This is a genomic window from Paraliobacillus quinghaiensis (assembly GCF_003426025.1).
GTDB classification, from domain to species: domain Bacteria; phylum Bacillota; class Bacilli; order Bacillales; family Amphibacillaceae; genus Paraliobacillus_A; species Paraliobacillus_A quinghaiensis.
Genome location: NZ_QJSH01000012.1, coordinates 1 through 57671 on the forward strand (window position 1 = coordinate 1; position 57671 = coordinate 57671).

62 protein-coding genes, 1 pseudogene and 2 riboswitches (1 of these 65 running past the window's edge) are annotated in these 57671 nt (G+C 36.2%); of the genes and pseudogenes, 42 read left to right on the plus strand and 21 right to left on the minus strand.

What is annotated here, in order from left to right; all coding sequences use genetic code 11:
* Positions 1-306 (minus strand): annotated as a pseudogene (locus D2K40_RS09275) (bifunctional acetaldehyde-CoA/alcohol dehydrogenase); the annotation flags it as partial.
* A 60-nt stretch (positions 307-366) separates the two neighbouring features.
* Positions 367-594: a hypothetical protein gene (locus tag D2K40_RS09280; protein ID WP_117155278.1), complete on the minus strand. Its 228-nt coding sequence runs from the start codon at positions 592-594 to the stop codon at positions 367-369.
* 175 nt (positions 595-769) lie between these two features.
* On the opposite strand from D2K40_RS09280, the gene ltaE reads away from it, so the two are divergent.
* Positions 770-1795 (plus strand): low-specificity L-threonine aldolase, encoded by a 1026-nt coding sequence (ltaE, locus tag D2K40_RS09285; RefSeq protein ID WP_117155280.1) that lies wholly within the window; start codon positions 770-772, stop codon positions 1793-1795.
* 492 nt (positions 1796-2287) lie between these two features.
* On the opposite strand, the gene D2K40_RS09290 is transcribed toward ltaE, so the two are convergent.
* The 3 genes from D2K40_RS09290 to D2K40_RS09300 form a co-directional block, all read right to left on the minus strand.
* Positions 2288-2710 carry a pyridoxamine 5'-phosphate oxidase family protein gene (locus tag D2K40_RS09290; RefSeq protein WP_117155281.1) on the minus strand — a complete coding sequence of 141 codons (423 nt, stop codon included), beginning with the start codon at positions 2708-2710 and terminating at the stop codon, positions 2288-2290.
* Positions 2711-2847: 137 nt separating this feature from the next.
* Positions 2848-4014 carry an iron-containing alcohol dehydrogenase gene (locus tag D2K40_RS09295; protein ID WP_117155283.1) on the minus strand — a complete coding sequence of 389 codons (1167 nt, stop codon included), beginning with the start codon at positions 4012-4014 and terminating at the stop codon, positions 2848-2850.
* Positions 4015-4084: 70 nt separating this feature from the next.
* Complete coding sequence (locus tag D2K40_RS09300) at positions 4085-4966, minus strand: SDR family oxidoreductase (protein ID WP_117155285.1); 882 nt, start codon at positions 4964-4966, stop codon at positions 4085-4087.
* Positions 4967-5138: 172 nt separating this feature from the next.
* Here D2K40_RS09300 and D2K40_RS09305 point away from each other — a divergent pair, with 172 nt between their 5' ends.
* The 7 genes from D2K40_RS09305 (at position 5139) to proC (ending at position 13193) form a co-directional block, all read left to right on the plus strand.
* Positions 5139-6023, plus strand: coding sequence for a TetR/AcrR family transcriptional regulator (locus tag D2K40_RS09305; RefSeq protein WP_162879186.1), 885 nt, complete (start codon positions 5139-5141; stop codon positions 6021-6023).
* Between the two features lie 38 nt (positions 6024-6061).
* On the plus strand, positions 6062-7492 hold the full coding sequence (locus D2K40_RS09310) for an MDR family MFS transporter (protein WP_117155289.1): 1431 nt from the start codon (positions 6062-6064) through the stop codon (positions 7490-7492).
* 401 nt (positions 7493-7893) lie between these two features.
* A complete protein-coding gene (gene pflB / locus D2K40_RS09315; protein ID WP_117155291.1) occupies positions 7894-10149 on the plus strand; it encodes a formate C-acetyltransferase in 2256 nt (751 codons plus the stop codon).
* Between the two features lie 57 nt (positions 10150-10206).
* Positions 10207-10947, plus strand: a complete 741-nt coding sequence (gene pflA / locus D2K40_RS09320; RefSeq protein ID WP_117155293.1) for a pyruvate formate-lyase-activating protein — start codon at positions 10207-10209, stop codon at positions 10945-10947.
* A 278-nt stretch (positions 10948-11225) separates the two neighbouring features.
* On the plus strand, positions 11226-11639 hold the full coding sequence (locus D2K40_RS09325; RefSeq protein WP_117155295.1) for an organic hydroperoxide resistance protein: 414 nt from the start codon (positions 11226-11228) through the stop codon (positions 11637-11639).
* A 462-nt stretch (positions 11640-12101) separates the two neighbouring features.
* The gene (locus D2K40_RS09330) at positions 12102-12398 is read left to right on the plus strand and encodes a hypothetical protein (protein WP_117155297.1); all 297 of its coding nucleotides are present in this window, start codon (positions 12102-12104) and stop codon (positions 12396-12398) included.
* Positions 12399-13193 (plus strand): pyrroline-5-carboxylate reductase, encoded by a 795-nt coding sequence (gene proC, locus D2K40_RS09335; protein WP_117155299.1) that lies wholly within the window; start codon positions 12399-12401, stop codon positions 13191-13193.
* An 82-nt stretch (positions 13194-13275) separates the two neighbouring features.
* On the opposite strand, the gene D2K40_RS09340 is transcribed toward proC, so the two are convergent.
* Entirely contained in the window at positions 13276-14721 is a 1446-nt protein-coding gene (locus tag D2K40_RS09340) for a flotillin family protein (RefSeq protein WP_117155301.1), read from the minus strand.
* A 16-nt stretch (positions 14722-14737) separates the two neighbouring features.
* Positions 14738-15280: an NfeD family membrane protein gene (locus tag D2K40_RS09345; RefSeq protein WP_117155303.1), complete on the minus strand. Its 543-nt coding sequence runs from the start codon at positions 15278-15280 to the stop codon at positions 14738-14740.
* A gap of 151 nt (positions 15281-15431) precedes the next feature.
* On the opposite strand from D2K40_RS09345, the gene D2K40_RS09350 reads away from it, so the two are divergent.
* The 10 genes from D2K40_RS09350 to thiD all read left to right on the plus strand — a co-directional run bounded on the left by D2K40_RS09350 (position 15432) and on the right by thiD (position 22764).
* Positions 15432-15881 (plus strand): flavodoxin, encoded by a 450-nt coding sequence (locus tag D2K40_RS09350; RefSeq protein WP_117155305.1) that lies wholly within the window; start codon positions 15432-15434, stop codon positions 15879-15881.
* Between the two features lie 57 nt (positions 15882-15938).
* Complete coding sequence (locus tag D2K40_RS09355) at positions 15939-16373, plus strand: hypothetical protein (RefSeq protein ID WP_117155307.1); 435 nt, start codon at positions 15939-15941, stop codon at positions 16371-16373.
* 120 nt (positions 16374-16493) lie between these two features.
* Entirely contained in the window at positions 16494-17024 is a 531-nt protein-coding gene (gene lepB, locus D2K40_RS09360) for a signal peptidase I (protein WP_229666694.1), read from the plus strand.
* A gap of 91 nt (positions 17025-17115) precedes the next feature.
* Entirely contained in the window at positions 17116-17376 is a 261-nt protein-coding gene (locus tag D2K40_RS09365; RefSeq protein ID WP_117155311.1) for a transcriptional regulator SplA domain-containing protein, read from the plus strand.
* A complete protein-coding gene (gene splB / locus D2K40_RS09370) occupies positions 17369-18397 on the plus strand; it encodes a spore photoproduct lyase (RefSeq protein WP_117155313.1) in 1029 nt (342 codons plus the stop codon). Before D2K40_RS09365 ends, splB begins: the two co-directional genes overlap by 8 nt.
* Before the next feature lie 59 nt (positions 18398-18456).
* Positions 18457-18559: riboswitch (TPP riboswitch) on the plus strand.
* A gap of 201 nt (positions 18560-18760) precedes the next feature.
* The gene (locus D2K40_RS09375) at positions 18761-19312 is read left to right on the plus strand and encodes a GNAT family N-acetyltransferase (RefSeq protein WP_117155315.1); all 552 of its coding nucleotides are present in this window, start codon (positions 18761-18763) and stop codon (positions 19310-19312) included.
* Positions 19313-19414: 102 nt separating this feature from the next.
* Positions 19415-20125 (plus strand): nucleotidyltransferase domain-containing protein, encoded by a 711-nt coding sequence (locus tag D2K40_RS09380; protein WP_117155317.1) that lies wholly within the window; start codon positions 19415-19417, stop codon positions 20123-20125.
* Between the two features lie 67 nt (positions 20126-20192).
* Complete coding sequence (locus D2K40_RS09385) at positions 20193-20717, plus strand: type 1 glutamine amidotransferase domain-containing protein (protein ID WP_117155319.1); 525 nt, start codon at positions 20193-20195, stop codon at positions 20715-20717.
* 724 nt (positions 20718-21441) lie between these two features.
* Complete coding sequence (locus D2K40_RS09390) at positions 21442-21921, plus strand: DUF456 domain-containing protein (RefSeq protein WP_117155321.1); 480 nt, start codon at positions 21442-21444, stop codon at positions 21919-21921.
* A 39-nt stretch (positions 21922-21960) separates the two neighbouring features.
* On the plus strand, positions 21961-22764 hold the full coding sequence (gene thiD, locus D2K40_RS09395; RefSeq protein ID WP_117155323.1) for a bifunctional hydroxymethylpyrimidine kinase/phosphomethylpyrimidine kinase: 804 nt from the start codon (positions 21961-21963) through the stop codon (positions 22762-22764).
* A gap of 65 nt (positions 22765-22829) precedes the next feature.
* Here the strand turns inward: thiD and D2K40_RS09400 are convergent, their stop codons facing one another.
* Positions 22830-24188: an ammonium transporter gene (locus tag D2K40_RS09400; RefSeq protein ID WP_117155325.1), complete on the minus strand. Its 1359-nt coding sequence runs from the start codon at positions 24186-24188 to the stop codon at positions 22830-22832.
* A gap of 21 nt (positions 24189-24209) precedes the next feature.
* A complete protein-coding gene (locus D2K40_RS09405; RefSeq protein WP_117155326.1) occupies positions 24210-24551 on the minus strand; it encodes a P-II family nitrogen regulator in 342 nt (113 codons plus the stop codon).
* Between the two features lie 236 nt (positions 24552-24787).
* Between D2K40_RS09405 and D2K40_RS09410 the strand changes: the two genes are divergently transcribed.
* The 3 genes from D2K40_RS09410 to D2K40_RS09420 are packed head-to-tail and all read left to right on the plus strand — an operon-like array spanning position 24788 to position 27095.
* Positions 24788-25708, plus strand: coding sequence for an ABC transporter ATP-binding protein (locus D2K40_RS09410; protein ID WP_117155328.1), 921 nt, complete (start codon positions 24788-24790; stop codon positions 25706-25708).
* Positions 25695-26648, plus strand: a complete 954-nt coding sequence (locus D2K40_RS09415; protein WP_308422906.1) for an ABC transporter permease — start codon at positions 25695-25697, stop codon at positions 26646-26648. Before D2K40_RS09410 ends, D2K40_RS09415 begins: the two co-directional genes overlap by 14 nt.
* Before the next feature lie 21 nt (positions 26649-26669).
* A complete protein-coding gene (locus D2K40_RS09420; protein ID WP_117155331.1) occupies positions 26670-27095 on the plus strand; it encodes a DUF4064 domain-containing protein in 426 nt (141 codons plus the stop codon).
* A gap of 46 nt (positions 27096-27141) precedes the next feature.
* On the opposite strand, the gene D2K40_RS09425 is transcribed toward D2K40_RS09420, so the two are convergent.
* A complete protein-coding gene (locus D2K40_RS09425; protein ID WP_117155333.1) occupies positions 27142-27930 on the minus strand; it encodes a carbon-nitrogen family hydrolase in 789 nt (262 codons plus the stop codon).
* Positions 27931-28154: 224 nt separating this feature from the next.
* On the opposite strand from D2K40_RS09425, the gene ddlA reads away from it, so the two are divergent.
* Complete coding sequence (ddlA, locus tag D2K40_RS09430) at positions 28155-29255, plus strand: D-alanine--D-alanine ligase (RefSeq protein WP_117155335.1); 1101 nt, start codon at positions 28155-28157, stop codon at positions 29253-29255.
* 117 nt (positions 29256-29372) lie between these two features.
* Here the strand turns inward: ddlA and D2K40_RS09435 are convergent, their stop codons facing one another.
* Positions 29373-29870: a hypothetical protein gene (locus D2K40_RS09435; RefSeq protein WP_117155337.1), complete on the minus strand. Its 498-nt coding sequence runs from the start codon at positions 29868-29870 to the stop codon at positions 29373-29375.
* A gap of 139 nt (positions 29871-30009) precedes the next feature.
* A complete protein-coding gene (locus D2K40_RS09440) occupies positions 30010-30927 on the minus strand; it encodes a DUF4349 domain-containing protein (protein ID WP_117155339.1) in 918 nt (305 codons plus the stop codon).
* Between the two features lie 296 nt (positions 30928-31223).
* Between D2K40_RS09440 and D2K40_RS09445 the strand changes: the two genes are divergently transcribed.
* From D2K40_RS09445 to D2K40_RS09490, 10 genes are all read left to right on the plus strand, one after another.
* Entirely contained in the window at positions 31224-32483 is a 1260-nt protein-coding gene (locus tag D2K40_RS09445; protein WP_117155341.1) for an argininosuccinate synthase, read from the plus strand.
* Positions 32480-33910 carry an argininosuccinate lyase gene (gene argH, locus D2K40_RS09450; protein ID WP_117155343.1) on the plus strand — a complete coding sequence of 477 codons (1431 nt, stop codon included), beginning with the start codon at positions 32480-32482 and terminating at the stop codon, positions 33908-33910. Before D2K40_RS09445 ends, argH begins: the two co-directional genes overlap by 4 nt.
* Before the next feature lie 109 nt (positions 33911-34019).
* Positions 34020-35117 (plus strand): carbamoyl phosphate synthase small subunit, encoded by a 1098-nt coding sequence (locus D2K40_RS09455; RefSeq protein ID WP_117155345.1) that lies wholly within the window; start codon positions 34020-34022, stop codon positions 35115-35117.
* The gene (carB, locus tag D2K40_RS09460) at positions 35110-38337 is read left to right on the plus strand and encodes a carbamoyl-phosphate synthase (glutamine-hydrolyzing) large subunit (RefSeq protein ID WP_117155347.1); all 3228 of its coding nucleotides are present in this window, start codon (positions 35110-35112) and stop codon (positions 38335-38337) included. The genes D2K40_RS09455 and carB overlap by 8 nt, the downstream gene beginning before the upstream one ends.
* A complete protein-coding gene (gene argF / locus D2K40_RS09465) occupies positions 38334-39287 on the plus strand; it encodes an ornithine carbamoyltransferase (protein WP_117155349.1) in 954 nt (317 codons plus the stop codon). The genes carB and argF overlap by 4 nt, the downstream gene beginning before the upstream one ends.
* Positions 39288-39817: 530 nt before the next feature.
* Positions 39818-40330, plus strand: coding sequence for an RNA polymerase sigma factor (locus D2K40_RS09470; RefSeq protein ID WP_117155351.1), 513 nt, complete (start codon positions 39818-39820; stop codon positions 40328-40330).
* Positions 40317-41027, plus strand: coding sequence for a hypothetical protein (locus D2K40_RS16640; protein ID WP_229666695.1), 711 nt, complete (start codon positions 40317-40319; stop codon positions 41025-41027). The genes D2K40_RS09470 and D2K40_RS16640 overlap by 14 nt, the downstream gene beginning before the upstream one ends.
* A gap of 278 nt (positions 41028-41305) precedes the next feature.
* A complete protein-coding gene (locus tag D2K40_RS09480) occupies positions 41306-42028 on the plus strand; it encodes an ABC transporter ATP-binding protein (RefSeq protein ID WP_117155353.1) in 723 nt (240 codons plus the stop codon).
* A complete protein-coding gene (locus tag D2K40_RS09485) occupies positions 42025-43032 on the plus strand; it encodes an ABC transporter permease (protein WP_117155355.1) in 1008 nt (335 codons plus the stop codon). The genes D2K40_RS09480 and D2K40_RS09485 overlap by 4 nt, the downstream gene beginning before the upstream one ends.
* Before the next feature lie 19 nt (positions 43033-43051).
* Positions 43052-43705: a TetR/AcrR family transcriptional regulator gene (locus D2K40_RS09490; protein WP_117155357.1), complete on the plus strand. Its 654-nt coding sequence runs from the start codon at positions 43052-43054 to the stop codon at positions 43703-43705.
* 96 nt (positions 43706-43801) lie between these two features.
* Here the strand turns inward: D2K40_RS09490 and D2K40_RS09495 are convergent, their stop codons facing one another.
* From D2K40_RS09495 to D2K40_RS09505, 3 genes are all read right to left on the minus strand, one after another.
* Complete coding sequence (locus D2K40_RS09495; RefSeq protein WP_229666697.1) at positions 43802-44140, minus strand: type II toxin-antitoxin system PemK/MazF family toxin; 339 nt, start codon at positions 44138-44140, stop codon at positions 43802-43804.
* Positions 44130-44327: a DUF2281 domain-containing protein gene (locus tag D2K40_RS09500; protein WP_117155361.1), complete on the minus strand. Its 198-nt coding sequence runs from the start codon at positions 44325-44327 to the stop codon at positions 44130-44132. The genes D2K40_RS09495 and D2K40_RS09500 overlap by 11 nt, the downstream gene beginning before the upstream one ends.
* 111 nt (positions 44328-44438) lie before the next feature.
* Complete coding sequence (locus D2K40_RS09505; protein ID WP_117155363.1) at positions 44439-44864, minus strand: BsuPI-related putative proteinase inhibitor; 426 nt, start codon at positions 44862-44864, stop codon at positions 44439-44441.
* A gap of 214 nt (positions 44865-45078) precedes the next feature.
* On the opposite strand from D2K40_RS09505, the gene murB reads away from it, so the two are divergent.
* The 8 genes from murB to D2K40_RS09545 all read left to right on the plus strand — a co-directional run bounded on the left by murB (position 45079) and on the right by D2K40_RS09545 (position 51584).
* Positions 45079-46005 carry a UDP-N-acetylmuramate dehydrogenase gene (gene murB / locus D2K40_RS09510; protein ID WP_117155478.1) on the plus strand — a complete coding sequence of 309 codons (927 nt, stop codon included), beginning with the start codon at positions 45079-45081 and terminating at the stop codon, positions 46003-46005.
* 121 nt (positions 46006-46126) lie between these two features.
* On the plus strand, positions 46127-46708 hold the full coding sequence (locus D2K40_RS09515; RefSeq protein WP_162879187.1) for a VanZ family protein: 582 nt from the start codon (positions 46127-46129) through the stop codon (positions 46706-46708).
* A 93-nt stretch (positions 46709-46801) separates the two neighbouring features.
* Positions 46802-46951, plus strand: a riboswitch (FMN riboswitch).
* Positions 46952-47102: 151 nt separating this feature from the next.
* Entirely contained in the window at positions 47103-48191 is a 1089-nt protein-coding gene (ribD, locus tag D2K40_RS09520) for a bifunctional diaminohydroxyphosphoribosylaminopyrimidine deaminase/5-amino-6-(5-phosphoribosylamino)uracil reductase RibD (RefSeq protein WP_117155367.1), read from the plus strand.
* On the plus strand, positions 48192-48845 hold the full coding sequence (gene ribE, locus D2K40_RS09525; protein WP_117155369.1) for a riboflavin synthase: 654 nt from the start codon (positions 48192-48194) through the stop codon (positions 48843-48845).
* 12 nt (positions 48846-48857) lie between these two features.
* Positions 48858-50051: a bifunctional 3,4-dihydroxy-2-butanone-4-phosphate synthase/GTP cyclohydrolase II gene (locus D2K40_RS09530; RefSeq protein WP_117155371.1), complete on the plus strand. Its 1194-nt coding sequence runs from the start codon at positions 48858-48860 to the stop codon at positions 50049-50051.
* A 12-nt stretch (positions 50052-50063) separates the two neighbouring features.
* A complete protein-coding gene (gene ribH, locus D2K40_RS09535) occupies positions 50064-50531 on the plus strand; it encodes a 6,7-dimethyl-8-ribityllumazine synthase (RefSeq protein ID WP_117155373.1) in 468 nt (155 codons plus the stop codon).
* A gap of 153 nt (positions 50532-50684) precedes the next feature.
* Positions 50685-51248, plus strand: a complete 564-nt coding sequence (locus D2K40_RS09540; RefSeq protein ID WP_117155375.1) for a TetR/AcrR family transcriptional regulator — start codon at positions 50685-50687, stop codon at positions 51246-51248.
* A gap of 15 nt (positions 51249-51263) precedes the next feature.
* Positions 51264-51584, plus strand: a complete 321-nt coding sequence (locus D2K40_RS09545) for a DMT family transporter (protein ID WP_117155377.1) — start codon at positions 51264-51266, stop codon at positions 51582-51584.
* Positions 51585-51789: 205 nt separating this feature from the next.
* On the opposite strand, the gene D2K40_RS09550 is transcribed toward D2K40_RS09545, so the two are convergent.
* From D2K40_RS09550 to trhO, 5 genes are all read right to left on the minus strand, one after another.
* The gene (locus tag D2K40_RS09550; RefSeq protein ID WP_117155480.1) at positions 51790-52263 is read right to left on the minus strand and encodes a glutathione peroxidase; all 474 of its coding nucleotides are present in this window, start codon (positions 52261-52263) and stop codon (positions 51790-51792) included.
* Between the two features lie 757 nt (positions 52264-53020).
* Positions 53021-53869 (minus strand): MetQ/NlpA family ABC transporter substrate-binding protein, encoded by an 849-nt coding sequence (locus D2K40_RS09555; protein WP_117155380.1) that lies wholly within the window; start codon positions 53867-53869, stop codon positions 53021-53023.
* Positions 53870-53882: 13 nt separating this feature from the next.
* Entirely contained in the window at positions 53883-54545 is a 663-nt protein-coding gene (locus D2K40_RS09560; RefSeq protein ID WP_117155382.1) for a methionine ABC transporter permease, read from the minus strand.
* Positions 54538-55287, minus strand: coding sequence for a methionine ABC transporter ATP-binding protein (locus tag D2K40_RS09565; RefSeq protein ID WP_117155384.1), 750 nt, complete (start codon positions 55285-55287; stop codon positions 54538-54540). The genes D2K40_RS09560 and D2K40_RS09565 overlap by 8 nt, the downstream gene beginning before the upstream one ends.
* A 212-nt stretch (positions 55288-55499) precedes the next feature.
* The gene (gene trhO, locus D2K40_RS09570) at positions 55500-56474 is read right to left on the minus strand and encodes an oxygen-dependent tRNA uridine(34) hydroxylase TrhO (RefSeq protein ID WP_117155386.1); all 975 of its coding nucleotides are present in this window, start codon (positions 56472-56474) and stop codon (positions 55500-55502) included.
* Positions 56475-56778: 304 nt separating this feature from the next.
* Here trhO and D2K40_RS09575 point away from each other — a divergent pair, with 304 nt between their 5' ends.
* Positions 56779-56976, plus strand: coding sequence for a cold-shock protein (locus D2K40_RS09575; protein WP_117155388.1), 198 nt, complete (start codon positions 56779-56781; stop codon positions 56974-56976).
* 93 nt (positions 56977-57069) lie between these two features.
* On the plus strand, positions 57070-57366 hold the full coding sequence (locus D2K40_RS09580) for a hypothetical protein (protein WP_117155390.1): 297 nt from the start codon (positions 57070-57072) through the stop codon (positions 57364-57366).
* Between the two features lie 131 nt (positions 57367-57497).
* On the opposite strand, the gene D2K40_RS09585 is transcribed toward D2K40_RS09580, so the two are convergent.
* On the minus strand, positions 57498-57671 hold the end of the coding sequence (locus tag D2K40_RS09585; protein ID WP_117155392.1) for an NAD(P)-dependent oxidoreductase. 690 nt of this gene lie beyond the right edge of the window; 174 of the gene's 864 nt are visible here — the last part of the coding sequence; its start codon lies beyond the right edge, outside the window; it ends in the stop codon at positions 57498-57500.

Here is a 57671-nt window from a genome sequence, read left to right on the forward strand (position 1 = left end):
ATGATCGTTTTCACTGATTACACCAATTGTTTTATCATATTTTACATTGTGGTACACATATTCAGTTGCAAAAATGTTTTTGATGATTTTGTCTTCATAAACACCGCGGCCAGTTTCTTCAACTGCCAACTTCGCTAATTGCATGTGCTGATCTAAACCAGCTAGTGCCATTTCTTTTACAATGCTATCAACTTGCTCTTGATTTAGTTTTTTCATTCCTGCTAAAGCTTCTTTTGCATTGCCTACTAACTTATCAATACTTTCCGCTACAGTAACTTCTTGTTTTTTCTCTACTTTTGTGACCATTTAAATACCTCCTAAATTTTTATGTGAATAATTGAGCATATATACTCAAAAAAATATTAATTAACAGCTGCCGGGGTTACGGGGAACTTTGACAAAAGATACATCATTGATCATTCTCGTGTTTGGTTTAATGACCACTACGTACTGCTTAGTCCAAATGTAGTTTGGAATTTCTTTTCCATCCTCCAAATACATAGCTTCAAAGGCATCACCAATTTCTTTTTCAAAACTTTCTAGAGAGTAAAATGCAGCATCTGTACCAAAGTCTTTCCATTCATTTAAAATCATTTTTTTTCCCCCTTTCGCTCTTTCTGATATCATCATAACATCTGATAACGTTTACAAAATACCTAGTTTGTGACAAGTTTGTGAAACAATTCACAAATAAAGCGTTATCATTTTTTTAATCCATGCTAGAGTTGTAGTAAAATAGGGATATTAAAATGTAAAAGGGGAGAAGTAAATGATTGATTTACGCAGTGATACAATTACAAAACCTTCTATTGAAATGAGAAAGGCAGCATATGATTCAGAAGTTGGTGATGACGTTTATGGTGAGGATCCAACTGTAAATAAGCTTGAAGAAATAGCGGCAGAGAAATTAGGAAAAGAAGCTGCGCTGTTTGTGACAAGCGGAACGCAAGGGAATCAAATTGCTGCATTGACACATTGTAAACCTGGGGATGAATTGATTTTGGAGTCAAGTGCACATATTTTTCTTTACGAAGGTGCAGCTGTATCGGCTCTAGCGGGTGTTCAATCACGTCCTATTCAAGGTATTAGCGGCGCAATGAACCCACAAGATGTGAAAGAAGCGATTCGTGCAGATGACATTCATTTTCCAGAAACTTCATTAATATGTCTAGAAAACACACATAACAAAGCAGGTGGAGCAATTGTACCTTTAGAAAATATGAAAGAGATTTATCATATTGCAAAGAATGCTAATGTAGCAGTTCACTTGGATGGTGCGCGATTGTTTAATGCTGCAGTTGCCTCAGGGATTTCAGTTAAAGAATACGCCGAATATACAGACACCGTTCAATTTTGTTTGTCTAAAGGTTTAGGTGCACCGGTTGGTTCAATTATCGCTGGAAGTCATGATTTTATTAAATCTGCTAAAAAATGGCGTAAACGATTAGGTGGTGGACTAAGGCAGTCGGGTATTATTGCTGCGCCTGGAATAATTGCTTTAGAAAAAAATATAAAACGTTTAGCTGAAGATCATCAGAACGCTAAAATTTTAGCTGATGGATTAGCAAATATTAAGGGGTTAAAGGTTGCGAATCAAGTAGAAACAAATATTGTTTTAATTGATGTAACGGAAACAGGTTTATCTGAAACAGCATTTATAGAAACGATTAGAGGACAAGGTGTACTTGCAGGAGCATATGGAACGAATCATGTACGATTTGTTACGCACTTAGATGTAACAAAAGAAGAGATTGAAACAGTGTTGCAAAAAATAAATAAAGCTCTAAAACATTAGAGAACTCACCATATCAACCTGCCTAATTGTGATTTACAAAATTTATGACGGAGTTTATATATGATGCGTCGTAGGGTGTTTATATTAAAAAGGGACGCGGACATATATTCCTTTATTTTTGATAAATGGTGTGAATTGGCGGCTGTTGAGGACATTTGTTCCGCTATTTGTCTCTAAAACGGTTAATTTCAAGTGAATTTCCTAAAATAACGTACTAAATGTCTGCCATCCGCTTAAAATAGCTGTTTTTTGTATAAATAGCGTACTAAATGTCCGTGAAAAGTTTAAAGATGAGTACTACAGTCATATTTTTTATTAACCAAAACCACCTGGATTTGTAGAGGGTTAGTACTAGTAACTCACGTTACTAGTTACGACGCATCATCTATCAAGTACGTATATCAAGAATTAACTATATTTGAGATAGGTTCTAAATAAAAGAAAAACACAGGTCAATTTGATCTGTGTTTTTCTACTATTATAATGAAGCTTTTATATTTCTAACTTATGTGTTTTGGCATCTTGCGTGTTTTTTAGTCTAATCTCGGTCGGTGTAATCTTTAAAACGGTATAATTGGGATCATCAGGTCCTGAGAACCAAGGGGATAGTTTTTCATTCCATAGCCGCTGTTTCATTTCGGCTTCATCATGGATCGAAGCTTCGCCTTCTATTTCAATATATTCATCTGATGTTCCGTCAAATGTATAACCCAAAAGAATATGGACGTGCGGATTTTGTTTAATGTCTTCTACTTTATGTGTTTGCTTATTTGTTGCGGTGTACAATGTAATACCATCATGAAAAAAAGTCATATATCGTGAGTATGGTTTATCTTGCTCTACGGTGGCCATTGTACCTATCTGATGATCATCAAGAATTTTTGTTATTGTTTGTTTAAGTAATTGTTGATCCATTCTGTTGAAACCTCCTAATGATTTTCTAATGTCTAGTATTAGAAGTTTCAATTCATTTATGCATAGGAAGAATTAAACGGAAGAAATACTATATGAAAGAGGGTTCCACAATAGTGAAACCCCCTAACAGAAATTTTTTATAAGCTTGCTTTGTAAATGGCTACTGCATCTTCTCTTGTTAACTTCTTAAAGTTTCCAAATGTAGGGTTAGCAATTACTGTTTTATCAGCCATTTCTTCAATTGTATCTTCTGTGATATCGTAGTCAGCTAATCGAGAAGGAGCATCAATGCTGTTCCAGAAGTCACGTAATGCTTGAATTCCTTCTAAAGCCACTTCACGATCAGATTTACCGTTTTCATCAATATTAAACACACGCACAGCAAGTTGTTTAAATCGTCCAACATTCGCGTCTAATGAATGTTCCATCCAGTGTGGGAAGAGAATAGCTAAACCACCACCGTGTGGAATGTCATGAACAGCTGAGACTGCATGTTCCAAATTGTGTGATGCCCAATCGCCTTGATATCCCATATTTACCATGCCGTTTAACGCCATTGTACCACTATAAAGAATAGTTGAGCGAAGTTCGTAGTTCTCTAGATCATTTAATAGCTTAGGTCCTGTCTCGATAACAGTACGTAAAATACCTTCCACCATATAATCTTGTAGTATGGTATTTTTTTCATGATGGAAATAATGTTCTAATGCATGAGACATCATATCAACAATTCCATAGATTGTTTGATCTTTTGGAACTGTAAATGTATTTACTGGATCAAGAATTGAGAATTGTGGGTAACTAAATGGGCTTCCCCAACCATGTTTTTCGTTTGTTTCCCAATTTGTTATCACAGATCCTGCATTCATTTCTGAACCAGTAGCCGCAAGTGTTAAGACAGTTCCGAATGGTAGCGCGTCTTCAGCTTGAGCTTTTTTCGTGACGATATCCCAAATATCATGTTCTGATTTGGATCCTACAGCAATTGCCTTAGTACAATCAATTGTGCTACCGCCGCCAACTGCTAAGATGAAGTCGATTTTCTCTTTCTTACATATGTCAATTCCTTTTCGAACAGTAGTCACACGCGGATTAGGTTCTACGCCAGGTAATTCAAATACCTCTGCATTGATGTCATTTAAAATTTGCATCACTTCATCGTAAAGACCATTGCGTTTAATGCTACCTCCACCATAAACGACTAATACTTTCTTACCGTAATTTGGTACCTCATCTTTTAATTTTGTTACTGTTTCTTTACCGAAAATAAGTTTTGTTGGATTATAGTATGTGAAATTTTGCATTGCTTATCAGCCTCCTGTATCTATAATGGCAAGATTGAAAAAAGAAGTAAAGTAATTAGCACTTATCCTATTATGAACTAACCATTGTTCCACCATTCACGTGAATTACTTGTCCTGTAACATAGGAAGAGTCTGAAGACGCAAGATATACAAAGGCAGGGGCTAATTCATAAGGCTGACCAGGTCGTTTTAAAGGAACAGTTTTTCCGAAATTTTCAGAGATGTAGCTAGCCGAAAAACTTGCAGGTATCAGTGGTGTCCAGATTGGACCTGGTGCAATGGCATTAACACGAATTCCTTTGTTGGCTAAGTTTTGTGATAATGAGCGTGTGAAACCAATAATTGCTCCCTTAGTAGCGGTATAATCAATTAATTTTTCATGCCCTTCGTAAGCTACCACTGATGCAGTATTAATAATGGAACTTTCCCTTGTTAAATGAGGTAATGCTGCTTTAGTTAAGTGGAAGAAAGAGAAAATATTCGTTTGAAAGGTCAAGTGCAGTTGTTCTGTGGTGATGTCTAATAAATTATCCTGTGGAAATTGGACGCCGTGGTTATTTACCAAAATATCTAATTTGCCAAAATGATCAATCGTTTTTTGGATTACAAACTTACAATTCTCTTCTATACGCAAATCACCAACTAATAGTAAACAGTCCTGACCTAAAGCTTGAATGCGCTCCCTAGTCCGAAAAGCATCATCATTCTCGTATTCGTAATAATAAGGGATAACTATATTTGCTCCTTCTTTAGCAAAAGCAATTGCTGTAGCTGCACCAATCCCACTATCACCACCAGTTATAATTGCTACTTTATCTTGTAGTTTATTTGCTCCTTTGTAACTTTTATCTTCTATAATCGGCTTTGGTGTCATTAACGCTTCAATTCCGGGTTGTTGAGGTTGATGTTGAGGGGGTAAATCTGTGAATTCGTTAAAATTTATATCATTCATCTAGGTATCCTCCTAAAATTCATCTATTCATTAATATGCACCGAGCCTAAAGAGTGTTCGAGTTTAATGTATTGACAGTGTTTAATGGGATGATTATAATAATTTTTGGCATAAAAAACTATCTGGTATAAAAATGACCTTGGAGTCATTTGGCTTGAGGGGAGGAAGAGTAGTGGAAGATAGGCAAATAGAAATTATGCAAGTAGCTATGCGTTTTTTTTCGAAAAAAGGATTTCATGCTACATCTATGCAGGAAATTGCTGCGGATAGCGGTATATCCAAGGGTTCTTTATATAAATGTTTTGAATCGAAAGAAGAGTTATTAATACAAGTGTTTAAATTTAATCATGATAATATGGTAGAAAAGGCTAAGCGTATTAATGCAGATTCTAGCTTAGCACCTAAAGAAAAATTAAATAAAATGTTAATTGTTGAGTTTGAAGGAATCTTAGAAAATAAAGAATACTTTAATCTTTTAACTAAATCACTACTCTTTGAAAAAAATCAAAAAATACGACCATTGATGCAGCAAGTACGTGCAGAGATGATGGATTGGCATAAAGAAATTTTATTACAAATTTATGGGGAAGATGTGGCGCCGTTTATATGGGATGCAGTACTTTCGTTACAAGGTATTTTAAAAGAATATGTTTCAATTGTTATACAAGATCAACAGAAACTTGATGCAACAAAGATAGCGGAATATGTTGTTTCGTGTGTGGATGCGATTGTTAAGCAACATAAAAACAAAGCCCCTGTATTAAAAGATGATATGATGAAAAATTACTTAATTTTAAAAGAAAACAAAAAGTGGATACCAATTGAAGATCAGATAATTCAAGTGCTTTCACATATTAAATTTCGCTTGAAATCAGAGTTATTACCTTTAGATAAGAACAAAGAAATTGAAAAAACTATTCTTTTATTTAACGAGGAACTTAAAGAGAAAAAACCGAGAATCTTCCTATTAAATTCATTACTTGCAAACCTTGAAAAAAATTTAAAAGAAAAAGAAGAATTGAACACGATTGAGAATCTAATAAAGCTATTGGATTGAAAAAGGTTGTTCAAACAGAGAAATAGAGGAGTATAAATATGTCAAATGAAGAAACGGCAGAGGTTACTCAAATTAATCGTAAGCCTATTGTGCTAGTGCTGATAGCTGGAGGATTTATAGCAATATTAAATCAAACATTATTTGCAACAGCAACACCGCATGTAATGGCGGACTTCCAAATATCAGAAAATATCGCACAGTGGCTTACAACAATTTTTATGCTTGTTAATGGTGTGATGATTCCAATTACCGCCTTTTTAATTGAAACATTCACCACAAGAAAGTTAGTGTTGTTTGCATTATCGCTATTTGCTTTAGGTACATTAATCTGCGGGATTGCACCAACATTTCCAATACTGATGGTTGGTAGGGTTGTTCAGGCAAGTGGGGCTGGCATCATGATGCCGCTTATGATGACTGTATTTTTAACTATTTTTCCTATTGAAAAGCGAGGAGCGGCAATGGGAATGGTAGGTCTTGTTATATCGTTTGCTCCAGCACTCGGACCAACCTTGTCTGGTTGGATTGTAGAGAACCATCCATGGAGAATGATGTTTTTTGTTATTTTACCAATTATTCTAATTGATATTATTTTGGTTTATTTCTTTATGGAGAATGTAACCAAGCGTACTTTTCCGAAAGTTGATATCTTATCGATTGTCTTATCCACATTTGGTTTTGGTGGTTTGTTATTTGGGTTTAGTAGTGCGGGAAATGGTGAATGGGCAGATCCAACAGTTATTATTTCTATAGTCGTTGGTCTAATTTCTCTGATCACATTTATTAGAAGACAGTTTAAATTAGAACAGCCAATTTTAGAGTTCCGCGTATTTAAATCGCGTACGTTTACAATAACTACGCTTATTGGAATGATTGTTTTTGTAGGATTAATCGGTTCTGAAACAATTCTTCCTATATATATGCAAAACTATGCAGGATTTACTGCATTAGAATCTGGTCTTATGATTATGCCAGGTGCAATTTTAATGGGGTTAATGTCTCCCATAACAGGTAGGATTTTTGATAAAATCGGTGCAAGGTATTTAGCAATAGTAGGTTTAACAATAATGACTATTACGACCTTCCTATTTACAAATCTATCTACAGAAACGCCTTTAATTTACTTAACAATCGTTTTTGGTATTCGAATGTTTGGTATGTCGATGGTTATGATGCCTGTTACTACAGCTGGACTAAACCAATTACCGATACGATTGATAGCCCATGGAACGGCAATGAATAATACAATGCGTCAAGTTGCTGCTTCGATTGGTACTGCAATTTTGGTAACAGTAATGACAACCAGTGCGTTAGATAGTGGACCGAATGCTGCGCCAAGTGCCTTAATACATGGTGTTAATATTGCCTTTTATGTAGCTACTGCTTTATCCCTGGTTGGTTTGATATTGTCTTTCTTCATTAAAGGAACAAAACCTTCTGAGCAACATGGAACATACGAATTTGAATAATAATATATGAAGTAAGAAAAAGGGTGTCACTTATGTGATGCCCTTTTTTTACTAAAACGTTTTTAAAAGAAAGTTCTAGACTGTACTTGTATCAAATGCTAATTTGACTATAACAGTATGGTACAGATAAGGTGTTGCTATTATTTTATTTTGGTGTGTTACTAAAATATAGGTGAATAAAACGTAATATAACAATAATGAATGCGTGTTCCTGTAACTATACTAATCCAATATTATTTGTGTATAAAATTTGAACATTTTTAGAACTTTTACTATAACAGTTTTAAAATGTGATGTTTTTCACTTTAATTATTAAACGATAAGGTATATAATGAACTTAAGATAATCGCTTGTTTGTTTAACGAACAAGGTAAGATTATAACTATGAGGAGGTAGCGGAAATGAAAGTAGCAGAAGAAGTTACACAAAAAAATCCTTGGGATGGCTTCCGTGATGGTAGATGGCAAAAAGAAATTGACGTCCGTGACTTTATTTTAAAAAACTTTACCTTATATGAAGGAAATGAAGAATTCCTAGCAGGCGCAACTGATGCAACGAAAGCTTTATGGGAACGCGTAATGGAATTGACTAAACAAGAAAGAGACAATGGTGGTGTCCTAGATTTAGATACAAAGATCGTTTCTACGATTACATCACATGGTCCTGGATATTTAAACAAAGATGTTGAAAAAGTAGTTGGGGTACAAACGGATGAGCCATTTAAACGCTCTTTACAACCAAATGGTGGTATTCGTATGGCAGTAGCCGCAGCTGAATCTTATGGCTATAAAATCGATGAAGAAGTTGTTGAAACATTTACAGAACACCGTAAAACACATAACCAGGGTGTTTTTGATGCCTATACAGATGAGATTAAAGCGGCACGTAGAGCTGGTATTGTAACTGGTTTACCTGATGCGTATGGCCGTGGTCGTATCATTGGTGACTATCGTCGTGTTGCACTTTATGGTGTTGATCAATTGATTGCTGAAAAGAAAAAAGAAAAAGGCTTAATCGGAAATGGCACAATGAGTGATGATGTTATTCGTGACCGTGAAGAAACATCAGAACAAATTCGTGCACTTCAAGAGTTAAAACAATTAGGCGCAGCATATGGTTTTGACATTTCGAAACCTGCAACAACAGCTCAAGAAGCTTTCCAATGGTTATACCTTGGATATCTAGCGGCGATTAAAGAGCAAAATGGTGCAGCGATGAGTCTTGGTCGTGTATCAACTTTCTTAGATATTTATATTGAGAGAGATATTGAAAATGGCACTTTAACTGAAGAAGAAGCACAAGAATTAGTAGATCACTTTGTAATGAAGTTACGTCTTGTTAAATTTGCAAGAACACCTGAATATAACGAATTATTTAGTGGAGACCCAACTTGGGTGACAGAATCACTAGCCGGTATGGCACAAGATGGTCGTCCATTAGTAACGAAAAGTTCTTACAGATTCTTGCATACTTTAGATAACTTAGGACCAGCTCCAGAGCCAAACTTAACAGTTCTTTGGTCTACAAAGTTACCAGAAAACTATAAGAAGTATTGCGCAAATATGTCTATTAAATCAAGCTCTATTCAATATGAAAATGACGATTTAATGCGTGACATTTATGGTGACGACTACGGTATAGCTTGTTGTGTATCTGCTATGCGTATCGGGAAACAAATGCAATTCTTTGGTGCACGTGTTAACTTAGCAAAAGCATTGCTTTATGCTGTTAACGGTGGGGTTGATGAAAAGTCTAAAGCTCAAGTAGCTCCAGGCTATGCGCCAATCACTTCTGAATATCTTGATTATGATGAAGTAATGACAAAATATGATACGATGTTAGACTGGTTATCTGGTATCTATGTAAATGCATTAAACGTCATTCACTATATGCATGATAGATATAGCTATGAAAGAATTGAAATGGCACTACACGATCGTGAAGTATTACGTACAATGGCATGTGGTATTGCAGGATTGTCTGTTGTTGCCGACTCACTTAGCGCAATTAAATATGCGAAAGTAAAAACAATTCGTGATGAAGATGGTTTAGTAGTAGATTATGAAGTGGAAGGTGACTTCCCTAAATACGGTAATAACGATGACCGTGTTGATGAAATTGCTGCTGACTTAGTTAAAGCATTCATGAACAAAATTAAAAAGCACAAAACTTACCGTGACTCTGTACACACACAATCATTACTAACAATCACTTCTAATGTTGTGTATGGTAAGAAAACTGGTAATACACCAGATGGACGTAAAGCTGGCGAACCATTCGCACCAGGGGCAAACCCATTACATGGCCGCGACCAAAATGGTGCATTAGCATCACTTAGCTCTGTAGCTAAAATGCCATATGAGTATTCTTTAGATGGAATTTCTAATACTTTCTCTATCGTACCTAAAGCATTAGGTAAAGATGAAGAAGCTAGAAAAGCTAACCTAGCAGGTATGCTTGATGGTTATGTAACGAAAAGTGGTCACCACTTAAACGTTAACGTATTTGACAGAGAGACATTGTTAGATGCAATGGATCACCCAGAAGAGTATCCACAGTTAACAATTCGCGTATCCGGATATGCGGTAAACTTTATTAAACTAACTAGAGAACAGCAAATAGATGTAATTAACCGTACGTTCCACGAAGGTATGTAATATCTGCAAGAGGGGTATACCCCTCTTGCACCCAATAAGGCAAGGAGGGCGAACAACATGAAAGGTCGAATTCATTCTATAGAAACAATGGGTACAGTAGACGGTCCTGGCTTACGCTATGTCATCTTCACACAAGGGTGCTTACTACGTTGTAAGTTCTGTCATAATCCTGACACATGGAAAATGGGTCAAGGAAAGGAAATGACGGTTGAACAAATGGTCAAGGATATTAAAGACTACCTTCCGTTTTTCCAATCTACTAATGGTGGGGTGACTGTAAGTGGTGGAGAACCGTTACTGCAGGTTGAGTTCTTAATAGAATTATTCACAGAACTAAAGAAATTGGGTGTTCATACAACAATTGATAGTTCCGCCGGATGTTTTAGTCGCTCCCCGCGCTTTATGAAAAACTTTGATAGATTACTAGAAGTTACAGATCTAGTTTTATTAGATCTAAAACACATTGATCCAGTAGAGCATAAAGAATTAACTGGTATGTCAAACGAACATATTATTGATATGGCTAAATACTTGGATGAAAAAAGTATTCCAATATGGGTACGTCATGTGCTTATACCTGGTATTAGCGATAAAGATGAATATCTCCAACGTCTATCAGACTTTATTGCTACATTGGGCAATGTTGAACAGATTGATGTCTTACCGTATCATAAACTTGGTGTTTATAAGTGGGAAAACTTAGGATTAAAATATCCACTTGAAGGTGTAGAACCACCAACCGAAGACCGCGTGAAAAATGCGGAAGATATTTTGAATCGAGTGAAAGTAGTATCATAAAATTAATGAGGAGCCTTATCTAAGGCTCTTTTTTTGCGCGTTAGGAAAGTGTGAAATTTTAGCTGTGAAGTTGAATCGACGTAGTGAAAATTTTTAAGTTCCAAGTATAAGAAAAGCTAACGCATTCGCTAAAGGACGAGCGGATGCGAGATTTTCTAATATAAAAAATAAAAAAGTTTGAATGGTAGTTTAAAATAAGTTAGAAAAGGAATACTCCCTATATAGCTTAAATCATAATGATCTTTTATGAGATCGAATTGTAGAAGGAGTGTTTTTTAATGGCAATTAAATTTACTTCACACGCAACAGCAGTAGGTGGACGTGAGGGTCATGTTAAGTCAGATGATGGTATAATTGACTTAAATCTAGTCCAACCAGGAACGAAGGGTGAAACTGGTACAAATCCAGAGCAGTTATTTGCAGCGGGTTATGCGGCTTGTTACGATGGTGCGCTTCGTCATATGGCAAAGGAAGATAAGAAAGAAATTGATTCTACTATTACAGCTGATGTCAGCCTAATGGATGATGAAGCTGATGGCGGCTTTCAAATTGGTGTAAAATTAAATGTAGAAATTAAAGGTGTTACCCAAGAAGAAGCGGAAGACTTGGCCAAAAGAGCACATGGATTCTGCCCATATTCTAAAGCAACACGCGGTAACATTGGTGTAGAAGTAGTAGCGAAAGCAGTATAATGTTTCCCATGAGAAAATATGAATATCTGTATAATTGACAAAAACGCTTGGTTTTCCAAGCGTTTTTGTTTTGCTTAATATTTTTATTAGGCTCTTTTCGTAAATATTATTGTTTTAAATAGATATAAAATCTGTATAAGTTTTAACATAAGTTACTTGCTGCTACGGAAGTAAGTTCTTTTGATTATAGAAAATGACTGTAATCCATATCTTCTGATTTTTCGCGGACATTTAGTACGTTATTTGATGAAAATCAATGGAAATTGACCGCTTTATAGCTAAATAGCGGAACAAATGTCCATATTACCTTTGTATTTACGCTTTTTATCAAAAATAACGGAGTATATGTCCAGGTATCTTTCATCCAAATGCTGAATTTTTTTGTGAAAAGGATAGGTTATGAAACATATGTAACTGGTAATTCGTAACTAAGGTAATGGTAATAAAAATGGAGGGTTAAATATGTGGTGGTTTTTACTTATCCTTATATTGATGTTTGGATTGTTTAAATTGTTTAATTGGATTATGGGTTATCAAAAAGGAAATATTATTTTAGACTTAGATGATAGGTACTTTAATTGGAATGAACATGTTAAGGCTACTAAAGTAGAGCTTGAAGAACAAGGTAGAGTAGTTGTGTATAATGGTAATGGTGAATTCATAATCGATGGTAAAAAGTATTTAATGATTGAAAGAAATGTTCGAATGGGCGTTCCATTACAACGAACTATTTTAAAACTACAAAAGGATGGTAACTAGATGACTGAAAGTAGTAAGAAGATATTATTTATTGGTGCCGGAAGGATGGCACAAGCAATTATTGCAGGATTGAATAAAACGGATATGACGATTGTTGCAAGTAACAATGGTGATGCAAAGCGATTGGAAGAAGTGGAGCAAAAATTTGGTGTAATGACAACAGACAGTTGGAAAGAAGAAATAGAAGATGCTGATATGATTGTATTGGCAATGCCTCCAGAGGCGCATGAATCTGTATTAAAAGAAGTTGAACTGTTTGTTAAGGATCAATTTATCGTCACACTTGCTGCGGGAATAGATCCAACATACTTGGAAGCAAAGTTGCCAGAAGGGACACCAGTAGCTTGGGTCATGCCAAATCCAGCTGCTTCATTAGGTAAATCGGTTAGCCTGTATACGCTTGGTAAACATGTTGGGGAGCATCACGAAAAAATGTTAGAAGCTTTATTGGATAGCATAGGCTCTTCAGAAAAAGTAACAGAAGACCAAGTGCATGCACTTACACCAATCACGGGAAGCGGTTCAGCTTTTATTTATCGAATGGCTAATTCGCTTGTTACCTCAGCAATAGATACTGGAGTGACGGAAGAAAAGGCGAGAAAATTAGTAGCTGATATGATACATGGCGCAGCTGCAATGTTGCAGACGGGAGAACCTCCGAAAAAATTGATTGATCAAGTAGCTAGTCCTGGTGGAGTTACAGCGGCTGGACTTGAAGTAATGGATGAAGGGCAGTTTGATCAGATGATGCAAGATGTTGTTACTGCCTGTCACATAAGGGCAAGAAATAATTAACTATTTTATTTATTGAAAAAAGAAAAGACCAATAAGGAAGCCACATGATTATAGAAAATCATGTGGCTTCTCCATTGTTTTATTATTTTTCAGTTGAAGCTTCTGTCTCTGCAACAGATAAGCTATCATTAATTCTCTTTTCACTTTTAGCTGCTACTTGGTCTAGCATACCTTTAAGATCGACACCAGATACATCTTTTAATGTTTCAGGTAGCTGGCTCATTAACTTTGTCACATAACTACTCATGCGTGTTGCGCCATCACCTTCACCATTTCCGCTATCAATTACAGTAACTTTATCAATTGAGGAAACAGGTTCAGCAATCTTTCCTGCAAATTCAGGTAACATGTTAACAATCATTTCGAGAATAGCTGCTTCTCCGTATTTAGCCATTGCTTCTGCAATTTTTTCTTTTGCTTCTGCTTCAGCAAAACCTTTTAAGCGAATAGCTTCTGCTTCTGCTTGCCCATCGAGACGAATTTCTTCTGCCTCTGCTTCAGCGTTTTTAACGCGTGCAACTTTATCGGCTTCCGCTTTTTGCTCGGTTGCATAACGCTCTGCCTCTGCCTTTTTAGAAATCTCTGCTTCGTATTGACGTTGTTTACGCAATACTTCCTTTTCATCAATTTCAATTTGTTTATTCTTTTCAACAAGTTGGATTTGCATTTCTTCTTGTTTTACTTGTTGGGCTGACTTAGCTTCTTGCAATTTATAAGACATGTCAGCTTCTGCTTTCGCTTTATCCTGATCACGTTTATATGCCGCTGTTTTTAATTCTTTGTCTTTTGTTGACTCGGCAATCTGTGTTTCACTCAATAATTCAGCACTTTTACTTTCGCGTTCTGCTTCTGCCCTTTTAATACGTGCATCTCGCATTGCATTTGCTTCCGCAATTTGAGCATCTCTTTTTACCTCAGAAATTCTTGGTTTACCGAGTGCTTCTAAATAGCCGTTTTCATCTTGGACATCTTTAATCGTAAAGGAGACAATTTGCAGTCCCATTTTTCTCAAGTCAACAGCAGCTTGCGTTTGTACTTCTTGAGCAAAACGTTCACGATTTTTGTAAATCTCTTCAACGGTCATCGTACCTAAGATTGCCCGTAAGTGACCTTCCAAAACTTCTTGTGCCTGTTTTCGTAGCTCTAAATCATCTTTTCCTAAAAATTGTTCGCCTGCAGTTGCGATGCCTTCGGTTGTACTTTGGACTTTGATAATGGCTGTTCCATCTGCCATTACTGGTACACCGTTTTCAGTATAAACGTTAGGTGTGGATATATCTAAACTGTGTGAACGCAAACTAATTGTTTCAGATTGTTGAAATATTGGAATAATAAATGCGCCGCCACCACGGACGATTTTGATGCCGCTTCCTCCATCAACTTTATGTACATTTTTACTCCCTAAGAAACTACCTGTTACAATCATTGCATCATCTGCACCAACTGTTTTATACCGAACTGCAAAAAGAATAGCAAATGCAAAAATGACAGCTACCACTACACCAATAACTATAATAAAATCTCCCATATTACTCCTCCTTGGTTTATAAGCCTGTTAACTCTGAAACATATAAAACCTGGTCTTTAACCTCAACGACAACAATATGTGTTCCTTGCTTAATCTTAACTGAATCAAAGCTTTTGGCAGATTCACTACGACTTCCATTTGTTGACTCGATAAATACTTCACCATACCCATTTGCGGGAATAGTTGTAATAACTTCACCTGTTTTACCAGCTAAATCATAAATGGAAATAGAAGTGGAAGCTTCAGCTTTTGACATAGGGATAACGAGTAAGTAATAAATTAAAAAATAGGCTCCAAGTCCAATTAACAAACTAATCAGTAAAACATACCAGTTAGAAATACTAGAATATTTTGTGAATAGCACACCAGAACCACTGACAACAGCTAGTGTTCCAAATAGTAATAAAGGGTTTAGGAACTCACCAACACTGTCAAAAAGCCCATCTAATAATCCTTCTAATAAGTCCCCTAAAAATAAGGAAATAATAGCTATAGCAAGACTTCCCCACAATAACCACCAATAAATATCAACTATTTCGATCTGTATACCTCCTTTCAAAAAAGCACTCTATAACATAGTACGTAAAGAAACCGAAAAAAGTTCCTGTTTTAGGGAAATAGTTCTAATTTTATACCACTACGAAACATTGACATTAATAATCATTATCAATTATTATGAAGAGTGGAAGCTTTTTAGGAGGTATATAGTAATGGAAGTTGCAATAGTATTTGCAAGCATGACTGGTAACACAGAAGAGATAGCTGAAATTATTGAAAGTAAAATTGATTCATTAAATGTTTCAGTGACTGCTTTGCAAATTGATTTTGATGATATAGAAGCGTCTGATTTAACTCGTTATGATGCGATTTTATTGGGCACATACACATGGGGAGATGGCGATCTGCCGTTTGAGATAGAAGATTTTTATGATGATTTAGAAGATGTTGATTTGACAGGCAAAAAAGTAGCGTTATTTGGTTCATGTGATTCCTTTTATCCAGAGTATGGCACAGCAATAGATACAATGGGTGAACGTTTTAAATCAATTGGTGCTGAAGTCGTTTTAGATTACTTAAAAGTTGATTTGGCACCAGAATTAGAAGATGTTAAGCGTTGTGAAGATTTCGCTGAAGCGTTTGTAGATAAGTTAAATAATTAACTTGCTTACTCGATGGAAATAAGTGATAATCTTCTTATTAACATCGAGGTGAAAAAAGTGAAATTTATTAAAAGGATGCTATTAACAGTTTTGGTGCTGGTATGTATTGGGTATGGTGTGTATTACTTTGGGATGAATTATCTAGCTAATCGAGTAGCAACTGAAGTTGAAGCGCGCTTAACAACTAGCGAAGAGATCGAAGTGGTAAAACAGTACGTAGAAAGTAGCCCTGTTTTAAATGATTATATTGAGGAAGCCGCTGCTATTAATGAGGTGGCATTGGTATTCGAAACAAAACAGGAAGCGGTTAAGCAGCTTTTGAAGAAATTTTCGATATCTGAAATGCAAGAGATTCAAAAGACCGTTCAAGATGGCATAACTAAATTTGAGCAGGAATCACTAATAAAAGAGATTGAAACGAAATTGACCAGAGAAGAACTAGATGCATTGAAAGTTCTCGTTTACAAAGAGCTCTATCAACAACAAAATTAGGACCCATAAAAAACTATTAAAAAATAAGTTTTTTATGGGTCTTTCATTTTGTGGAAAAAATAACTAGCAAAAAGTATAATAGATGTAATTAAGAATTCAAAATATAAAGGAATGACGAAAATGGGATCTCGATTTATTCAAGAAGTGCTCTCGTGGTTAAAAGCAATTTTAATAGCATTGGTTATTGTGTTTGTTGTGCGTGAGTTTATCATGACTCCTTCAATTGTTAATGGAGAGTCAATGATGCCAAATTTGCAACATGGCGATCGGATTATTATTAGTAAAGTAACTTCAATTGAACGTTTTGATGAAGTGGCGTTTCATGCTCCTGATGCTGATGAAAATTATGTAAAGCGGGTAATTGGCCTGGCTGGAGATACAGTTAGAATGGAAGATGATGTTTTATACATAAATGATAAGGCGTATGAGGAACCATATTTAGATGAATTTAAGCAAAAATTGATTGGGGAGCAGAGGTTAACTAATAATTTCAATTCAGTTGTTGTTCCTAAAGGGAAGTTGTTTGTACTTGGGGATAATCGTCGAAGAAGTAGAGATAGTAGGGAGTTCGGACTTATTTCTGAAGAGGCTGTTATTGGTGATGTAGTTTTTCGAATATGGCCAATAGATCAATTCGGGATCCCGAAATAATAATCATTTAAGAATCCTCTTAAATCACTATAAATAATTCAACCAAACTTGGTACATATTAAGCCCATCTTAAGAAAAGTTAGGTGATAAGATGGAGATTAATAATAGGCTGTATCAACCGGGAGATGTTGTTTACGTAATTATTCGAAACCCACATGTACAAGGAGCTGCAAATGTGCAAGAAGCAGCGGTTGTTCATAATCCAGAAGTGCCAAATGATTTAGCTTTGTTTTTATATGAAACGTATTATCCACTAACTGATGAAGTTGCTGTTTATCAGACGGAAGAAGAAGCGGAGCAAGCATTTCAACAGGCATTTGGTTCTCCTGAAATTGAGGGTTACTATGGTTAAACCCTTTGTCCCGCAACTTGTATACTTTGAACCGAAAGCATTAGAGTATCCGTTAGGAAAGACGTTATATGATAAATTCTCAAATATGGACGTTGAAATTCGAGAAACAACTTCGCATAATCAAGTCCGTAATTTACCTGGAGAAAATGATTTTCAAAAATATCGTATTGCCAAATCGACATTGGTAGTAGGATTACGGAAAACACTCAAATTCGATACATCGAAACCGTCTGCTGAATATGCCATTCCCTTTGCAACAGGTTGTATGGGGCATTGCCACTATTGTTACCTGCAAACAACGATGGGAAGTAAACCTTATATAAGAACCTATGTCAATACCGAAGACATATTTCAAGCAGCTGAAAGGTACATGGAAGAACGTGCACCCGAAATAACGCGATTTGAAGCTTCTTGTACATCCGATATTGTTGGAGTAGATCATTTAACACATACGTTAAAAGATGCGATTGAATTTTTCGGGAAGACTGAGCATGGCTTATTGCGATTTGTGACGAAGTTTGCCCATGTAGATCATTTACTTGATGCTGACCATAAAGGACGCACGCGTTTTCGGTTTAGTATTAATGATGACTTTGTTATTAAATTTTTTGAACCAGGAACATCACGGTTGAAGGAAAGAATTGAAGCGGCTGTTAAAGTTGCTGAAGCAGGATATCCGTTAGGTTTTATTATTGCGCCAATCTATCTTCATGAAGGATGGCGTGAGGGATATCGCCAGATGCTTGAAGAATTAGAGGCTGCTTTACCTGCCGTAGCAAAAAAGGATCTGACGTTCGAATTAATTCAACACCGGTTTACAAAGCCGGCTAAACGTGTGATACAAAAAAATTATCCGATGACTAAACTTGAACTAGACGAGTCAAAACGAAAATCAAAATGGGGAAAATACGGGATCTGGAAATATGTTTATAATGACAATGAGCAAGAGGAAATGAAAGAGCTCTTTATGAAGACTATTCCTAAGCTATTTCCAAAAGCAACAATTGAATACTTTACTTGATTTAACCTATTTTACAAAATTATCTAATCGTGATTAAGTAGAAGTACAATAACATAGGTTTAATCCACTAGGGGCGCCGATTGGCTGAGATAAAGATTTTTCTTTGGTCCCTTTGAACCTGAACTGGTTAATACCAGTGTAGGAAAGTAGAGTCGGTATGTATTTGTGTATTTTTATAAGTAGTTAGAAGTAAACCGCTCCATTTTCGGGAGCGGTTTTTTTGCGTTAAAAAATAAATACATAATGGATAAGAATTAAACAACAAGAAGGGTTACTCCGATTTAATTTCTGAGTAGCTCTCTTTTTTGTTTGAAAATAATACTACGTATGGTAGCTTAATATATATAGAATGAGGTGATGGCCATGTTTAATGAGAAAATTAATGATGAGCTAAGTTTAAGGTTATTAGAAACGCGGGATGCTGCAGTTGTTTTTAATTTAGTTGATCAATCGAGAGACTATCTGCGTAGATGGCTTGGCTGGGTTGATGATACGAAAACTGTTCAGGATACCGAAAAGTTTATTCAAATTACAATGGAAGGATTTTCTGCGCGCCGTTCGTTAAATGCGGCTATCTTATATAAAGGGCAAATTGTTGGAATTGCAGGCTATAACGAATTCGATTGGACGAACAAGATTGCCTACATTGGCTACTGGATGGGTGAGGGGTATCAAGGGAAAGGTATCATGACTAATGCTGTGAGGTTCTTAACGCGGTATGCAATTGATGAGTTGGAGTTAAATCGTGTTGACATACGTGCAGCTGTACAAAATAAAAAAAGTCGGGCGATTGCGGAACGACTTGGTTTTACTGAAGAAGGAAGGTTAAGGCAGGCAGAGTACTTATATGATCGGTATGTGGATCATGTTATTTATGGGATGCTTGCTACAGATTGGAAAGAGCGATCGTTATAGGATACTTTGAAAAAAACAACGTAGATTCATTGGAAAAACTGATGGCCCACTTGCATAAGATATCGAGAATAGTAAGGGAATATCATAAAAGGGTGATGTCCAATGAAGAAAATAGCGGCGTTTGAAGCGGCAAAACGATTTATTGAAACTGAATTTACGACTTGTGATGGTGCGCTATTGGCAGGTAGTGTGGTTAGGGGAGGAGAAACCGAAACATCAGATCTAGATATAATTGTTTTTGATAAAGGGCTTCAATATAGTTATAGGGAATCGATCATTCGATATGGGTGGCCAATTGAAGTGTTTGTTCACAATTTGATTTCTTATCGTAGTTTTTTTGCTATGGATGCAGCTAAGGGAATGCCTACATTACCGCGTATGGTTACAGATGGAGCAATATTATTTGACTCGGGAGTATTAGATGATATTAAACGCGAAGCGCAAGAGTTTATTAATCAGGGGCCACCACCTTGGCCGGAAGAAACGATTAAATTAAATCGTTATATATTAACTGATAGGTTGGATGACTTTTTGGGTAGTAATAATAGGGAAGAAGATATTTGTATTGCAGTAAGTTTAGCTTCAATAATACATGAATTTTATTTACGGACAAATCTACAGTGGATTGGAGAGTCCAAGTGGATTTATCGATCGTTAAACAATTTTAACCCAGACTTTGCAGCGCGATATATCTATGCTTTTGAACAGTTTTATCAAAAATTCTCTAAAAAGGAAATAGTAGCATTAGCCGAAGAAATCTTAGCTCCGTATGGTGGTCGTTTGTTTGAAGGCTTTTCATTGGGGAAAGAATAACTAATGAGCAGAATGTTCTAATTCGTGCTTCATATTTGATAAACTGAGTAAAAAAAGGAGGCAAATAATGCGGTTAAAAAACAAAAGTATAATTGCTTTAGTGGAAGACGATTTTGAAGATCTTGAGTTGTGGTATCCAGTTTTAAGGTTACGCGAAGAAGGTGCTACGGTTGATTTGGTCGGAAAGGAAGCAAATAAAACCTATGCTGGAAAGTATGGTGTACCAGCTGAATCAGATAAAGCATTCACTGATGTGGATGTAGAGGCGTATGATGCAATTCTTGTTCCTGGAGGATGGGCTCCTGATAAACTCCGTCGTTATCCAGAAGTAATTGATTTTGTGAAAGCAATGAACGTAGCGAAAAAGCCTATAGGACAAATATGTCATGCGGGTTGGGTGTTAGCCTCTGCTGGCATTTTACAAAATATAAAAGTTACAAGTACGCCTGGAATTAAAGATGATATGACTAACGCTGGTGCTGTTTGGTTTGATGAACCAGTAGTTATTGATGGGCATATTGTATCCAGCCGTCGTCCGCCAGATTTACCACCTTATGTAAAAGCTTTTGCAGATATGTTAGCTGAATCATAAGAAACAAAGCTCCTCTTCTAATCGGAAGAGGAGCTTTTAGTGAAGGTTTATTGATGGATTTACATAAAAAATTTTTGTTTTTCAACATTCGTACTTGAGGTAAACTCCGTCGTAACTAGTAACGTAAGTTACTACCTAACCCGCTACTCAAATGAAATTGGCTCCCTTTCCGCAGGCACGACCTCAACTAATTTTTAAAAGAAGACCACTTCTAAAAATGGATTTTCGGTCAGTGCTGTTCCTGCAGGACAAGGAATGCTTCAATGAATTCACATCGCACGCAGAAAATCGGTTTTATTTTCAAGGAGTGTCGCCAATTTAATTTGATCCGCTAGATAGTCTGAAATATTACAACCTATTTTAGCATCAGAAAAGCTTATTGATTGTTAGTGAATAAATTATAATTAGTTATTTTAATTAGTGCAGGAAGCAAATGGATGACACTCCTGTGGGAACAGCTAATGTTTTCGATGGGGCGAGTAATCGCAGTCCCACAAGTCGAAGATCCACTTGGTGAAGTGTTTTTCTTTACCAAGTTAGCTGAGACTGAGCCCACGGAAAGTGAATCCATTTGGGGCTGCGATTACTCGCCCCACCAAAACCACTGCTGACGTAGCGGGTTAGTAACTTACATCACTAATTACGACGCACATATATAAAATGCGTCATAAACAATAATCTTTATGAAAGTAAATTGATAAAAAATGAAAGGGAGGGGTTTTATTTGGATTTTGTTATTTGGTTACTGATTATAGCTAGTTTCATTTTAAGTTATGTTGGGGTTATTTATCCGATTATTCCGTCACCACTCGTGTTATGGATTGGATTTTTACTTTATTACTTTCTGATAGATCAAGGCCTAACTTGGGTCTTTTGGTCAGTTGCAGTGTTGTTAACCATCATTTTGATTGTTTCCGATATTATAGCAAACAGTTATTTTGTTAAAAAATATGGTGGAAGTAAATGGGGTGAGCGGATAGCGGGACTTGGTGTTATTGTTGGTTCGTTTATCATTCCGCCATTTGGTATCATAATCGTACCGTTTTTGGCAGTGATAGTAGTCGAGTTGTTACAAAGAAGATCAACTCAAGAAGCGATGCGTGCAGCTTTAGGTTCATTATTTGGCTTTTTAGGTGGTGCTTTTGCGAAAGTTGTACTTCAGACCGTTATGATCATCTGGTTTGTTGTCGCAGTCATTTGGTAAATCGATTTGGATACAGATAAAAAGAAAAGGGGGAGGCAAATGACAATTAAGCGAGCATTATCAATTGCGGGATCTGCGGCGCAAGGGAGTGCTGGTATTCAAGCAGATCTTAAAACTTTTCAAGAGCATGATGTTTATGGGATGTCCGCAGTTACTGCAATTGTTGCAAATAACTCGATAACAACCAAAGGGATTTTCATACATGATGTAGAGGTAATAGAAGCGCAATATTATGCTGCCTTGGAGCATGTTGGTGTTGACGTAATCAAGACGGGGATGCTTTTTTCGAAAGAAATTATTGAGCGGGTTTCATTATTACTTAAAGAAGCTCCTACTGAGAATATTGTAGTTGATCCAGTTATGATAGGTAAGATGGGGTCACAATTACTACAAGATGATGCGATAAATGCTTTAAGAGATCGCTTGATTCCTTTAGCGAAGATTATTACGCCTAACATACATGAAGCGGCTCGGTTGTTAGAGAAAGGTTCAATTAAAACGGTTGAAGAGATGAAAGAGGCGGCAGAGGAGCTGTATCAGTATGGACCGGGCTATGTGTTAGTTAAAGGTGGTGCTTTAGCTGGTGAAGCGATTGATGTGTTATATGATGGGGGAAACTTTACTATTTATAGTAAACCTAGAATAAATACAATACATACAAGTGGGGCTGGATGTACTTATTCTTCTGCTATTGCTGCTGGACTTGCTAAGGGACAAACAGTGGAAAAAGCTGTCGCATTAGCGAAAGAATACGTACATGCAGGTATTAATCACGCACTTTCGTTTAATCGTGGTATTGGATCGACCGATCATGCTGCACTAAGAAAATATGGGAAAGAATAAAGATTGAAGCAAAAAAAGGCGATTGCACCAGTGCAATCGCCTAATTATAGTGAATTAAATTAACTTCAGGAAGTTTTGCTTTCGGGTAAACTGTTTAATCGATCTGCTAAACCAAGTTCACCATTTTTTGATATAGACTCTTTTATTAATAATGTATCTTTAAATTCATAAGCGCTAGACCCATGTTCGGAGAAATCCAATCCTGAGACTTCTTCTTCTTCTGATACACGAATGGAAGAAAATCTTGTGATAATAAACGTGAATCCCCCAACTGTTAGTGCAGTCCAAGCAATTACTGCAGCAACACCGATAGCTTGAATACCTAATTGCTCAGCACTATTACCGTAGAATAAACCTGTATCAACTGAGAAGAATCCGATAGCTAATGTACCCCAGATACCACAAATACCGTGTACGGAAATAGCCCCAACTGGATCATCAATTTTAAGTTTTGTATCTAGGAATGTGATCCCTTCAACTAATAGTACACCAGAAATTAAACCTACAATGATAGATCCACCAAGTGAAATTTCAGCACACCCAGCAGTGATTCCGACTAAACCAGCTAACACACCATTCAGTGATAATGAAGCATCAACGCGTTTGAAACGCAGTTTAGAGTAAGCGGCAGATGATATCAGAGCCCCAGCTGTTGATAGTAACGTTGTACCAACGACCATCGGTACTAAACTTGGATCTGCGGCTAAGGTAGAACCCCCGTTAAAACCAAACCAACCTAACCAAAGAATGAAAACACCTAATGCACCAATTGGAATGTTGTGACCTGGAATAACATTAACTTTTCCTCCAGAATATTTTCCTTTACGTGCACCTAAGAATAATACGACTGTTAATGCACCGACTGCACCGGTTAAATGAACCACAGTAGATCCTGCGAAATCGCTAAATCCTAATGTAGTTAACCAACCATCACCTTGCCAAATCCAGTGACCGACAACAGGGTATATAAATGCTGTCATCACAATTACAATTAAAATGTAGCTGCCAAGCTTCATGCGTTCTGCAACGGCACCGGAAATAATTGTGGCACAAGTTGCAACAAACATTGCTTGGAAAACAAAGAAGCCGATGTCACCAACTCCGTTTAGGAAAAATCCGTCAGCTCCTATGAAAGATCCTGCTGAGGTACCAAACATAATGCCGTATCCAACTAAGAAAAACAAGATTGCGGCAACACTAATTGTTATAAAGTTTTTCATTATAATATTCAATGAGTTTTTAGCTCGAGTAAAACCTGATTCAACCATTGCGAATCCAGCATGCATAAAGAATACCAGAAACGCTGCCAACATCACCCATACTAGATCAACAGATAATTGCAAAGATTCAGTTGATGGTGCTGCATAAACAGGTGATGAAATGAGTAATGCTAGAAAAAATAAAAATGCGGTTTTCTTAACCATATAATATCCTCCTTTAGTTTTTTAAAGAACGGCCTCGTCTCCACGTTCGCCAGTTCGAATGCGAATGGAATCTTCTACTGGGTAAACGAAAATTTTACCATCTCCAACATTTCCGGTACTGCAGGTTGTAATGATTAATTCAACTATTTCGTCTAATTGATCTGTTGGGATAACTAATTCTAACTTAATCTTTGGAAGTAACTGGATTTGAAAAGTGGTTCCGCGAAAGACCCCCGTTTGCCCCTTTTGTTTACCAGTACCAGCTGCTTCAGTAACCGTGAGTCCTCCGATCCCAATTTCGGATAACTTATCACGTAGTTCTTGAAACTTCTCTGGGCGAATGATCGCTTCGATTTTTTTCATTTAAAAATCCTCCCCTCACTTAATGTTAGGTAACTTAACACTTAAAGTTATGTTTATTATCATATACGTTTGAGGGGAAAATATCAAGTCTTTTGTTTAAATTTTTAGAATATTTTGAAGTAAACGATTTCATCTTTAAATCAAACTTAAAACCAAGGAATTCGTTATTTATGAAACGATTTAGTGATTTGTCACGTATTAATTAGTAACTGCAATATAGAAGGGATGAAGCAAAGTTGACAAAACCCGCAATGCAATTAACTGATTTAAATAAAACAATCGGGAAGAAACAGATCATTAAAGACCTGAGTTTTTCTATCTATCCTGGTGAAGTATTTGGTTTTTTAGGGCCTAATGGTGCAGGGAAGACAACAACAATTCGAATGATGGTTGGGTTAATGAAGATCACTTCTGGTGAAGTGTTGATTCAGGGAAAAAGTATTCGAACCAATTTTAAAGAAGCGATCAAAGAAGTTGGAGCAATTGTTGAGAATCCAGAAATGTACCCATTTATGAGTGGGTGGAAAAATCTTGTTCACTATGCACGAATGATTCCAGGTATCTCGGAGGATAGAATCAAAGAGGTTATCCGATTGGTTGGATTAGAAAAAGTTATTAAGGAAAAGGTGGGAAGATACTCTTTAGGAATGAGGCAACGTTTAGGTATTGCGCAGGCATTGCTACATAACCCATCCATCCTTATTTTGGATGAACCAACAAACGGACTAGACCCATCAGGTATTAAGGAAATACGTCATTATATTCGTAAGCTAGCTGAAGAAGAAAATGTAGCTGTAATTGTGTCTAGTCACTTGTTAGCAGAAATGGAGTTAATGTGTGATCGGATCGGTATTATAAAGAACGGAGAGTTAATTTCAATTAATGAAGTGGATGAAGAAAGTGATCAACAAGAGATGCAGGAAGTTCATTTAGTTGCCGAGCCATTAGAAAATGCAAAGGAAATTATAGAGAGTGAACAAGACATAGAAGTAAGAGTAGATAAAGATATGTTGATTTTTTCAGTAAATAGAGCACAAATACCAGCTATCATAAAAAGACTGGCAACAGAAGAGGTCGATATTTTTTACGTGCAAGCACACCGTACAAATTTAGAAGACAAGTTTATGGCTCTGATTGGAGAGAATGCTATTGAGTAATTTTATCAGACTAATTCAAAATGAAAATATGAAATTATATTCAAAGAAAGCAACGTGGGTTATGATTGGTATATTAGCTATAATCGTCTTAGCTGTAGGACTTATTCTTCGTTTTATGGATGATAATAATTTGAAAGAGTACGGGGATGATTGGCGAGAGGAGTTACAAGTAGAAAATGCAAGTGTGCAAAATGATAATGGTGATTATACAGAGGCATCCTATCGCGTTAATATTGAAAAAAATAAATATCATTTAGAAAATGATATTAAACCACAAAGTTATGGTGCAATGCAATTTGTATATGATAATATTGGATTAGCTATGTTAATTAGTTTATTCACTATAATTGTTGCGGCTGGTATTCTAGCGAATGAATTCCAATGGGGTACAATTAAGTTGCTGCTCATACGCCCTGTTACACGATTGAAAATATTAGCATCGAAATATGTGGCGGTTTTAATTTATGCTTTAACTTTGCTCGTTTTTCTGGTTGTCTTTTCTTGGATCGTAGGAGCGTTATTATTTGGGATAAATGGTCTAAATCCTTCTGCAGTAATGTATGATATCAATGGGTATAAACAAGTAAGTTTATTACCTGAGATTATAGAGGGTTTTGGCTATAGGATGGTGAATCTTGTTATGATGGCTACATTTGCTTTCATGATTTCTGCAGTATTTAGAAATACGAGTATGGCAATTGGTATTGCAATATTTCTTATGTTGGCAGGAAATACAATTATTCCATTTGTCTCACAATATAGCTGGGCAAAGTATATATTGTTTGCCAACACAGACTTAAGTCAATATCAGTCTGGTGGGCACCCGTTATTAGATGGGATGAGTCTATCGTTTTCAATTAGTGTATTGCTAGTTTATTATGTCATCTTTATAGTCGCATCATGGTTAAGTTTTACCAAGCGAGATATTGCTGGTCAATAAAAGAGAGGAGTTTTTAATTTAATGAAACGTACAGCAGAGGTAGTATTAGGTATTATCGGAACAATAATTTATGGTTTTTTTGCAATAATTGGTGCAGGTATGCTTTGGATGAAGAATAATTCTGAAACAGTAAAAGAATTTTATGATGATATGGTACAACAAAGTCCTGAGATGGATATGCCTGATTATCAAACTTTTATTGATTCGATGGGTACCGGCGGAATGATGGTTTTAGTTGTATCGCTTTTAGCGGTAATATTAGGGATTGTTGCGATGGTGTTATTACGAGGGAATAAGAGACCTAAAGTTGCAGCTATTATCTTTGTTGCAACAGCAGTTATCGTCGTGATTTTGTTAGGGTATATGGGAGTATTTGCAGGAATTTTCTATATAATTGCAGGAATCTTATGTCTTACACGTAAACCGCAACAAACGCTTGCGGAATAATGAAACAAAGAGGCTATCCTAAATCTAGGATAGCCTCTTTACTATTCTAAGATCTATACATATCCGGTCTTCGGTCAGAAAAAATTGGAATTGTATTGCGAACTTTATCTACTTCATTCAAGTCGATTTCACCAAGAAAGATACCTTCTGTTGTGTCTGTATCTAAAATTATCTCTCCCCAAGGACCGATAATCATGGAGTGCCCGCCGAATTCATTGTTGGGATCAGAGCCGACACGGTTACAAGCTATTACAAAGCATTGGTTTTCAATCGCTCGACTAAGAAGTAAAGCTTTCCAATGATCAATTCGAGCTAAAGGCCATTCTGCTACAACAAATAACATTTTTGCTCCATCAAGCATATGCGTTCGAATCCATTCAGGGAAACGAATGTCATAGCAAATCACACCAGCACTTGGCTCGCCTTCTAGTTCAAATAATCCATCTGTTTTTCCTTCGATTAAGTGCTTTTCTTCATCCATTAAACGAAATAGATGTGCCTTCTCGTATTCTTTAACTAATTCGCCATCCCGATTAATAACAAGCATGTCGTTTGTGTTCCCTTGTTCTGTGAGCTTTGCGATTGACCCACCAACAATATTGACGTTATATTGTTTCGCTAGACTGGATAGAAATGCAATTGAATCTTTTGCGTTTCGATCGGCTATTTCATCTAGCCGTGTAAGGTCATAGCCTGTTGTCCAAAGTTCGGGGAGGACAACGATGTCTATGTTTTTTTCAGCAATTTCTATAAAAGAATCATGAATTTTTTGCTTGTTAGCATCAGGTATGCCGAAAGCAATATCCATCTGAAATAATGCGATCGATAAAGTCATTTGAATGCACTCCAATTTTTAGGGTTATATCTAATAGCTGTATTATCCCATCGGAAAATTATGATGTCAATTATATTAACGCGCTTAATGGAATCAAGATATCAGGCAATTTTTAAGTGAGGATAAAAATTATAATTAGAATATTTTTTTCTCAAAACAAGCATCAATATGGTATCTTAGGTATATGGAATTTTAAAAAAGAAGTGTAGGTAAGGAGTAGGATTATGAGCAAAATGAAAGTTGGTATTGTTTTTGGTGGAAAGTCAGCTGAACATGAGGTCTCTTTGCAGTCTGCTAAGAATATCGTAGATGCAATTGATAAAACAAAGTATGAAGTCGTTTTGCTTGGTATAGATAAACAGGGGAAATGGCATGTTAACCAGCCGTCATCTTATTTGATAAATGAAGAAAATCCGAAATTAATTGAATTGAATAGAAGTAATGAGCAGGTAGCGGTTGTTCCTGGTGAGGAAAATAATCAACTTGTTAATTTATCAGATGATAACGTACTTGATCAGGTGGATGTAGTTTTTCCGATTGTGCATGGAACACTTGGTGAAGATGGCAGTATTCAAGGTATGCTTCGAATAGCTAACCTTCCGTTTGTTGGAACAGATGTATTAGGTTCAGCGGTAAGTATGGATAAAGATATTGCTAAGCGCCTATTAAAGGGAGCGGAAATTGCCGTTGCTAATGGACTTACATTCCGAAAACATAAACAGGACGAGTTGGATTTTGAACAGGTAAAAGAAGCGTTAGGGTTACCGTTGTTTATTAAGCCAGCTAATCAAGGTTCTTCGGTTGGTGTAAGTAAGGCTCGTAATGAAGAAGAGTTTTACCAAGGTATGAAAGATGCTTTTCAATATGATCAAAAAGTATTAGTGGAGCAAGCAATCATTGGTCGCGAAATTGAGTGCGCGGTCTTAGGGAATGAAGCGCCAATTGCGTCATTACCAGGTGAAGTTTTACCGCAAACAGACTTCTATTCTTATGAATCAAAATACATTGATGAAAATGGAGCCGAATTAGCGGCGCCAGCTGTTCTATCTGAAGAACAAACGAAGAAAGTTCAAGAAGCTGCTGTTGAAGTGTTTCAAACATTAGAATGTGAAGGAATGGCCCGTGTCGACTTTTTCTTGCAAGAAGATGGCACTTTAGTTGTGAACGAAGTAAATACATTGCCAGGCTTCACGAAAATTAGTATGTATCCGAGGTTATGGGATATTAGTGGTATTAGTTACCCAGATCTGATTGATCGCTTGATTACGCTTGGTATTGAACGACATGAACGTAATAATCAACTTAAGAATGCAGTTTGGGAGTAATATGAACTAAGATTTAGAAGAAGGCACAACAAGCAGGTTATATCCGCTGTTGTGCCTTCTTTAGTATGAAATACTAGTTATTACCTAAAAGAACTGTCCTTGTGCTTTCTCTTATCTTTAATTGTTTAGTTCCTCTGACAACTTCTGACCATCCATTTTTCGAATTCTAGAAATATCACCATTCTCATCAAGATTAATTTTTCCAGATACGATGGTTGTGCTTGTTTGTTCATCTTTTCTATATTCTACTTCGACTTCGTAATCATAAAGGTTACTTTGAGTGTTCTCTGTTTTTTGTATATTGATATTTTTTGAACCTAATTGGTATCCATTAAAATGCGCATCTCTTAAAAAGACTAATACATAATTACTATTAATAAATTGATCTAAGTCTGTGATTATATCTCCATAGTTTTCTTCTAAATATTCATCTAATTCAGTAGAATGTGGACCTTGATCAAGAATAGTGCTTAGTTGGTCATTAGGTCCGTTAAACTCCTTTTCCAAATAAGTTTCAATAGCGTTCTTATTACTTTCACTTTCTTGTGAACAGCCTGCCGCAAAAATCGAAACAAATAATAATAATAAAACTACTAGAATTCTATTTTTCATCATAATCCCCCTCCTCATCTATCTATTCCTACGATCTAACTAAACAAAAGATTCATATTCTTTACCATTAGTTAGTTTCTCATAAAAAATAAAACTATGATGCAAGAACTTGAATCTGCATCACAGTTTTATATAATCAAACTTATTGTTTATCTTCTTTCACTTTCTTTCTCCAATAACGATATCCGAAAATACCAATCACTCCTAGAATAATTAAAACAGGTAAGTTCCCAATCATAAACACAATTAAAGCTGAGCCGGTAGTTAACAGGTAATTAAAACTTCTTTTTAGTTGTTCCTGTGTTTTTTCCCATGTGTTCAAATCCTCATTTTGAACAAGGTCAACACGTTTTTCTCGAATATGCATTGTTACTGTAGCGAAGTCTGATTTATTTTCTAAATAATTCAGTTGTCCAGTAATTCGTTCGATCTCTTCTTGAACGTCAGCAAGGTCATTTGAAATCTTTAATAAATCTTCGGTCTTTTCTGCATTTTCCATAAATGCTAGTAATCTTTCTTCAACAACCTTTTTAGAATTTAACCTCGACTCGAGATCAATGTATTGTTCCGTAACATCTTCACCAGAAACACGCTTATGAGTTATTTTCATATCTCCTTGTTCTACAATGTCTAAAAAAGCTTGAAAGTGCTCTTGAGGGATGCGTGCTGTAATATTGCCTTCCTGAATATCTTCTTCATAGTTATAGGATTCTGAACTAACAATATATCCGTTCTTTGCATTAATCTCTTGTTCTATATGACGAATAGCTTCTTGATAGTTTTTTACTTCTACATCTAAATTAGCGTTGTAAATAATTTTTCTGTTATCTGATCCTTCGGGGACTTCTTCGCTTTTAGAGCCGCCATCTTGATCATCGCTAGTTACGCTAGTATTCATACTTTCCTCAGCTGCGTATTCATCACTAACCTCAAATTCCGTGTTAGCCTTTGATCTAGAGCCTGTATCTGCGTTTTCTGATGATGATTCATCGTCACTACTACAAGCAAAAAGTAAAGCCGATATACATGTTATAAAAATGAGCAAAAACACTTTTTTCATCTAAATAACCCCTCTCTGTTTTACGATCTTACTTTATTAGACGCATAGAAAATAAATTAGTTGCAACATTGTGTAATTGTATAAATATAATAAAAAATGCATATACAAAAAATGTTATCTACTTATTTTAGTGTATGCGCTCTGGACTAGTTTAATTATACTATAAGTTTATGCCTCAAAAAAAATATAAATATTTTCAAATAACCCTTGAATTATTATACTTGATGATGCATAATAATTCATAACAAACACATTAGAGCGAATTTATTTTACTAATACGTTAGGAGAGGTTATAAATGGCAAAAGAAAAAATTGTTTTAGCATATTCCGGTGGTTTAGATACTTCAGTTGCAATTAAATGGTTACAGGATCAATATCATTACGATGTTATTGCGGTTGGGTTAGATGTTGGGGAAGGGAAAGACTTAGAGTTTGTTAAAAAGAAAGCACTAGATGTAGGTGCAATTAAATCATATTCAGTTGATGCAAAAGCACTATTTGCAGAAGAATATGTCCTGCCAGCACTGCAAGCGAATTTATTATATGAAGCAAAATATCCACTTATTTCAGCATTATCACGTCCATTGATTGCCAAAGTATTAGTTGATATTGCAGAACAAGAAGGTGCGGTTGCTGTTGCGCATGGCTGTACAGGAAAAGGTAATGACCAAGTTCGGTTTGATGTAGCGTTTACTGCATTAAATCCTAATTTGAAAATTGTTGCACCAGTTCGTGAATGGAAAATGACTAGAGACGAAGAGATTGCTTATGCAGCAGAGAATGGTATTCCGGTACCAGTAGGTTTGCAAAGTCCATATAGTGTCGATGAAAACTTATGGGGACGTAGTAATGAATGTGGTATTTTAGAGGATCCATGGGCAGAAGCACCAAAAGATGCTTTTGATTTAACTACTGATCCTGTTGATGCTCCAGATGCTCCTGAAACGATTCAAATTGCATTTGAACAAGGGAAACCTGTTGCAATCGATGGGAAATCATTGCCGTTAGATGAATTAATTTTAGAATTAAATAAAATAGCTGGTAAACATGGTGTTGGTCGGATTGATCATGTGGAAAATCGGTTAGTAGGGATTAAATCACGTGAAATCTATGAAGCACCTGCAGCACTAACTTTAATTGCAGCACACCAAGAGCTAGAAGCACTTACGTTACCAAGAGAAGTAGCACAATTTAAACCAACGATTGAACAAAAATTGGCACAAACCATTTATGATGGTCTTTGGTACTCACCATTAACAGCAGCTTTGCAAGCTTTTATTAAAGAAACACAAGAATTTGTTTCGGGTACAGTAAAAGTGAAATTATATAAAGGGCATGCTCAGGTTGTTGGGCGTCAATCAGCACATTCCCTATATGATATGGATCTTGCAACCTATTCAAAAGGTGATGCATTTGATCACGATGCAGCACTTGGTTTCATCAAGCTTTGGGGATTACCAACACAAGTTCATGAAACAGTAACTGGAGCGCAACAAAACAAAAAAGTCTCCATTACAAAAACTACGATAGATGTAAAGGAAGCGGTCAAACAATGAAGCTATGGGGCGGACGATTCACAAAACCAACGAATCAATTAGTAGATGAATATACAGCATCGATTCGTTTCGATCAAAAATTAGCAGCCTTCGATATTCAAGGAAGTCTCGCCCATGTAGATATGTTAGCCAAATGTGCTATTATTCCTGAAGAAGATGCACAAACAATTACAAAAGGTTTAAAAGCTGTTGCAGAAAAGATAGCGAATGGGGATGCAGAGCTAACGGAAGAAAATGAAGATATTCATATGAATATCGAGAAACTTTTAATTGATGAAGTTGGAGTAGTGGGCGGCAAACTTCACACAGGACGTAGCCGTAATGATCAGGTAGCACTCGATATGCGCCTGTATCTGCGTGAAGCACTGGTAACAATTAGTCAATTACTTGTTGATCTGCAACAAGCTTTGTATAAGCAGGCAACAGAAAACTTAGATACCGTATTGCCTGGGTACACACATTTACAACGAGCACAACCAGTATTGTTCGCTCATCACATGATGGCATATGTTTTTATGCTACAGCGTGATATCGAACGTCTAACAGATAGCTGGAAGCGTGTTAATCGTTCTCCACTTGGAGCTGGTGCTTTGGCTGGGACATCATTCCCGATCGATCGTGCCTATGTGGCAGAGAAATTACATTTTGATGGGATCACGGAGAATAGCTTGGATTCAGTCAGTGATAGAGATTTTGTTGTTGAATTTTTAGCTGATGCGGCACTTGTTTCAACACATTTGTCACGCTTATCAGAAGAACTCGTTCAATGGTCAAGTGCAGAATTTAATTTTATAGAATTAGATGATGCTTTTTGTACCGGAAGTAGCATGATGCCACAAAAGAAAAATCCAGATGTACCTGAACTAGTCCGTGGAAAAACTGGTCGTGTAGTCGGTCACTTAATGGGCATGCTTACGACATTAAAAGGCTTGCCACTTGCTTATAACAAAGATATGCAGGAAGATAAAGAAGGCATGTTTGATACAGTAGAAACATTAAAAGGTGCATTGGCACTTTTTGCTCCAATGATTGAAACAATGGAAGTTAAAAAAGATAACATGTATCAAGCGGTTGCCAAGGACTACTCAAATGCGACTGATTTAGCTGATTATCTTGTTGGAAAGGACGTCACTTTCCGTGAGGCACATGCAGTCGTTGGTCAAACTGTGTTATACAGCATCGAACAACAGAAATATTTACTTGACTTAACGTTAGAAGAGTTCAAACAATTTTCAGATGCGATTGAGTCTGATATATATCAAGTCCTAACACCAAAAGCAGTTGTTAATGCACGAAATGTAGCAGGGGGAACAGCGCGAAATCGTGTTGAAGATCAATTACAACAAGCAAGCAAACTTTTTGAACAGAATAACGAATGGATTAAGGCTAAAGCACAGCTTATCGATGATTTAGCTGTGACAGATTAACAAGTATTTCACTAGAAAACTAGCTTCGGCTAGTTTTCCTTATAAACTTTTATGTATATTTATTAATTGTTTGGTATATTTATTAATTAAGAGATTTGGAGGGGAAATCATGAAAGAAGAAATAGGGTATCTCGTCTTAAGCACCGGGGATGTATTGGAAGGTAAATGGCTAGGAAAACCAATTATCCAAGAGGGTGAAATGGTTTTTAATACTGCAATGACAGGTTACCAAGAGGTAATGACAGATCCATCTTATGCAGGACAAATTGTTACATTAACCTATCCATTGATCGGCAATTATGGCTGTAATGACATAAGTAAAGAAAGTGTTCATCCAGCATTGGCAGGATTAATCATTTCGAACGCTTGCGATACACCGGAACATTATCAATCAACCTATTCAGTTGTAGATATGATAGATGCATATAAAATCCCAACATTGTATGGCGTTGATACACGTGCATTGACTCGGATCATTCGGGAGCATGGTGAAGTGTATGGAAAAATAACAACTGACAGTCAGGACACACCAAAAAAATGCCACGTAGATCCGTCGATTGTTAAAAAGGTATCCGTTGAAAAGATCCAGCAACTAACTGCACTACATGTACCTTCCTCCTTCACAAGAAAACATATGGTAGTTATGGATTTCGGTTATAAACATTCAATTACCCATTCCTTATTAGAGTTGGGATGTGACGTAACGATTGTGCCTTACGATACAACATTTGAAGCAATTAACTCACTTGATCCTGACGGGGTAATCTTGTCCAATGGACCAGGAGATCCGAAAAGTCTAACAGCGCAACTAACAGCAATAAAAAAAGTAGCTGAATTTTTCCCTACATTAGGGATCTGTTTGGGACACCAGTTAATCGCGCTTGCATTTGGTGGTTCAACGAGACGATTACCTTATGGCCATCGTGGTAGTAATCATCCAGTTAAAAATCTCTTGACTGGGAAAGTAGTAATTACGTCACAAAACCATGGTTATGTCGTAGATGAAGCTTCGATTAATCAGAACGAGTGGGATGTTTCATTTATCAATGTTAATGATAAATCGGTAGAAGGATTACAACACAAAACAAAACAGGTCATGACGGTTCAGTTTCATCCAGAGGCGCACCCTGGTCCGATTGATACACATGAAATTTTTGTTAACTTTGTTGAGCAGTTAAGTGTAAAAGGAGAGAAGCAGCATGCCTAAGTTAGATTCCATAAAAAAAGTAATCGTAATCGGATCTGGTCCAATCGTGATTGGGCAAGCTGCTGAGTTTGATTATGCAGGTACGCAAGCCTGTTTAGCATTAAAAGAAGAAGGCATTGAAGTCGTACTCGTAAATAATAATCCAGCAACGATTATGACAGATGAAAACATCGCAGATAAAGTTTATTTAGAGCCGCTTACACTTCTTTCTTTAACGAATATAATTGAAAAAGAAAAACCAGATGGCTTGTTACCAACACTGGGAGGACAAACAGGCTTAAACCTTGCGATGGAATTAACGAAAGCTAATGTACTGGAGAAATATAATGTTGAACTACTAGGTACACCTTTAGATACGATCACAAAAGGGGAAGACCGTGAAATTTTTAAAGCAATGATGAAAGATATCGACGAACCGACTGCTGAGAGTATTTCAACGAGTTCTGCTGATCAAGCAGTTCAGTTTGCATCCTCTGTTGGTTATCCATTAATTGTGCGACCAGCCTATACGTTGGGTGGAGCTGGTGGTGGAATCGCCAAAGATGAAGCTGAGCTTAGAAAAATTGTTAAAAACGGTATTCATGCGAGTCCAATTAATCAAGTTTTGATTGAACAAAGCGTAAAAGGATGGAAAGAGGTTGAGTATGAAGTGATGCGGGATGACAATGATACATGTATTATTGTTTGCAACATGGAAAACCTCGACCCAGTTGGTGTGCATACAGGAGATAGTATTGTAGTAGCCCCTTCTCAAACATTGAATGATTATCAGTATCAAATGCTTCGTACCTCTTCGGTGAAAGTGATCCGTGAGCTTGGTGTAATCGGTGGCTGTAACATCCAGTTTGCACTTAACCCAAATAGTAATGAATACATTATTATTGAGGTGAATCCACGTGTGAGTCGGTCGAGTGCACTAGCTTCTAAGGCAACGGGCTATCCAATTGCACGTATCGCTGCAAAATTAGCGCTTGGCTATCATTTAGATGAGGTACTTAACCCGATTACTGGAGATACGTACGCAAGTTTTGAACCTGCAATTGATTATATTGCCGTTAAAATTCCACGTTGGCCCTTTGATAAATTCCATCAAGCAGATCGGTTGTTAGGAACACAAATGAAAGCAACTGGTGAAGTAATGGCTTTAGCACGTAATTTTCCAACAGCCTTAAATAAGGCGATCCGATCATTAGAGATTGGTTTGGATTCTTTATACTTAGCTGAATTAGAAGAATTAACAGATGAACAATTAAACCAAGCTTTAGATTTAGCAACAGATGAACGGTTATTTGTGATTGCTGAAGCTTTCCGTCGAGGGTATACCATTCAACAAATTCATGAAATTACTGAAATCACAAAATACTTTTTACATGAAATTGCCCTTATGCTTGAAATTGAAAATGCGTTAAAGCAAAAAGAGTGGTCAGATGTCAGTGTAAATGATCTAAAAAAAGCGAAACAATTTGGTATTTCTAACAAAATGTTAGCAAATCTATGGGATGTTGATACAAAAGTTCTGCAACAACGTTTAGAGCAGGATAAGATTTTTCCATCATATAAAATGGTTGATACGTGTGCGGCTGAATTTTCAGCTGATACGCCGTACTTTTATAGTTCATGGAATGAGATAGATGAAGTGGAACCACTAACAGGAAAAAGAAGAATGGTTGTATTGGGATCAGGTCCAATTCGGATTGGGCAAGGTGTTGAATTTGATTATTGTTCCGTCCATGCTGCCATGTCGTTAAAAGATCAAGGGATTGATGTAGTTGTAGTCAATAATAACCCAGAAACAGTTAGTACTGATTTTAACACAGCAGACCACTTATATTTTGAGCCACTGACAGAAGAAGATGTTTTGCAAGTTGTGCAAAAAGAACAAGCAGATGGCGTATTGGTTCAATTTGGTGGACAGACAGCTATTAATCTAGCAGATGGTTTAGCTAAACAGGGTGTTAACATTATAGGTACAGAGTTAAGTGTAATCGAGGCAACAGAAGATCGAGATAAATTTTATCAATTGTTACAAAAGTTAGCGATTCCACATATCCCAGGTGATACCGTAATGAGCACAAAAGATGCAACAACAATGGCGGCGAAGATTGGCTATCCAATTCTAATTCGCCCTTCTTATGTAATTGGTGGTCAAGGAATGGTAATAGTAGAGTCTGAACAAGCACTACTTGCGCACATTGAACAAATGAAAAAGAGCACAACCCATAATCGTATTTTTCCTTTATTAATTGATCGTTTTATTACAGGTAGCGAAGTTGAAATTGATGCGGTATGTGATGGGGAAGATGTGTTAATCCCGGGTATTTTTGAACATATCGAAAAAGCTGGTGTTCATTCAGGTGATAGTGTTGCAATTTTTCCAACACCAAGCTTAACAGATAGTGAGAAAAAGACAATTGAGATTTACACACAGAAGATTTCAGAGGCATTAGATGTGAAAGGGATCATGAATATTCAATTTGTTATTAGTGCAGATCGTAAGACCGTTTATGTGCTAGAAGTAAATCCACGTGCATCACGAACTGTTCCTATTGCGAGTAAAGTAACTGGAGTGCCAATGATAGATTTGGCTACGCGTGTACAGATGGGAGAAAGTTTGCAGCAACAAGAATGGAAGCTTGGTTTACATGAAGATGTTCCGTTTTATGCAGTGAAAATGCCTGTATTTTCAACGAATAAGTTGGCAGGCTTAGATCCGCTATTAGGCCCGGAAATGAAATCAACAGGTGAAGCAATCGGAATTGGATCAACCGTTGAAGCGGCAATGGCAAAAGCGTTTGGTTGGAAAGAGGAATTTTTCCAAGAGATTACCAGTGCTAAAAGTATCTATCTAGCAATAGATAATATTAATGAGAGTCTTGTATCTGCGCTTCAGCTTGTTGAAGGAGAAATTATTGCAGATCAAGAAACAACAGATATGTTACAAGCAAAAGGGATCACGGTTAATCAAACGTTAGCTGTAGAAGCAGCAGCTGAGGCTAATAATGAAGAAGCATTTGTTTTAGTGTGTAGCACAAAAATAGGTGAACAGCATAAGCAATTACGAGAAAGTACGTTGCAGGCTGGTGTGATATGCTTAACGGCAACGGAAACGTTAGTTGCATACTTACAAGCAACAAAAGAAAAGCAGGAAGCACCCTATCCAATAAATCATTATCAATTGGATCATAATCAACTGAATAAAAAGGAGCGTGTGTTACGGTGACGGTAGCAGAAAAAAATTTACAAGCACAGCTTTCCGGAAGAGACTTTTTAACGTTAGCGGATTATAGCAAAGAAGAAATCACCTATTTGCTACAACTAGCAAAAGAAATTAAGCAGAAAAAGAAGCAAGGTGAAGTCTATCAACCTTTAAAAGGAAAAGTATTAGGCTTAATTTTTGAAAAATCTTCGACACGTACACGCGTATCTTTTGAAGTGGGGATCTATCAACTCGGTGGCACTGGTTTATTCCTTAGTTCGAAGGATATTCAAATTGGAAGAGGTGAGCCAATTTCTGATACAGCAAAGGTGCTATCAGGTTATCTAGATGGCATTATGATCCGAACCTTTGCTCAATTAGATGTTGAGGAATTAGCTGAAAATGCGAGTATCCCTGTCATTAATGGTTTAACAGATTTATATCATCCTTGTCAGGTTCTAGCAGATTTACAAACAATTGAAGAAGTAAAAGGTTCGTTAGAGGACATTAAAATTGCGTATATTGGTGATGGAAATAATATGGCACATTCTCTCATGCTCGGTGCTGCAAAAATGGGAATGCACTTTAGTACAGCTGCACCAGAAGGTTATTTACCAGATGCTGCTGTTGTCGAAAAAGCAAAAGCTATTGGAGGAGACAGTTCAGAAATTACCATAACAACTGACCCAATTGAAGCGATAAAAGATGCGGATGTTGTTTACACGGATGTATGGGCGAGTATGGGGCAAGAAAGTGAACAAAAAGCTCGTGAAAAGCTTTTTGCTTCCTATCAAGTTAACGCAGAATTACTACAGCATGCTAAGCCAGACTATACATTTATGCACTGCTTACCGGCCCATCGTGGGGAAGAAGTAACAGCTGAAATTATTGATGGAAATCATTCAGTTGTTTTTCAAGAAGCGGAAAATCGTCTCCATGCTCAGAAAGCGTTGATGGTGGCGTTGATGGGATAGAACGAAAGATTAGTAGGGTTTATAATGAATTAATATAGGATAGAAGAGACCAAGTCAGAGGTGATTTGGTCTCTTTTTTGTTTGGCTTGTTAAATACAATTTGTTAGTTGTAATATTTAATATAGATTAAATCAGGCTTTTTTATTTGGTTATAATTTAACGCTATGTTGTTTATGACACAATTTATATATGAAGCGTTGTAACACACTTGAATCTCTGTAGTTCAGATTAATGGATTGATAATTGATTCATCAAATGCCGAATAATTATTTTTTGCCGGATTACTGCTTGAGTTCGCCGAATAATTTTAAAATTTGCCGGATTACCTGTCAGTTTTGCCGAAATACTAAGAATTTCGCTGAATTAACGCTCGGACTTGATAGATGATGCGCTGTAAATTAAAAAAAACAGCCTAATTTAATTTATACTTTAAAAAAATATTGAATGAAAAAATAAATTTATTATAGAACTGAAATATTTCAGGTAGTTAGTTCGACTAATTAATGAGTAAATTAACGGAGGGGAAATGGATGATAAGTGACAAGATTTCCGAATGGTTTTTTAAATACAACAAAGATATATACCATTTATTACTGTATTATGTTGGATCCGGTGATATAGAAGATTTAGTACAAGAAGTATTTATTCGAGCAATCAAAGGATTTGATTCCTATCAAGCAAAATCGAGTCCAAAGACTTGGCTCTTTTCTATTGCACGTAACGTTGGAATAGATGAGATCAGAAAAAGAAAAAGGAATAAAGTGAAGAATGTGTTTCCTTTTGGAGAAACTGAACCGAAAGAGGAAAAAACACCAGAAGAAATGCTCAATTTAAACGAAGATAAACGAATTTTATATCAAGTAATTAAATCTTTAAAATCCAATTATCAAGATGTGATAATTTTTCGAGCAATAAAGGAATTGACTGTTCCTGAAACAGCAGACGTTTTAAATTGGAATCAAAATAAAGTTCGCATTACTTATCATCGAGCCTTAAAAGCTTTGGAAACTAAAAAGGAGGAAATTCATAATGAAAGAGAATGAGAGATTAAATAAATTAATCGATGAAATACAGTCGCTCCCTGAACCGGATTATGAAAAAGAGTTTAATACAAATAAGCAACGTAATATAAATGATAACCTTATGAAGTTCTCAAGAAATTATGAATTAAAGAAGAGAAGAAACGCTTTAATGAAACGTTTTTCCGCAGGAGTAGTCGGAATAGCCGCATTAATTTTATTTTCTATTGCTTTTATACCATTTGGAGATGAAGGAAATTCTAATGAAACGCATATGGAATTTGAATTGTATAATGGTAAATCACTGAGAATTGCAGTGGTTGGTGAACCACCAGAAGTTAGAGAAGAACAGATTAAATTTAAAGAAATTTCTTTTGATGAATTGACAAGTGAGGAAATGAATTCTTATGATGCAGTCTTTATTATGAAAGAAAATCTTGAAAAGGCATCTGCAAGTCAATATAAAAATATTTATGTAAACTCTCGTATCCCATATTTTTTTATTTCTTCTAAAAGTTTCATTCCTTTTACAACAGATATAAGATATAGTGATTCTTGGGAGTGGGAACCTGGTTTACCCTATATAAATGGATTATATAAGCCAGAAAATAATAATAAAACAAGCTTAGGTTTTGGTTTATATAACGATAAAAAGACAGAAGAACACATAAAAGCAACATATTCTTTAGTGTTCAAGAAAATAGAGGAATTAAACCTATAAAGTTAAAAAATAATCATTTTAGTAGACTATATTAAAGATTCATGGTTAGAAAGTGCAGAAAATAAAAACACTTGGATATTGAATATCCAAGTGTTTTTGTATTTATGATTTTAAAAGTGAATAAATTTAAGTAATGTAACGAATGATTCCGCCACACGCTCCTTTTAATACAATCATTGGAAATTGATATGTGGATATTTTCAAAAGTATTTACAATTACTCATATTGCGATATAATAAAGTGAGTAATCACTCACATTGTTAGGAAGGTGTGAACATATGACTTCAATTATCACATTAGAAAAAGTAAGTCATTCTTTTGGAAATGAGTTAGTATTATCTAACGTTGATTTAGAAATTGAACAAGGAAAGATTTATGGGTTACTAGGTCCATCAGGTTCAGGGAAAACAACATTAGTGAAAACAATAATAGGTGCCTTGACGCCAAATAGTGGCAAGATATATGTAGAAAATACAAAGATGCCATCACTGAAAAAGTTAAATGATATCGGTTATATGGCACAAGCAGATGCATTGTATGAGGAATTAACAGCAAAAGAAAATTTAGACTTTTTCGCAAAAATATACGGAATGGATCGTCTTAATAGAAAAAAACGAATTGATCAGGTTTTGAATGAGGTTGATCTATTCGAAAGTAAAGAAAAGGTAGTTGAGAACTTTTCAGGTGGTATGAAAAGAAGACTGTCATTAGCAATCGCATTGTTACATGAGCCTCGTATTTTAATTCTAGATGAACCGACAGTTGGAATAGATCCAGTCCTTCGAAACAAAGTTTGGGATCAATTTAATGAAATGAAGCGTAAAGGTATTACCATTATAGTTACGACACATGTGATGGATGAAGCGGAAAAATGTGATCAACTTGGTTTATTGCGAGACGGAAGGGTTCTGGCTAGTGGTTCGCCAACAGAATTAAAGGATCAAACACATACCCGTACTATTGAAGATGCGTTTCTTTATTACGGAGGTGTGAATTCATGAAAATAATAGCTATAATCATGCGCATTATACAGCAGTTTATTCGAGATAAACGATCGCTAGCCTTATTATTCTTTGCACCTTTATTGATCCTTATTTTAACTTGGGTTGTGTTAGATCAAGAGTCAGGAAATATCGCTATTACTACGGTTGACCTACCTGAAAAAATGATAACAAAATTAGAAGCTGGGGAAATGCAACTAATAGAAGTTGATAACCCTGATGAGTCACTACGTGAAGGTGAGATTGATGCTATTATTGCGTTTGAGAGTAATGCATTACAGATTACAATAGATGATAGTGAACCTAGTAATCAGCAAGCAGTAATGATGCAGATACAACAAGCGCTAGCCACTAATCAAAATGGGGTTCCTGTTGAGATTGAGAAATATTACGATACAGAAATAGATACAACATTTGAGTATGTTGGTCCTGTATTAATTGGTTATTTCGCTTTTTTCTTTGTATTTTTAGTAGGGGGAATTTCATTTTTACGTGAAAAGTCTCAAGGGACAATGGAGCGATTATTTGCTACGCCAATAAGAAGCTGGGAAATCATTATTGGTTATCTAATTGGTTTTGGTATATTTGCTATCATACAATCCTTTATCGTGGTATTGTTCGGTGTCTATGTATTAGGAGTTCCATTACAAGGTCAGTTAGTATTAGTTGTTCTTATTACACTACTTTTGGCGTTGACTGCATTAACCCTTGGTACATTACTATCAACATTTGCTAAAAATGAATTTCAAATGATGCAATTCATCCCGATTGTTATTGTGCCTCAAGCCTTCTTCTCAGGATTATTTTCAATAGACAATGCACCTGCATGGGTAGAGTGGATTGGAAATGTTATGCCAATTAATTATGGTGCAAATGCTTTAATAGAAGTTATGATAAAAGGTAATAGTATAGGGGATATTCTTTTTGAGATTAGTATGTTATTTGGATTCTCTTTACTATTTTTTATGTTAAATCTTGTTACATTAGTGTCATTTCGTAAGTAAAAAGGTGAGGTTTGAATTAATGGATAAAATATATATTAAGCAACTTTTAGAATCAGAAGGTGATGAAGTTAAATTAACTGAAAAGAAAGCAGCAATCCTTGTAGCTGCAATTGAGATATTTGCTGAGAAAGGTTATGCAGCAACTTCTACAAGTGAAATTGCAAAGCAAGCTGGTGTTGCAGAAGGAACAATTTTTCGCCACTATGCTTCAAAAAAAGAATTGTTATTAGCAATTGTTAAGCCAGGAATAATGAAATTAGCAATTCCGTACTTTGCTTCACAAGTGGTAGAGGATGTTTTTGGGCAAGGAAATAATAGTTTTGAAGATATTCTGCGTGAATTTATTTATAATCGAATTGACTTTGCTAAAAAAAATGTACCAATGATTCGAATTATTTTACAGGAGATAGCCTTTCATACTGAAATGCAACAGGCTCTTAAAAGTACATTCTTATCAGAGGTATATCCTAAGGTAGAGGAGCTTATCGTTGACTTACAACAAAAGGGGCATATAAAGTCTGTTCCGATTGATACCACAATTCGCTTTATTATCACAACAGTTCTTGGTTTCATATTACATCAATACATTTTTAGTACAAATGCTACATTTAACGAAGAAGTAGAAGTAGAACATGTAATTGATTTGATTATGGATGGGATTCAAAAGAGTTGACTTTAACTAGGGAAAACGATAAATGCTTAACTTCCTAAGATTCTAAGGTGTTTTGCTATAAAGTTTTGTTGGGCGAGTCAGCCCTTTTTTATTTTGTTATTTAATTAATTCACTAATTTTTGTTCGTACCTCTTCCAAAATTCCAGTATTAACTTCAGCGAATTTCTTCCTTATAATATTTTGGGATAATGTGTAAACCTTGTCAGTCCGAATTGCTGACGTAACTTTAAGTTCACCTAAGTTTAAATCATTTGTTTCAATTATCACTGAATAATCAAGGTTTCTTAATTGTGAAGTAACAGCTACCACAACGATATCGTCAGTCCTTTTATTATAGCTATCGTTCGAAATAACAAGTACAGGACGCTGCTTTTTATTTGTTAAATCACTGAACGGAACAGGTAATAAAACGATATCACCTTGCTTATACATCATTCCAAACCTCATCATCAATGTCATTATCCCAAAAATCTAAACTACTTTCACTAGCCTTTGTTAAGTCTTCGGTTAATCTTTTTTCTCTTTTTATTTTTAGGTGCTCAGCAAAGTCTAAAATCTTATCCACTTCTTGGTCAGGTATTTCGTCAATAATCTTCAGTAAACGCTCTTTGGCTGTGTTCATATTGCGTCCACCTCTTTCTTTAATTTTTCTTCAATTATAGCATGTATTAACATTTAAATAAAAATTTAAAAAGGTTAAATCAGCACAAAATGACTGATTTAACCTTTTAGTCTATTCTATAATAAAATTCTCACTTACTTTATATTTTTCTTCACCGTTTGGAACCATCCATGCTTCCAGAACATACTCGCCTGGGTCTAAGTCAATTTCACTTAAATCAATTCTATACACCAATTCTTCCCCCGCTTCTAATTCCTCTTCACCAATCACTTGTGAATACATCATTTCATCTGAGTGTAAATAAACTTGCTCATCTTCATCGTTGAAGATTGCATAGTCAAAGCGTTGGCTACTGTTAAACTCTAATGTGATTGTTTGATCGGTTTGATTTTTAACTTTGTAGTCATATGTTTTGTCATCCACCTCAACTAAACTTGGAACCACTCTATCAGCGTTATCCCCGTCATCTGAGGTGCCACAGCCGATTAATAAACCAACCAATAACATGAACATTAAAGTTTTGATTAGATGTTTCATCTTAATACCACTCCTTTTACAGCTTAAATTTCCCTTTATAATTTAGACGTTCCCGCTTTTAAAAAGTTTCACGCGTATTTTTATAACTTTTATTAGTTTGACATTTTTCTGCAAAAGAACTGTTTAATCCTTATTGGCGAATCGACTGAACTCCTGCTATAATTTAGATTGTGTCATTTGTATTCAAGTCGTAAAGAGTTAAAGGATGATTAAAATCGTGGAAAACCATTCGATTTATCAAGAATTGAGTAAGATAATAGCAGAAGATAATATTTTAGTAGATGAATATATAAAAAATCATACGTATACCCAACTAGGTGGAGCGGCGGATTTTTTTGTCACACCGGCTAGTGTAGCGGAAGTACAAGAAATTGTTCGTTTTGCAAATCAAGCCCAAGTCCCTTTTACCTTGTTAGGAAACGGGTCTAATTTAATTGTGCGTGATGGTGGTATTCGTGGGATTGTAATGAGTCCTAAACGTTTTACAGCGGTTCGTAGAGATGGTAACAAGTTAATTGCTGAAAGTGGCGCTCGAATCATAGATGTTTCTGAAAGAGCGTTAGAAGAAAAACTTTCTGGTTTAGAGTTTGCTTGTGGCATTCCTGGAACGGTTGGGGGAGCTTTATATATGAATGCTGGTGCGTATGGCGGAGAAGTGAAGGATTGCTTAGACAAGGCAGTTGTTGTCAATCAAGCAGGTGAAGTACAAACACTTGATGCAACTAAATTAGATCTAGGTTATCGAACGAGTAATATTCCTGAAAAAGGATATATCGTGTTAGAAGCACATTTTGCGCTACAGCCTGGTAACACAGATGAGATTAAAGCAGAGATGGATAATTTAACATTTAAACGAGAATCGAAACAGCCGTTAGAATACCCATCATGTGGTAGTGTGTTCAAACGGCCACCAGGTTATTTTGCTGGAAAACTGATTCAAGATAGTGATTTACAAGGTAAAGGCATTGGTGGAGCAGAAGTTTCAACTAAACATGCTGGTTTTATTGTAAATCGAAATAATGCAACAGCATCAGATTATATTGCAGTTATAGAAATGGTTCAACAAACTGTAAAAGAGAAGTTTGGTGTGGAGTTGGAACGGGAAGTTCGAATTATTGGTGATGAATTAGAGTCAAACTAAATATTCATAACTTTGATAGAAAAATTTAAATAAAGCATATCAAGTCGTTTGAGATTTGGTATGCTTGTTTATATAGTAGAATATCCTGTAATCAATAAGAATGCTCAGAGGGGAAATAAGAATGATAATACTGGATCCTTTTATTCTATATTTAATTGTAATCTTTAGTTGGATATGGTTTAGAGGAAATAACTATATTAGAAATAGACAAAATTTTAATGTTTTTAGAGAAGTAATCGCACATTTGTTTTTTATTTATCTACTAGGTGTAGCTTATATGACACTTCGCCCTTTTTATTTCATCTATTCACTAGCAGATGGAAGGTCACTTGACTTTGATACCCATCTTTTTTATAACTTACTTCATATGGCTGATGGCTATATAAAGTTCCAACTATTATACTCAGTCGGAAATATTTTGTTGTTTGTTCCACTCGGTTTGTTTTTACCGCTATTGTTTAAGCATACCCGCCATTTTTTAGTGATTGTATTAATAGGCTTCCTATCTTCCTTAACAATTGAATTTACACAAGCGATCTTTACACCAACACGCTATGGAACAGTCGATGATTTAGTTTTTAATACATTTGGTGCTGTAATAGGTTATCTTTTGTTTTTATTAATTAAAATGGTCAGTAAAAAAGTTGGCTTTTCAGTAGAAAATGGATTTAAGAAGAACCGCAGTTCTAATCGGAAAAGTTAAATTAAGAAACACTAAATATGAATATTTTTAGACAACCAATTTTTTTACGTGCATTTTTTTTGCTATCATGTTAAACTATGAACAATCGAATAGTTATTCCTTTGGGGCAGGGTGTAAATCCCGACCGACGGTGATAGATATACGTAATATCTTCAGTCCGTGACCCGGAGCACATTTTGTGTGAAGGTGGATTTGGTGTGATTCCAAAGCCGACAGTGAAAGTCTGGATGGGAAAAGGAAAACAAAAACGAACGTATTTAAAATATACGTTTATTTGCTAACGCTTATCAGAGCTAATAACTCTGTATAGGAGTATATTAGCCTATCCAAAAAAGCCCCAGATCATTTTTATGGTCTGGGGTTTTCGTATTTCCGCTAAAAGGAGTGGATACTTTTGATGAAGGAAGCATATATGGATCTAGCTTTATCACTTGCAGAATCTACGATAGGTCAAACGAGTCCTAATCCTTCAGTTGGTTCTGTAGTAGTCAAAGATGGAAAAATACTTGGAATGGGAAGTCATTTAAGAGCAGGAGAAGCACATGCCGAAGTAATTGCATTACAGCAGGCAGGTGAAGAAGCGGAAGGTGCCGATGTTTACGTCACATTAGAACCTTGTGCACATTTCGGTAAAACACCACCATGTGCCAATCTACTTGTGGAGCGAAAAGTAAAAAAAGTCTACATTGCTTGTGTCGATCCAAACCCTGAAGTTGCAGGAAAAGGAATTAAAAAGTTAGAGCAAGCAGGTATTGAAGTTGAAGTTGGTTTAAGAGAAGAAAAAGCTTTAGAAATAAATCGGTCTTTCTTTTATTACATGAAACATAAACGTCCTTTTGTTACGTTAAAAGCAGCAATGACCATAGATGGCAAAACAGCAACAGCAAATGGCGATAGCAAATGGATTACAGCAGAAAAGGCAAGAGAAGATGTCCACAAGCAACGTGCAATATATGATGCGATTATGGTTGGAAGTAATACAGTAAAGCATGATAATCCGAGATTGACCACTAGGTTGCCCCAAGGTGGAAAAAATCCGATTCGAATTATTTTAGATACAAATTTATCACTCAGTCCGGATGCAAATATTTTCGATGATGAAGCACCTACATGGATTATTTGTGGGAAAGATGCGGATACGACTAATTTCAAGGCCAAACATCCGCATGTTAAATTGATTCAATTACAAACCGAAAAATTAAATTTAAATGATGTGTTAGCTGCGATTGGTGTACAAGGCATTCAGTCGTTATATGTTGAAGGTGGTAGTACAGTTCATGGCTCGTTTGTTAAAGAAAAATTATTTCAGGAATGTCATTGGTACATTGCGCCAAAACTATTAACAGGAAATGATGCAATTCCTGTTGTTGGAGGAGTTGCGCCAGAGAATATGTCAGAAGCAACGGATCTGGAAATAATCTCTCTCGAGCAAATCGGTTCGGATATCAAAGTGATTGCACGTCCAAAGCAGGAGGGGAATTAAATGTTTACTGGAATTGTTGAAGAAAAAGGAAGTATTAAATCTGTTAAGAAACAGGCGAATAGTCTTAAGCTTTCGATTAGTGCAGCGACAGTATTAAGTGATGTTAAGATTGGCGATAGTATTTCAGTCAACGGTGTCTGTCTGACTGTTACTAGTTTTGATCAAAACAGCTTTTCAGTCGATGTAATGCCAGAAACTTTTCGTTATTCATCATTAGCAAAAGCTGAAAGTGGTATGCAAGTTAATCTAGAACGTGCGATGCATGCCAATGGTCGATTTGGTGGTCACTTTGTTTCAGGGCATGTAGATACTGTGGGAGAAATTAATCGTATTTGGACAGAAGCTAACGCTCGTTATTTATCTATTACGGTTGATAAAGAGGGACTGCCTTATGTGATGCCAAAGGGCTCAATTACTGTAGATGGTACCTCACTGACTGTTTTTGATGTGACAGACGATAGTTTTGTTATTTCTTTAATCCCAGAAACACAACAAGCAACGATTTTGGGAGAAAAGCAGCAAGGTGATCGTGTTAATCTGGAATATGACATGCTTGCAAAATATATGGAGCGGCTAGTAAGTGCTAAATTTTCAGAAACAAAGACAGATACATTAACAAAAGATAAGTTACAAAAATACGGATTTATCGGATAGGAGTGAAAGACAATGCTTAATACAATACCAGAAGCATTAGAGGCTTTGAAGGCTGGGAAAATCATTATTGTTGTCGATGATGAAGATCGCGAAAATGAAGGAGACTTTGTTGCCCTCGCTGAACATGCAACACCAGAGGTTATTAATTATATGGCAAAAGAGGGTAGAGGTTTAATATGTACTCCACTTTCACCCTCTATCACAGCAAAATTAGGATTGGATGACATGGTCACACGTAATACAGATCCACATGGTACTGCTTTTACGGTTAGTGTTGATCATGCAGATGCGACGACAGGGATTAGTGCGTATGAGCGTTCACTTACGATTAAGAAGTTAATTGATGAACGATCTGTTGCACCTGACTTCAAACGCCCTGGGCATGTCTTTCCGTTAGTAGCAAAGGATGCCGGTGTCTTAGAGCGACCTGGTCACACAGAAGCAGCTGTGGATTTAGCACGATTAGCTGGTTCATCTCCAGCAGGTGTGATCTGTGAAATTATGCTAGAAGATGGTTCAATGGCGCGTCTTCCTGCATTACAAGAAATTGCGAAAAAAGAAAACATGCCAATCATATCGATACAAGATTTAATTGCCTATCGCAAAAGATATGATAAGTTAGTTGAAAAGGAAGTAGAAATTGAACTGCCAACAAGCTATGGCGATTTCAAATTAGTTGCTTATACAGAAAAATGGACAGGTAAAGAACATTTGGCTTTAGTAAAAGGTGAGATTAATCCAGACGATACCCCGCTTGTTCGGGTCCATTCAGAGTGTTTAACTGGTGATGTATTTGGTTCACATCGCTGTGATTGTGGGCCGCAATTAGAACTTGCATTAGAACAAATTGAAGCAGCAGGTAAAGGCGTACTTGTCTACATGCGACAAGAAGGAAGAGGCATCGGACTGTTAAATAAGTTGAAAGCTTATAAACTACAAGAAGAAGGCTATGACACTGTTGAAGCAAATCACCAACTTGGCTTCCCAGACGACTTACGTGATTACGCTGTAAGTGCACAAATTTTACGAGATATTGGTATAGGAAAGCTTGCAATCTTAACAAATAATCCGCGCAAGATATCAAGCATGACAGAGTACGGATTAGAAGTAGTAGAGCGAAAAGCAATTCAGATTCCAGCACACCAAGCTAATGAAAAATATTTACAAACAAAAAAATCAAAATTAGGACACCTTTTAAAGGGCTAGGAGGAATTTATTATGGGTAAAACATTTGAAGGAAATTTAGTAGGAACAGATTTGAAAATTGGTATTGTTGTAGGGCGCTTCAACGAATTTATTACAAGTAAATTACTAGGTGGAGCAGAGGATACGTTAAGACGTCATGGCGTTAAAGAAGAAAATGTATCAATTGCATGGGTGCCAGGTGCATTTGAAATTCCGTTAGTAGCAAAGCAAATGGCTGCATCTGGTAAATATGATGCTGTCATCACATTAGGAACGGTAATCCGTGGATCAACTCCACACTTTGATTATGTTTGTTCTGAAGTTACAAAAGGAGTTTCTAGCGTATCGATGGAATCTAATCTACCTGTAATCTTTGGTGTGTTAACAACAGAGACAATCGAACAAGCAATTGAGCGTGCAGGAACTAAAGCTGGAAATAAAGGTGCTGATGCGGCGGTATCAGCAATTGAAATGGCAAACCTTTTGAATGAGTTAAAATAAATGTATTTGAATATTGAAGCGGCCTGTCGAATCTGACGGGTCGTTTTTTATATGCGCTAATTTGACAATGAAAAAAGTATCAGGTAGAATTATTTTACGCGGAAACTTAAAAAACTAACAAAGTTTCCTTGTTATACAGAAAGGATTCTTTATATGAAAAGACGTATCTTAAAAAGTGTTGCAGAAGAAATCCAAGTAACTGGTTTACGCTTTAAACTAGATGATATAGCACAAAATATAGGGATAAGTAAAAAGACGATTTATGCTCACTTTGATTCAAAAGCTGCGATTATTGATTCAATTGTTACGCAGGTTATTACAGAAACAGATGAAAAAACAAATGCGATTTTTTCAGATCAGCATCTGTCAGTTGTGGAGAAGATAAAACAGCTGATGCTTGTTATGCCAGAATATTATCAAATATACGATCGTCCAGTTTTAGACGAAATGAAACGTTACTATCCAGAAGAGTGGCAGGCAGTCCATGATTCATTAGAAGAAGATTGGAACGATTTAGAAGAATTTATTAATGGTGCTGTCATCAAAGGAGAATTAGTAACAGATTATCATATAGCAATTATTATGAAGATTTTACGTGACGCATTTCAAATGACGTTCGATCAGCGATTTTTCAAGCAAAATAATATAACAGTAGAAGAAGGATTAACAGAAGTTATTGATATCTTTTTATTTGGGATTATTCCCAGAAAGAAGTAAGAGGAGGTTTTCTAAATGGCATATATCTTTTTAGCGGTGGCAATTATTACAGAGATATTTGGTGCGTCCATGTTGAAGCTCTCTGAAGGTTTTACTAGGGCGTTACCAGTCATTGGTACAGTTATTGGTTATGGGATTTCTTTTTATTTTTTATCTTTAACGTTAAAATTACTTCCGATAAGTATCACCTACGCAACTTGGGCTGGAGTTGGAACAGCATTAACAGCTGTGATTGGCGTTCTTTTTTGGAAGGAGACCTTTTCACTGCAAACAGTGTTAGGTGTTTCAGCGATTGTTATAGGTGTAGCATTGTTAAATATGCCAAAGCTGACTTAATAAATAGTGGGAGCAACCGTTTTATATAACAGTTGCTCCCACTTTAATTTTACACTGATAGGAAAGTATAAAATTTTAGCATGGGTGAATAGCCAACGTAGTAAAAATTTTTAGGAAATCAGTATAAGTGCAACTGGGCAATCACCGGCGCCGTAAGGCTTGGTGATTGCCTAGTTTTCTTTAGCGCGGTGATTAAAGTTGTAGTCTATAGAAGAGCTTTAATTTCTTCTTCTATTTCTTCTGGAGCTGTTTTAGGTGCGAAGCGTTTGATGACTTTACCATCTTTATCAACGAGGAACTTCGTAAAATTCCATTTCACCTGATCAGTTAGCATACCAGGAGCTTCTTTTGTTAAGTAGCGAAATAGAGGATGTGCAGACTTACCATTTACATCGATTTTACTAAACATCGGAAAAGTAACCCCATAATTTAATTGACAAAATTCCTGAATATCATCATCTGTTCCAGGTTCTTGATTCATAAATTGATTACTTGGAAATCCTAATATCTCAAAACCATCTTCATTATATTTATCGTAAAGCTTTTGTAACCCTTCATACTGAGGAGTTAAACCACATTTGCTTGCAGTATTAACAATTAGTAATACCTTTCCTTGGTAATCGGATAAAGATTTATCTTCTCCAGCGATTGTTTGCACTTTATAACTGTATACTGTCATCAATCATCATTCGCCTCCCTTTAGTTGTTACTTTAAAACATAGCAATCGCCAAAGGCAAAGTCAAAATATATGTCTTACATATGAGTTTTTATTTGGTGTGAATGTAAATGATTTATATTTTTGGAGTTCCTCTGAAGTATTGGTTTGACTCCGGCCACGTGTATTACACTGGGGGGGAATTACTTTAATTTAAAAATAAAATCTAAAATGGTATATGGAACTTTCATATTGTGTGGAGGTATCAGACATTAAGCTCCATTATTTTTTGCGATTTTTCGAAAAATAGGGGATCAAGCATTAAATATAGACAAGTGTCCACGAGGAAAGTCTAGCCCCCCTATATTTATTTGTAGGAAATCAATTTAAAAGTAACTGAATTCGAAAATTTTTGTTTCTGATAAAAGTATTTTTGATATCCACACGGCCAACATGTGAATATATTTGTCGGTATTCTTTTCAATGTGTTTAGTAGTCCGATATATTAGTAAATTAACTAATTCCTGCTCACTCAAAGCTAATCCAAGTTTTAATGTATGGTTTGTCAGAAATGTCTTCAAAGATATTATACTACAACAATAAAGGATTTATATGAATGAAATATACTAGCATCAGATTTATTTTAATATAGCTCTTCTTTTCATAGTGATTACTTTGAAACTCCACATAAGTGTCACCCAAAAAACCGGTTCAACAAAATAGTTGAACCGGCGAAGTTATTAATATTAAACTGCGTTTATTGCTTCAATCTGCGTTTCTTTAGAATGCGGGAATAGAAGCTCCGCCTTCACGAGAATTTAAAAACTCGCGAACGTCTTCGCTTGTCATCGCATCAGCTAGTTGTTGGATCAATTCTGAATCCTCATTATCTTCACGCGCGACTAATGTAATCGCGAATTTATTATCTTCTTTTTCGGTAATAAGCGCATCGTCAGCTGGCGTTAAATCTAAGTTACCAGCGTGTGTTGGGTTAATGATCACGCCATCCACATCTTGATATAAACGAGTTAATGCAGCAATACCTGCTTGCTCAAAAGTAAAATTGTGTGAGTCTTCTTTAATATCGTCTAATCCATATTGTCCGCTTTCTGTTTCGTTCAATTCAATTAAATCATGTGAAGCTAACAGACGAAGGGAACGGTCTATGTTAGATGGATCATTGGCAATACCAATCGATGCATCATCAGGAAACTCTTCGACGCTCGCGTATTCTTTAGCATAAAGGCCGAAATTAGCATAATAAATCGGCTGAATCTCTGTTAATGTCGCATCTGCACCAGAGTTTTCGTTGAACTGATTCATAAATGGAACATGTTGTGAGAAGTTGGCATCAACCTCATTGTTTGCTAGTGCTTCGTTTGGTTGAATATAGTCACCCATTTCAACGATTTCTACTTCAATATTGTCTTCAGCGAGATTTTCTTTTGCAATTTCAACAACATCTAACATAGGTGATTCCACGACAGCAACGCGTATTGTTTGCTGTGTATTTTCTTCATTATTTTGATCGTCACTTGAATCTTCTGTATTCTCACTATCATTGCTATCGCTACATGCGACCAGCACAGATACTAAGGCTAACATCATAATCATAAGCCATTTTTTCATTAGTAATCTCCCCTTATCGTTTATCTATTTTTCTTGCTAATGTAATGCCGGCATATTGAATGATTTGAACAAATATAACCATTATAATGATAATATAAATCATCAAATCGGTGCGAAATTGTAGGTAACCATAACGGATGGCAAAGTCACCAATGCCACCACCGCCGACGACACCCATAATAGTTGAGTAAGATATAAAACTAATCGTTGATGTCGTCATGCTTAAGACGAGTGCTGATCGTGCTTCAACGTACAAGAATTTGAATATAATATCTTTAACTGACGCACCCATCGAAACAGCAGCTTCCATCACACCTTTAGGGACATCTAGAAGCGATTGCTCGGCAAGGCGAGAATAATGCGCGATCGCGATAATGGTCATTGGGACGGTCGCAGCTGCTGTACCAATTGCTGTTCCAATAATAAAACGGGTGAACGGAATCAAAAAGATAACGAGTAACAAGAATGGAAATGAACGAATAATGTTTACGATTAAGTTCAACGATGAAAAGACGACTTGATTTTCAAGCAATTGCCCTTTGCGACACAAAAATAAAAAGGTCCCAACTGGAAGCCCAATCAACAATGCCGCTAGGATCGAAAATCCTACCATAATAAATGTTTCACCAATCGACAACCAAATTTCTGATTGATACTCAAGTAATACCTCAGGCATGGTTGAGATCACCACCTGATTTTAACCGTTTAATAATTCCGTCGACGCTATGTTCCATTTTGTGTATACCTGTCGGTTCAATTTCGATCTCTTGGTAGACTTGCCCATCTGCCATCACCGTCACGCGTTCACAAACGCTTTGAATAACTTCCATTTCATGACTAACAATGACAATGGTGACACCAAATTCCTGGTTGATCCGCTGTAATACTTCAAGCACTTCCGCTGTCGTATTCGGATCAAGTGATGATGTTGGTTCGTCACATAGCAACACTTTAGGCTGGTTAACAATCGCGCGCGCAATTGCAACGCGTTGTTTTTGTCCGCCACTAAGCTGCCCCGGGTACTGATCTTTTAACTTATCAAGTCCGACAAACCGCAAGCTCTCCATTACCTTATCTGCTCGCTGCTTTCTCGGAACTTTAGCTAATTGTAAAGCCACAACGACATTATCAAAAACCGTTTTATTGCTGAGTAAATGATGCCCTTGAAAAATCATCGCTAGCGATTGACGTATTTGACGAATTCGCTTGCCTTTTAAAAGGTTTAGCGTTTCACCATCGATGATCACTTCTCCCTCATCAGGTTGCTCGATCAAGTTCATCATACGTACTAATGTTGATTTCCCTGCACCACTCGCGCCAATGATACCATGGATTTCGCCCGACTCAATCCGTAACGATACTGACTGAATGGCTTCAAACGATCCAAACTGTTTGCTGACATTATGTAAAATAATCATAAAAAAACCCCTTCCTTGAGTGAAAGGTGATTCAGAACAAAATTATTATAACTTATATTAATGAGGGAGTCTAATACAAAGATCTGAAGATTATAAAAATTTTAGATATTCTTATTTTAGAATTAATCAATTATTAAATTTATAGTATAAATACTATTTCATATTTAATGAAAAAACCGGTCCAACAAAATGTTTGAACCGGCAAAGTTATATTAAACTACGTTTGTTGCGCCTTCTTCTTTTTCACTCTGCTCTAATCTTGCATTAATTTCTTCTTGAGAAAGATCATGTTCTTTTACATACATATTTCGTGGTGAAACGCGACATTCGTGCGTACAACCGCGCATATATTTATGCTCATTTTCTTCTGAGCAAAGAATTTGCTTATTACATACTGGATTAGCACAATTCACATAGCGCTCACAAGGCTCGCCATCAAAGTAGTCTCTTCCAACGATGACATGTTCTTTCTGATTAATCGGAACGCTAATACGCTCGTCAAATACGTACATTTGGCCATCCCATAGTTCGCCTTGAACCTCTGGATCTTTACCGTAAGTTGCAATTCCACCGTGAAGTTGGTTGACATTTTCAAAACCTTTTTCAACTAACCAACCGGAGAATTTTTCACAACGGATACCACCAGTACAATAAGTTAATACACGCTTACCTTCAAGTTGCTCTTTATTTTCTTCAATCCACTCTGGAAGTTCGCGGAAAGTATGAATATCTGGGCGAACCGCTCCACGAAAATGACCAAGATCATATTCATAGTCGTTACGTGCATCAATTACTACAGTATTCTCATCACGCATTGCTTCATAAAATTCTTTTGGTGATAGATAATTACCAGTCGTTTCTCTAGGGTTAATATCATCTTCCAAACGTAATGTTACAAGTTCTGGTCGAGGACGAACGTGCATTTTTTTGAATGCATGACCCTCAGCTGCATCAATTTTAAACATCATGTCAGCAAAGCGTGGATCGTTGTGCATTGCTTCCATATATTTGTTAGTTGCTTCAATTGTTCCAGAAACAGTTCCGTTCATTCCTTCTTCAGCTACTAAAATCCGACCTTTTAATTCAAGTGAGTTACATAAATTTAAATGTTCTTTGGCATAAGTTTCAGGGTCTTCGATGTGTACATAATTGTAGTACAACAATACCTGATAATTTTTGTTTTCCATTGTTTTAACCACCTATTCATTCGTATTTGCAAGATACGTGTGTGTAGGGGAAAGTATTTTATCTTGTCTCTTGCAAGCACATATTATACAAAATAAATGTAACTTTAGCAACTTTTTAGTTGAAAAAGTACACGACTTAAATTTCAACGTAATTGTTTGATTTTTTTGTGAAATCGTAGTAGATTTGGAATTGTAGAAGCGATTTTTTGGTATATTTCTTTACGATCTTGTCACAATAAACGATGTAAAGGTAATATGCTTTATTTAATTACTTTTTACTTCTATTGTAAGGAGGTCGATTAATATGACTGGAACAGTAAAATGGTTTAACGCAGATAAAGGTTTCGGATTCATTGAGCAAGAAAATGGCGACGATGTATTCGTACACTTTTCAGCAATTGAAGGTGAAGGCTTCAAAACACTTAATGAAGGCCAATCGGTTGAATTTGAAGTTGTTGAAGGTGACCGTGGACCACAAGCAGCAAATGTTGTGGCTCTTTAATTTGATTTGAGAAGCTAGAGTTAAGCTGAACAAATTATTAAAAAGGTGTATCTCGCCTGAGATACACCTTTTTTCTATGAAAAGGGGATTTTTATGGATTCAAAAGAGTATGAAAAGTATATTATCGAAAATTATCAAGCCCAAGAAAAAGGAATGATTCTTTTATTTGCGCAGTGGTGCATAAATAATAATTTGGAGCCAAAAGTATTGTATAAAGAAGCCTATCCAAATCAAGATGAAAATAAAGTACTTGAAGAAGTAATGGAATTAACTGTTTCAAAAAAAGAAGCAGATGAAATAGATCACTATCTATTGTTAGATGCATTACAGGCATATGGAAATGATGATCTTGCGTTTATTGTTGCACAGTATGTTGAGAAGATGGACTAAATTGGCAATCGCTGTGATTAGTTATTCGGCGAAAATGTGGATTTTCCGGCGAACACGGAGATAATTCGGCGAAATCGCAAATAATTCGGCAAATGCCACATTAATTCAGCAAACACCGCAATAATCAATCTCTAATCAAACAACTTGATAAGGGCTTGTGTTCCGCTATCTTCTTCACCTTGTTCAGCAAGCTGCTGGTATAGCGAGAGAGATAATTCTAGCCCTGGTGTGAGCATATCCATTTCTTTCGATGCTTCTAATGCAATTCTCATATCTTTAATAAAGTGTTTTACATAAAAACCTGG

Coding starts and splice junctions, on each gene's coding strand:
- D2K40_RS09280 (WP_117155278.1), bottom strand. CDS start 594: ATGATTTTAAATGAATGGAAAGACTTTGGTACAGATGCTGCATTTTAC.
- ltaE (WP_117155280.1), top strand. CDS start 770: ATGATTGATTTACGCAGTGATACAATTACAAAACCTTCTATTGAAATG.
- D2K40_RS09290 (WP_117155281.1), bottom strand. CDS start 2,710: ATGGATCAACAATTACTTAAACAAACAATAACAAAAATTCTTGATGAT.
- D2K40_RS09295 (WP_117155283.1), bottom strand. CDS start 4,014: ATGCAAAATTTCACATACTATAATCCAACAAAACTTATTTTCGGTAAA.
- D2K40_RS09300 (WP_117155285.1), bottom strand. CDS start 4,966: ATGAATGATATAAATTTTAACGAATTCACAGATTTACCCCCTCAACAT.
- D2K40_RS09310 (WP_117155289.1), top strand. CDS start 6,062: ATGTCAAATGAAGAAACGGCAGAGGTTACTCAAATTAATCGTAAGCCT.
- pflB (WP_117155291.1), top strand. CDS start 7,894: ATGAAAGTAGCAGAAGAAGTTACACAAAAAAATCCTTGGGATGGCTTC.
- pflA (WP_117155293.1), top strand. CDS start 10,207: ATGAAAGGTCGAATTCATTCTATAGAAACAATGGGTACAGTAGACGGT.
- D2K40_RS09325 (WP_117155295.1), top strand. CDS start 11,226: ATGGCAATTAAATTTACTTCACACGCAACAGCAGTAGGTGGACGTGAG.
- D2K40_RS09330 (WP_117155297.1), top strand. CDS start 12,102: ATGTGGTGGTTTTTACTTATCCTTATATTGATGTTTGGATTGTTTAAA.
- proC (WP_117155299.1), top strand. CDS start 12,399: ATGACTGAAAGTAGTAAGAAGATATTATTTATTGGTGCCGGAAGGATG.
- D2K40_RS09340 (WP_117155301.1), bottom strand. CDS start 14,721: ATGGGAGATTTTATTATAGTTATTGGTGTAGTGGTAGCTGTCATTTTT.
- D2K40_RS09350 (WP_117155305.1), top strand. CDS start 15,432: ATGGAAGTTGCAATAGTATTTGCAAGCATGACTGGTAACACAGAAGAG.
- lepB (WP_229666694.1), top strand. CDS start 16,494: ATGGGATCTCGATTTATTCAAGAAGTGCTCTCGTGGTTAAAAGCAATT.
- D2K40_RS09365 (WP_117155311.1), top strand. CDS start 17,116: ATGGAGATTAATAATAGGCTGTATCAACCGGGAGATGTTGTTTACGTA.
- splB (WP_117155313.1), top strand. CDS start 17,369: ATGGTTAAACCCTTTGTCCCGCAACTTGTATACTTTGAACCGAAAGCA.
- D2K40_RS09375 (WP_117155315.1), top strand. CDS start 18,761: ATGTTTAATGAGAAAATTAATGATGAGCTAAGTTTAAGGTTATTAGAA.
- D2K40_RS09380 (WP_117155317.1), top strand. CDS start 19,415: ATGAAGAAAATAGCGGCGTTTGAAGCGGCAAAACGATTTATTGAAACT.
- D2K40_RS09385 (WP_117155319.1), top strand. CDS start 20,193: ATGCGGTTAAAAAACAAAAGTATAATTGCTTTAGTGGAAGACGATTTT.
- thiD (WP_117155323.1), top strand. CDS start 21,961: ATGACAATTAAGCGAGCATTATCAATTGCGGGATCTGCGGCGCAAGGG.
- D2K40_RS09400 (WP_117155325.1), bottom strand. CDS start 24,188: ATGGTTAAGAAAACCGCATTTTTATTTTTTCTAGCATTACTCATTTCA.
- D2K40_RS09405 (WP_117155326.1), bottom strand. CDS start 24,551: ATGAAAAAAATCGAAGCGATCATTCGCCCAGAGAAGTTTCAAGAACTA.
- D2K40_RS09415 (WP_308422906.1), top strand. CDS start 25,695: ATGCTATTGAGTAATTTTATCAGACTAATTCAAAATGAAAATATGAAA.
- D2K40_RS09420 (WP_117155331.1), top strand. CDS start 26,670: ATGAAACGTACAGCAGAGGTAGTATTAGGTATTATCGGAACAATAATT.
- D2K40_RS09425 (WP_117155333.1), bottom strand. CDS start 27,930: ATGACTTTATCGATCGCATTATTTCAGATGGATATTGCTTTCGGCATA.
- ddlA (WP_117155335.1), top strand. CDS start 28,155: ATGAGCAAAATGAAAGTTGGTATTGTTTTTGGTGGAAAGTCAGCTGAA.
- D2K40_RS09435 (WP_117155337.1), bottom strand. CDS start 29,870: ATGATGAAAAATAGAATTCTAGTAGTTTTATTATTATTATTTGTTTCG.
- D2K40_RS09440 (WP_117155339.1), bottom strand. CDS start 30,927: ATGAAAAAAGTGTTTTTGCTCATTTTTATAACATGTATATCGGCTTTA.
- D2K40_RS09445 (WP_117155341.1), top strand. CDS start 31,224: ATGGCAAAAGAAAAAATTGTTTTAGCATATTCCGGTGGTTTAGATACT.
- argH (WP_117155343.1), top strand. CDS start 32,480: ATGAAGCTATGGGGCGGACGATTCACAAAACCAACGAATCAATTAGTA.
- D2K40_RS09455 (WP_117155345.1), top strand. CDS start 34,020: ATGAAAGAAGAAATAGGGTATCTCGTCTTAAGCACCGGGGATGTATTG.
- carB (WP_117155347.1), top strand. CDS start 35,110: ATGCCTAAGTTAGATTCCATAAAAAAAGTAATCGTAATCGGATCTGGT.
- D2K40_RS09470 (WP_117155351.1), top strand. CDS start 39,818: ATGATAAGTGACAAGATTTCCGAATGGTTTTTTAAATACAACAAAGAT.
- D2K40_RS16640 (WP_229666695.1), top strand. CDS start 40,317: ATGAAAGAGAATGAGAGATTAAATAAATTAATCGATGAAATACAGTCG.
- D2K40_RS09480 (WP_117155353.1), top strand. CDS start 41,306: ATGACTTCAATTATCACATTAGAAAAAGTAAGTCATTCTTTTGGAAAT.
- D2K40_RS09485 (WP_117155355.1), top strand. CDS start 42,025: ATGAAAATAATAGCTATAATCATGCGCATTATACAGCAGTTTATTCGA.
- D2K40_RS09490 (WP_117155357.1), top strand. CDS start 43,052: ATGGATAAAATATATATTAAGCAACTTTTAGAATCAGAAGGTGATGAA.
- D2K40_RS09495 (WP_229666697.1), bottom strand. CDS start 44,140: ATGATGTATAAGCAAGGTGATATCGTTTTATTACCTGTTCCGTTCAGT.
- D2K40_RS09500 (WP_117155361.1), bottom strand. CDS start 44,327: ATGAACACAGCCAAAGAGCGTTTACTGAAGATTATTGACGAAATACCT.
- D2K40_RS09505 (WP_117155363.1), bottom strand. CDS start 44,864: ATGAAACATCTAATCAAAACTTTAATGTTCATGTTATTGGTTGGTTTA.
- D2K40_RS09515 (WP_162879187.1), top strand. CDS start 46,127: ATGATAATACTGGATCCTTTTATTCTATATTTAATTGTAATCTTTAGT.
- ribE (WP_117155369.1), top strand. CDS start 48,192: ATGTTTACTGGAATTGTTGAAGAAAAAGGAAGTATTAAATCTGTTAAG.
- D2K40_RS09530 (WP_117155371.1), top strand. CDS start 48,858: ATGCTTAATACAATACCAGAAGCATTAGAGGCTTTGAAGGCTGGGAAA.
- ribH (WP_117155373.1), top strand. CDS start 50,064: ATGGGTAAAACATTTGAAGGAAATTTAGTAGGAACAGATTTGAAAATT.
- D2K40_RS09540 (WP_117155375.1), top strand. CDS start 50,685: ATGAAAAGACGTATCTTAAAAAGTGTTGCAGAAGAAATCCAAGTAACT.
- D2K40_RS09545 (WP_117155377.1), top strand. CDS start 51,264: ATGGCATATATCTTTTTAGCGGTGGCAATTATTACAGAGATATTTGGT.
- D2K40_RS09550 (WP_117155480.1), bottom strand. CDS start 52,263: ATGACAGTATACAGTTATAAAGTGCAAACAATCGCTGGAGAAGATAAA.
- D2K40_RS09555 (WP_117155380.1), bottom strand. CDS start 53,869: ATGAAAAAATGGCTTATGATTATGATGTTAGCCTTAGTATCTGTGCTG.
- D2K40_RS09560 (WP_117155382.1), bottom strand. CDS start 54,545: ATGCCTGAGGTATTACTTGAGTATCAATCAGAAATTTGGTTGTCGATT.
- D2K40_RS09565 (WP_117155384.1), bottom strand. CDS start 55,287: ATGATTATTTTACATAATGTCAGCAAACAGTTTGGATCGTTTGAAGCC.
- trhO (WP_117155386.1), bottom strand. CDS start 56,474: ATGGAAAACAAAAATTATCAGGTATTGTTGTACTACAATTATGTACAC.
- D2K40_RS09575 (WP_117155388.1), top strand. CDS start 56,779: ATGACTGGAACAGTAAAATGGTTTAACGCAGATAAAGGTTTCGGATTC.
- D2K40_RS09580 (WP_117155390.1), top strand. CDS start 57,070: ATGGATTCAAAAGAGTATGAAAAGTATATTATCGAAAATTATCAAGCC.